At 55.4% G+C, this 46,763-nt stretch carries 53 protein-coding genes and 1 rRNA gene; 32 read left to right on the top strand and 22 right to left on the bottom strand.

Annotation, left to right across the window (positions count from 1 at the left end; translation table 11 throughout):
- Window positions 1-238: 238 nt before the first annotated feature.
- Window positions 239-1,864 carry a thermosome subunit beta gene (thsB, locus tag AC1HCZ_RS00755; protein ID WP_479461639.1) on the top strand — a complete coding sequence of 542 codons (1,626 nt, stop codon included), beginning with the start codon at window positions 239-241 and terminating at the stop codon, window positions 1,862-1,864.
- Window positions 1,865-2,503: 639 nt separating this feature from the next.
- Window positions 2,504-3,607, top strand: coding sequence for an NAD(P)/FAD-dependent oxidoreductase (locus tag AC1HCZ_RS00760; RefSeq protein WP_479461640.1), 1,104 nt, complete (start codon window positions 2,504-2,506; stop codon window positions 3,605-3,607).
- Between the two features lie 4 nt (window positions 3,608-3,611).
- Here AC1HCZ_RS00760 and AC1HCZ_RS00765 read toward each other — a convergent pair whose 3' ends face one another.
- Window positions 3,612-4,742, bottom strand: coding sequence for a PUA domain-containing protein (locus AC1HCZ_RS00765; protein ID WP_479461641.1), 1,131 nt, complete (start codon window positions 4,740-4,742; stop codon window positions 3,612-3,614).
- Between the two features lie 78 nt (window positions 4,743-4,820).
- Here AC1HCZ_RS00765 and AC1HCZ_RS00770 point away from each other — a divergent pair, with 78 nt between their 5' ends.
- Complete coding sequence (locus AC1HCZ_RS00770; protein WP_479461642.1) at window positions 4,821-5,792, top strand: hypothetical protein; 972 nt, start codon at window positions 4,821-4,823, stop codon at window positions 5,790-5,792.
- Here AC1HCZ_RS00770 and purF read toward each other — a convergent pair.
- From purF to AC1HCZ_RS00790, 4 genes are read right to left on the bottom strand one after another with little or no spacing between them, the layout of a single operon-like run.
- A complete protein-coding gene (gene purF / locus AC1HCZ_RS00775; protein WP_479461684.1) occupies window positions 5,780-7,069 on the bottom strand; it encodes an amidophosphoribosyltransferase in 1,290 nt (429 codons plus the stop codon). The genes AC1HCZ_RS00770 and purF overlap by 13 nt on opposite strands.
- Window positions 7,070-7,113: 44 nt before the next feature.
- On the bottom strand, window positions 7,114-7,659 hold the full coding sequence (locus AC1HCZ_RS00780) for a YfcE family phosphodiesterase (protein ID WP_479461643.1): 546 nt from the start codon (window positions 7,657-7,659) through the stop codon (window positions 7,114-7,116).
- A complete protein-coding gene (locus AC1HCZ_RS00785; RefSeq protein ID WP_479461644.1) occupies window positions 7,619-8,425 on the bottom strand; it encodes a THUMP domain-containing protein in 807 nt (268 codons plus the stop codon). Before AC1HCZ_RS00785 ends, AC1HCZ_RS00780 begins: the two co-directional genes overlap by 41 nt.
- On the bottom strand, window positions 8,386-8,742 hold the full coding sequence (locus tag AC1HCZ_RS00790) for a transcriptional regulator (protein ID WP_479461645.1): 357 nt from the start codon (window positions 8,740-8,742) through the stop codon (window positions 8,386-8,388). Before AC1HCZ_RS00790 ends, AC1HCZ_RS00785 begins: the two co-directional genes overlap by 40 nt.
- A gap of 79 nt (window positions 8,743-8,821) precedes the next feature.
- Between AC1HCZ_RS00790 and pdo the strand changes: the two genes are divergently transcribed.
- Window positions 8,822-9,532, top strand: coding sequence for a protein disulfide oxidoreductase (gene pdo, locus AC1HCZ_RS00795; protein ID WP_479461646.1), 711 nt, complete (start codon window positions 8,822-8,824; stop codon window positions 9,530-9,532).
- A gap of 43 nt (window positions 9,533-9,575) precedes the next feature.
- On the opposite strand, the gene AC1HCZ_RS00800 is transcribed toward pdo, so the two are convergent.
- Window positions 9,576-10,253 (bottom strand): 50S ribosomal protein L15e, encoded by a 678-nt coding sequence (locus tag AC1HCZ_RS00800; protein ID WP_479461685.1) that lies wholly within the window; start codon window positions 10,251-10,253, stop codon window positions 9,576-9,578.
- Between the two features lie 70 nt (window positions 10,254-10,323).
- On the opposite strand from AC1HCZ_RS00800, the gene AC1HCZ_RS00805 reads away from it, so the two are divergent.
- The 4 genes from AC1HCZ_RS00805 to AC1HCZ_RS00820 are packed head-to-tail and all read left to right on the top strand — an operon-like array spanning window position 10,324 to window position 13,706.
- Window positions 10,324-10,782, top strand: a complete 459-nt coding sequence (locus AC1HCZ_RS00805; RefSeq protein WP_479461647.1) for a zinc ribbon domain-containing protein — start codon at window positions 10,324-10,326, stop codon at window positions 10,780-10,782.
- Window positions 10,745-12,100, top strand: a complete 1,356-nt coding sequence (locus AC1HCZ_RS00810) for a TldD/PmbA family protein (RefSeq protein WP_479461648.1) — start codon at window positions 10,745-10,747, stop codon at window positions 12,098-12,100. The genes AC1HCZ_RS00805 and AC1HCZ_RS00810 overlap by 38 nt, the downstream gene beginning before the upstream one ends.
- A gap of 6 nt (window positions 12,101-12,106) precedes the next feature.
- Window positions 12,107-12,676 carry a creatininase family protein gene (locus AC1HCZ_RS00815; protein ID WP_479461649.1) on the top strand — a complete coding sequence of 190 codons (570 nt, stop codon included), beginning with the start codon at window positions 12,107-12,109 and terminating at the stop codon, window positions 12,674-12,676.
- A gap of 43 nt (window positions 12,677-12,719) precedes the next feature.
- Window positions 12,720-13,706 carry an NAD(P)/FAD-dependent oxidoreductase gene (locus AC1HCZ_RS00820; RefSeq protein WP_479461650.1) on the top strand — a complete coding sequence of 329 codons (987 nt, stop codon included), beginning with the start codon at window positions 12,720-12,722 and terminating at the stop codon, window positions 13,704-13,706.
- Here the strand turns inward: AC1HCZ_RS00820 and AC1HCZ_RS00825 are convergent.
- From AC1HCZ_RS00825 to AC1HCZ_RS00840, 4 genes are read right to left on the bottom strand one after another with little or no spacing between them, the layout of a single operon-like run.
- Window positions 13,696-14,475, bottom strand: coding sequence for a DUF5591 domain-containing protein (locus AC1HCZ_RS00825; protein WP_479461651.1), 780 nt, complete (start codon window positions 14,473-14,475; stop codon window positions 13,696-13,698). The genes AC1HCZ_RS00820 and AC1HCZ_RS00825 overlap by 11 nt on opposite strands.
- Window positions 14,411-15,331 carry an ABC transporter permease family protein gene (locus tag AC1HCZ_RS00830; protein WP_479461652.1) on the bottom strand — a complete coding sequence of 307 codons (921 nt, stop codon included), beginning with the start codon at window positions 15,329-15,331 and terminating at the stop codon, window positions 14,411-14,413. The genes AC1HCZ_RS00825 and AC1HCZ_RS00830 overlap by 65 nt, the downstream gene beginning before the upstream one ends.
- Window positions 15,328-16,161: a metal ABC transporter solute-binding protein, Zn/Mn family gene (locus AC1HCZ_RS00835; protein WP_479461653.1), complete on the bottom strand. Its 834-nt coding sequence runs from the start codon at window positions 16,159-16,161 to the stop codon at window positions 15,328-15,330. The genes AC1HCZ_RS00830 and AC1HCZ_RS00835 overlap by 4 nt, the downstream gene beginning before the upstream one ends.
- Window positions 16,158-16,583 (bottom strand): NUDIX domain-containing protein, encoded by a 426-nt coding sequence (locus tag AC1HCZ_RS00840; protein WP_479461654.1) that lies wholly within the window; start codon window positions 16,581-16,583, stop codon window positions 16,158-16,160. The genes AC1HCZ_RS00835 and AC1HCZ_RS00840 overlap by 4 nt, the downstream gene beginning before the upstream one ends.
- 97 nt (window positions 16,584-16,680) lie before the next feature.
- Between AC1HCZ_RS00840 and AC1HCZ_RS00845 the strand changes: the two genes are divergently transcribed.
- A complete protein-coding gene (locus AC1HCZ_RS00845) occupies window positions 16,681-18,018 on the top strand; it encodes an amidase family protein (RefSeq protein ID WP_479461655.1) in 1,338 nt (445 codons plus the stop codon).
- Between the two features lie 21 nt (window positions 18,019-18,039).
- Here the strand turns inward: AC1HCZ_RS00845 and AC1HCZ_RS00850 are convergent, their stop codons facing one another.
- Window positions 18,040-18,510 carry a hypothetical protein gene (locus AC1HCZ_RS00850; RefSeq protein WP_479461656.1) on the bottom strand — a complete coding sequence of 157 codons (471 nt, stop codon included), beginning with the start codon at window positions 18,508-18,510 and terminating at the stop codon, window positions 18,040-18,042.
- Window positions 18,511-18,620: 110 nt separating this feature from the next.
- Here AC1HCZ_RS00850 and AC1HCZ_RS00855 point away from each other — a divergent pair, with 110 nt between their 5' ends.
- From AC1HCZ_RS00855 to crcB, 4 genes are read left to right on the top strand one after another with little or no spacing between them, the layout of a single operon-like run.
- The gene (locus tag AC1HCZ_RS00855) at window positions 18,621-19,304 is read left to right on the top strand and encodes a DUF2208 family protein (protein WP_479461657.1); all 684 of its coding nucleotides are present in this window, start codon (window positions 18,621-18,623) and stop codon (window positions 19,302-19,304) included.
- Window positions 19,291-19,920 carry a 16S rRNA methyltransferase gene (locus AC1HCZ_RS00860; protein WP_479461658.1) on the top strand — a complete coding sequence of 210 codons (630 nt, stop codon included), beginning with the start codon at window positions 19,291-19,293 and terminating at the stop codon, window positions 19,918-19,920. Before AC1HCZ_RS00855 ends, AC1HCZ_RS00860 begins: the two co-directional genes overlap by 14 nt.
- Window positions 19,921-19,963: 43 nt before the next feature.
- Window positions 19,964-20,383 (top strand): gamma-glutamylcyclotransferase family protein, encoded by a 420-nt coding sequence (locus AC1HCZ_RS00865; protein WP_479461686.1) that lies wholly within the window; start codon window positions 19,964-19,966, stop codon window positions 20,381-20,383.
- A gap of 34 nt (window positions 20,384-20,417) precedes the next feature.
- Window positions 20,418-20,789, top strand: a complete 372-nt coding sequence (gene crcB / locus AC1HCZ_RS00870; RefSeq protein ID WP_479461659.1) for a fluoride efflux transporter CrcB — start codon at window positions 20,418-20,420, stop codon at window positions 20,787-20,789.
- On the opposite strand, the gene AC1HCZ_RS00875 is transcribed toward crcB, so the two are convergent.
- Window positions 20,771-21,037, bottom strand: coding sequence for a hypothetical protein (locus AC1HCZ_RS00875; protein WP_479461660.1), 267 nt, complete (start codon window positions 21,035-21,037; stop codon window positions 20,771-20,773). The two genes, crcB and AC1HCZ_RS00875, sit on opposite strands and share 19 nt — an antisense overlap.
- Before the next feature lie 54 nt (window positions 21,038-21,091).
- Between AC1HCZ_RS00875 and AC1HCZ_RS00880 the strand changes: the two genes are divergently transcribed.
- Both AC1HCZ_RS00880 and AC1HCZ_RS00885 read left to right on the top strand, forming a co-directional pair.
- Complete coding sequence (locus tag AC1HCZ_RS00880) at window positions 21,092-21,775, top strand: DUF2192 domain-containing protein (protein ID WP_479461661.1); 684 nt, start codon at window positions 21,092-21,094, stop codon at window positions 21,773-21,775.
- A gap of 34 nt (window positions 21,776-21,809) precedes the next feature.
- Window positions 21,810-22,829 (top strand): RNA-guided pseudouridylation complex pseudouridine synthase subunit Cbf5, encoded by a 1,020-nt coding sequence (locus AC1HCZ_RS00885; protein WP_479461687.1) that lies wholly within the window; start codon window positions 21,810-21,812, stop codon window positions 22,827-22,829.
- Here AC1HCZ_RS00885 and AC1HCZ_RS00890 read toward each other — a convergent pair.
- A complete protein-coding gene (locus tag AC1HCZ_RS00890) occupies window positions 22,809-24,053 on the bottom strand; it encodes an anthranilate synthase component I family protein (protein ID WP_479461688.1) in 1,245 nt (414 codons plus the stop codon). The two genes, AC1HCZ_RS00885 and AC1HCZ_RS00890, sit on opposite strands and share 21 nt — an antisense overlap.
- 10 nt (window positions 24,054-24,063) lie before the next feature.
- Window positions 24,064-24,648, bottom strand: coding sequence for a phosphoribosylanthranilate isomerase (locus tag AC1HCZ_RS00895; RefSeq protein WP_479461662.1), 585 nt, complete (start codon window positions 24,646-24,648; stop codon window positions 24,064-24,066).
- Window positions 24,649-24,673: 25 nt separating this feature from the next.
- On the opposite strand from AC1HCZ_RS00895, the gene AC1HCZ_RS00900 reads away from it, so the two are divergent.
- Complete coding sequence (locus AC1HCZ_RS00900; RefSeq protein ID WP_479461663.1) at window positions 24,674-25,849, top strand: MBL fold metallo-hydrolase; 1,176 nt, start codon at window positions 24,674-24,676, stop codon at window positions 25,847-25,849.
- Here AC1HCZ_RS00900 and AC1HCZ_RS00905 read toward each other — a convergent pair.
- Window positions 25,839-27,704, bottom strand: coding sequence for an arginine--tRNA ligase (locus AC1HCZ_RS00905; RefSeq protein ID WP_479461664.1), 1,866 nt, complete (start codon window positions 27,702-27,704; stop codon window positions 25,839-25,841). The two genes, AC1HCZ_RS00900 and AC1HCZ_RS00905, sit on opposite strands and share 11 nt — an antisense overlap.
- Before the next feature lie 245 nt (window positions 27,705-27,949).
- Here AC1HCZ_RS00905 and AC1HCZ_RS00910 point away from each other — a divergent pair, with 245 nt between their 5' ends.
- The 3 genes from AC1HCZ_RS00910 (at window position 27,950) to AC1HCZ_RS00920 (ending at window position 29,957) form a co-directional block, all read left to right on the top strand.
- A complete protein-coding gene (locus tag AC1HCZ_RS00910) occupies window positions 27,950-28,321 on the top strand; it encodes a roadblock/LC7 domain-containing protein (RefSeq protein WP_479461665.1) in 372 nt (123 codons plus the stop codon).
- Window positions 28,322-28,335: 14 nt separating this feature from the next.
- Entirely contained in the window at window positions 28,336-28,593 is a 258-nt protein-coding gene (locus AC1HCZ_RS00915) for an RNA polymerase subunit Rpo13 (RefSeq protein ID WP_479461666.1), read from the top strand.
- A 104-nt stretch (window positions 28,594-28,697) separates the two neighbouring features.
- Window positions 28,698-29,957 carry a 3-isopropylmalate dehydratase large subunit gene (locus tag AC1HCZ_RS00920; protein ID WP_479461667.1) on the top strand — a complete coding sequence of 420 codons (1,260 nt, stop codon included), beginning with the start codon at window positions 28,698-28,700 and terminating at the stop codon, window positions 29,955-29,957.
- A gap of 54 nt (window positions 29,958-30,011) precedes the next feature.
- Here AC1HCZ_RS00920 and AC1HCZ_RS00925 read toward each other — a convergent pair whose 3' ends face one another.
- Both AC1HCZ_RS00925 and AC1HCZ_RS00930 read right to left on the bottom strand, forming a co-directional pair.
- Window positions 30,012-30,692 carry a flavoprotein gene (locus tag AC1HCZ_RS00925; protein ID WP_479461689.1) on the bottom strand — a complete coding sequence of 227 codons (681 nt, stop codon included), beginning with the start codon at window positions 30,690-30,692 and terminating at the stop codon, window positions 30,012-30,014.
- Window positions 30,643-31,230: a hypothetical protein gene (locus AC1HCZ_RS00930; RefSeq protein ID WP_479461668.1), complete on the bottom strand. Its 588-nt coding sequence runs from the start codon at window positions 31,228-31,230 to the stop codon at window positions 30,643-30,645. Before AC1HCZ_RS00930 ends, AC1HCZ_RS00925 begins: the two co-directional genes overlap by 50 nt.
- Before the next feature lie 57 nt (window positions 31,231-31,287).
- Between AC1HCZ_RS00930 and AC1HCZ_RS00935 the strand changes: the two genes are divergently transcribed.
- Entirely contained in the window at window positions 31,288-32,781 is a 1,494-nt protein-coding gene (locus tag AC1HCZ_RS00935) for an ATP-binding protein (protein ID WP_479461669.1), read from the top strand.
- A gap of 5 nt (window positions 32,782-32,786) precedes the next feature.
- Entirely contained in the window at window positions 32,787-33,002 is a 216-nt protein-coding gene (locus AC1HCZ_RS00940) for a hypothetical protein (protein WP_479461670.1), read from the top strand.
- Here AC1HCZ_RS00940 and ribH read toward each other — a convergent pair.
- The gene (gene ribH, locus AC1HCZ_RS00945; RefSeq protein WP_479461690.1) at window positions 32,990-33,448 is read right to left on the bottom strand and encodes a 6,7-dimethyl-8-ribityllumazine synthase; all 459 of its coding nucleotides are present in this window, start codon (window positions 33,446-33,448) and stop codon (window positions 32,990-32,992) included. The two genes, AC1HCZ_RS00940 and ribH, sit on opposite strands and share 13 nt — an antisense overlap.
- Window positions 33,448-34,005, bottom strand: a complete 558-nt coding sequence (locus tag AC1HCZ_RS00950; protein WP_479461671.1) for an O-methyltransferase — start codon at window positions 34,003-34,005, stop codon at window positions 33,448-33,450. Before AC1HCZ_RS00950 ends, ribH begins: the two co-directional genes overlap by 1 nt.
- A gap of 36 nt (window positions 34,006-34,041) precedes the next feature.
- Between AC1HCZ_RS00950 and AC1HCZ_RS00955 the strand changes: the two genes are divergently transcribed.
- The 5 genes from AC1HCZ_RS00955 to AC1HCZ_RS00975 are packed head-to-tail and all read left to right on the top strand — an operon-like array spanning window position 34,042 to window position 40,561.
- The gene (locus AC1HCZ_RS00955; protein WP_479461672.1) at window positions 34,042-36,579 is read left to right on the top strand and encodes a class I tRNA ligase family protein; all 2,538 of its coding nucleotides are present in this window, start codon (window positions 34,042-34,044) and stop codon (window positions 36,577-36,579) included.
- Window positions 36,576-36,950 (top strand): hypothetical protein, encoded by a 375-nt coding sequence (locus AC1HCZ_RS00960; RefSeq protein ID WP_479461673.1) that lies wholly within the window; start codon window positions 36,576-36,578, stop codon window positions 36,948-36,950. Before AC1HCZ_RS00955 ends, AC1HCZ_RS00960 begins: the two co-directional genes overlap by 4 nt.
- A gap of 4 nt (window positions 36,951-36,954) precedes the next feature.
- On the top strand, window positions 36,955-37,848 hold the full coding sequence (locus AC1HCZ_RS00965) for a hypothetical protein (RefSeq protein WP_479461674.1): 894 nt from the start codon (window positions 36,955-36,957) through the stop codon (window positions 37,846-37,848).
- Window positions 37,845-38,747: a class I SAM-dependent methyltransferase gene (locus AC1HCZ_RS00970; RefSeq protein WP_479461675.1), complete on the top strand. Its 903-nt coding sequence runs from the start codon at window positions 37,845-37,847 to the stop codon at window positions 38,745-38,747. Before AC1HCZ_RS00965 ends, AC1HCZ_RS00970 begins: the two co-directional genes overlap by 4 nt.
- Before the next feature lie 29 nt (window positions 38,748-38,776).
- Window positions 38,777-40,561, top strand: coding sequence for an ATP-dependent DNA ligase (locus AC1HCZ_RS00975; protein WP_479461676.1), 1,785 nt, complete (start codon window positions 38,777-38,779; stop codon window positions 40,559-40,561).
- Here AC1HCZ_RS00975 and AC1HCZ_RS00980 read toward each other — a convergent pair.
- A complete protein-coding gene (locus AC1HCZ_RS00980) occupies window positions 40,554-41,636 on the bottom strand; it encodes a formate--phosphoribosylaminoimidazolecarboxamide ligase family protein (RefSeq protein ID WP_479461691.1) in 1,083 nt (360 codons plus the stop codon). The genes AC1HCZ_RS00975 and AC1HCZ_RS00980 overlap by 8 nt on opposite strands.
- 93 nt (window positions 41,637-41,729) lie before the next feature.
- Here AC1HCZ_RS00980 and AC1HCZ_RS00985 point away from each other — a divergent pair, with 93 nt between their 5' ends.
- Entirely contained in the window at window positions 41,730-42,890 is a 1,161-nt protein-coding gene (locus AC1HCZ_RS00985; protein ID WP_479461677.1) for an aspartate aminotransferase family protein, read from the top strand.
- Complete coding sequence (locus tag AC1HCZ_RS00990) at window positions 42,880-43,305, top strand: hypothetical protein (protein ID WP_479461678.1); 426 nt, start codon at window positions 42,880-42,882, stop codon at window positions 43,303-43,305. Before AC1HCZ_RS00985 ends, AC1HCZ_RS00990 begins: the two co-directional genes overlap by 11 nt.
- Here the strand turns inward: AC1HCZ_RS00990 and AC1HCZ_RS00995 are convergent.
- Window positions 43,295-44,425, bottom strand: a complete 1,131-nt coding sequence (locus AC1HCZ_RS00995; protein WP_479461679.1) for a pyridoxal-phosphate-dependent aminotransferase family protein — start codon at window positions 44,423-44,425, stop codon at window positions 43,295-43,297. The two genes, AC1HCZ_RS00990 and AC1HCZ_RS00995, sit on opposite strands and share 11 nt — an antisense overlap.
- A 63-nt stretch (window positions 44,426-44,488) precedes the next feature.
- On the opposite strand from AC1HCZ_RS00995, the gene AC1HCZ_RS01000 reads away from it, so the two are divergent.
- On the top strand, window positions 44,489-45,241 hold the full coding sequence (locus AC1HCZ_RS01000) for an SAM hydrolase/SAM-dependent halogenase family protein (RefSeq protein WP_479461680.1): 753 nt from the start codon (window positions 44,489-44,491) through the stop codon (window positions 45,239-45,241).
- Window positions 45,238-45,753, top strand: a complete 516-nt coding sequence (locus tag AC1HCZ_RS01005; RefSeq protein ID WP_479461681.1) for a nicotinamide-nucleotide adenylyltransferase — start codon at window positions 45,238-45,240, stop codon at window positions 45,751-45,753. Before AC1HCZ_RS01000 ends, AC1HCZ_RS01005 begins: the two co-directional genes overlap by 4 nt.
- Here the strand turns inward: AC1HCZ_RS01005 and AC1HCZ_RS01010 are convergent.
- A complete protein-coding gene (locus AC1HCZ_RS01010; protein ID WP_479461682.1) occupies window positions 45,750-46,163 on the bottom strand; it encodes a metal-sulfur cluster assembly factor in 414 nt (137 codons plus the stop codon). The two genes, AC1HCZ_RS01005 and AC1HCZ_RS01010, sit on opposite strands and share 4 nt — an antisense overlap.
- A 105-nt stretch (window positions 46,164-46,268) precedes the next feature.
- On the opposite strand from AC1HCZ_RS01010, the gene cedA1 reads away from it, so the two are divergent.
- Window positions 46,269-46,556: a DNA import protein CedA1 gene (gene cedA1 / locus AC1HCZ_RS01015; RefSeq protein ID WP_479461683.1), complete on the top strand. Its 288-nt coding sequence runs from the start codon at window positions 46,269-46,271 to the stop codon at window positions 46,554-46,556.
- Window positions 46,557-46,644: 88 nt separating this feature from the next.
- Window positions 46,645-46,754 (top strand): 5S ribosomal RNA (gene rrf, locus AC1HCZ_RS01020).
- Window positions 46,755-46,763 lie beyond the last annotated feature (9 nt).

The following is a 46,763-nucleotide window of genomic DNA, read 5'->3' on the forward strand; positions in this document are numbered from 1 at the left end:
TGCCCTTACCCCCAAGGCCTTGGGCGTTCCCATGAAAAGATATAAGGGGGTTGAGAAATGAGAATAGTAATGGTACGGTTCCGAATATAGCGTGTTCCCACGGGCTCAATGAGGAAAATGGAAATGAGGAGTGAGAAAAAGTTGATGATGAGTTATACTAGGTACTTACAGAAGCATGCGCGTTAGGGAAAAACTTATATAGAACCGGTCCCACCACACCCCACGGTGGGTGAGCGCGATGGCGGTCAGACCTATCGAGAGCATGGGCGTTCCGGTAGTGATACTCAAGGAAGGCGCCACTAGGACCTACGGCAAGGAAGCCCTGAGGACCAACATGATGGCAGCCAGGGCTGTCGCCGAGGTGCTTAGGACTACTTTCGGGCCCAAGGGTATGGACAAGATGCTGGTCGACAGCTTGGGAGACGTTACCATAACTAACGACGGAGCAACCATACTCGACAAGATGGACTTACAACATCCCGCCGCCAAGTTGTTGGTCCAGATAGCCAAGGGTCAGGACGAAGAGGTTGGTGACGGCACCAAGAGGGCTGTAATCTTTGCTGGCGAGCTCTTGAAACAAGCAGAGGAGTTGTTGGAGAAGGACGTCCACCCGACTATAATCATACAGGGTTACAAGAAGGCCTTGGAGAAGGCGCTCGAGAAGATTGAGAAGGTCGCAGAACCCATCAACCCAGAAGACAAGGAGAAGCTCAAGAAGATAGCCCTCACCAGCCTGGCCAGTAAGGGCGTGCAAGAGGCCAGGGACTTGTTCGCCGAGATTGCGGTCGAGGCGGTTAACACAATCAAGGAGAAGAGGGGCGACAAGTGGTACGTCGATCTGGACTACGTCCAAATAGTCAAGAAGCATGGCGGAAGCTTGAAAGACACCAAGCTGATCAAGGGAGTAGTCCTCGACAAGGAGGTAGTCCACCCCAACATGCCTAAGAGGGTGGAGAACGCCAAGATCGCTGTACTGGACACTCCGCTGGAACTCGAGAAGCCCGAGCTCGACGCGGAAATAAGGATAAGCAGTCCCGAACAACTGAAGGTCTTGTTGGAGGAGAAGGAGGAGATACTAAGGAAGAAGGTAGATAAGCTTAAGGAGATCGGGGCCAACGTAGTAATAACTCAGAAGGGTATAGACGAGGTCGCCCAGTACTACCTAGCGAAGGCCGGCATAATGGCCGTCAGGAGGGTGAAGAGGAGCGACTTGGAGAAGGTGGCCAGAGCGACTGGAGCCAAAATAATCAGTAACATAGAGGACATAACTCCCGACGACCTCGGAGAGGCCAAGTTGGTCGAGGAGAGGAAAGTCGGCGACGATAAGATGGTCTTCATAGAAGGGGCCAAGAACCCAAGGGCTGTGAGCGTGCTGATTAGGGGAGGCTTCGAGAGGATAGTAGACGAGGCCGAGAGGAGCTTGAGGGACGCCCTCAGCGCGGTGGCCGACGCTGTGAGGGCCGGCAAGATCGTGGGTGCGGGAGGCGCCCCTGAGGTAGAGCTCGCGCTGGCTTTGAGGGACTACGCGAGGGAGGTGGGCGGCAAGGAGCAGCTCGCCGTAGAGGCCTTCGCGAAAGCCCTCGAGGGCATCGTCATGGCGCTCGTGGAGAACGCCGGTTACGACCCAGTTGAGAAACTGATGCAGCTGAGGGCTGCACACGCTAAGGAAGGCTGCAAGCACTGCGGCGTGGACGCGTACACCGGCGAGATAACCGACATGTTGAAGAAGGGTGCCTTCGAGGCGGTTGCAATACCCGCCAACGCTATCAAGAGCGGCACGGAGGCAGCTACCTTGATACTGAGGATTGACGACATAGTAATCGCTGGTAAGAAGGAAGAGGAAAGTAAGGGCGGGGAGAAGTAAACCCCGTTAGGTTTTTTCCGACCCTTCTCCTCTGGGACGCTCTCTGAGCAAACTCGTCTCGATCAGAGATTTTCCGTGCCTTCAGTACAATTTGTTCGCTCAGGGGCGCGAATGTCCCACTCCGCAGCGCCCTAGTGAGCGTACCTCACGAGGCCATTAAAGGAGCTCAAGTTCGTTCAGATTTTTCGAGGGGTTGGGGACGCTGCCGCAAGTTCGCCGTCCCGTAATCAATCCCCCTTCGTAAGGGAAGAGGTCGGCCTTCTTAATCTCGAAGGCCCCACCAATTTTAGTTCTTACCCACACATGTCCTTCGCTATTTGGAAGAAGGTCTCTAGAATGTGCGCCACAAGCCCCACTCTACAGTATGGGAAAGGAGGATTTTAGCCCACGACGTGCTGGAACCGTTCAGATTCCTTGCAGAGAACCCATTCAAGACGAAAATCACAAAGGGACGGGAAATCTCCTCATGAAGTTCGAGGACCTCGTCAAGGAAGCCGGGGCGGAGGGTGTTCGAACTCCTTATGGAACTCATGGTGTTATTCTATTCAGATCATTCATCTAACTTGCCGATCAGTTATGGGAAGGTTTAACGTTCTATCTTATAGTTACTCCGCGCGGGCTTCCCTAACGGTGAAGTAAGTGGCTAAAGTAGTCATCTTGGGCGGCGGCGTTGCTGGCCTCACCGTGGCTCACACCTTGGCCGAAAAGGGCGTCGAGAGTACCGTTGTCAGCTTACACGACTACTACATAAGCGGTCCCAGCAGGCCGCTGCTCTTGAGCGGCGAACAAAGCGTAGACCGCATCACTAGGGGGTACAACTTCCTCCCCAAGGAGATCAAGGTGACCTACGGCAGGGTCGAGGAGGTAGACTTCGCAAACCGCAAGGTCAAGCTAGCCAACAAGAGAGAGCTGGAGTACGACTACTTAGTGGTCGCCCTCGGCCTCAGGTACGCCTACGACGCCATCAAGATCGAGGACCACGTGTTCAACGTATATGACTTGGGCAAGGTATTTGACTTGAAGCACCTAGTATGGAACGTCACCGAGGGTACCATAGTGGTGAACGCCCCCAAACAGCCCTACCGCTGTGCCCCTGCCCCCGGCGAGACCGTCATGACCATAGACATGATACTGAGGCATAGGGGAGTCAGAGACAAAGTAAAGTTGGTCTTTGTGGACGGTAACGAGAAGCCCCAACCCCCAGTGATAGCGGACGTGTGGCTCAAGCTATTCGAGGAAGCCGGGATAGAATACTACCTAAACAAGCAGATAACAGAGGTAACCAAGGAGGGAGTCGTGTTGGACGACGGTACCCAGATAAAGGCTGACTACAAGGTCGTGCTGCCGCCCAACAAGCCCGTATTGTTCGACAGCTGGTTGGAGGTCAGGGGGCCTAAGGACCTGAGGTTGAAGGACTACGACGACGTCTTTGCAGTTGGTGACATAGCTAAGCTCCCGTTCCCCAAGAACGCAGAAGTGGCAACTCAGAGCGCGCTGAACGCCGCTACCAAGCTAATGGAGGAGTTGGGCGTCGGAGGGGGTAACTACGTAGACTACAAGTTCTCTGGCTGGGCTTATGCCGGCAACTTGAAGGGCGAGCTGAAGACCTTGAGCGTACAGTTCAGCCTGGACTTCAGCGAGGGCAAGCCCAAAGGGAGCAAGGACCCAGAGCCGAAAGAGGAGTACACAAAGAGGAAGGACTCGTGGGAGCAAGCGATGCTCAAGAAGCTGTTCGGTTACTGACCTCTCACTTTTTCTTAAGTATGGCAATAAAGAAGCCGGGTTCCCCGTGGACGCACGGGCTCACCTTAACTGGCGTCCTCCCCCAAGGCGTTTCCCTCTCCACTACCTCGAACCCCAAGCTCTCGGCGAACTCTACGATCAGCTCGTTCTCGGTCTTGGTTAGAGTACACGTGGAGTATAGCATTAGTCCGCCCTTCTTCAACAACTTGTAAGCTACTTTGACGAACTGCTTTTGATATTCGAACGCGTTAATCATATCTTCGTCCTTCTTAACGTCCCATACCTTGGGTATCACACCTATGGCCGTACACGGTGGGTCCACAATTACTCTGTCCGCCTTCCCAACTAAGTGGGGGAAGTCCAGATCTAGGTACCTCGAGTCGGCCCTCATCACTTCGAAGGAATGACCGAGCCTCCGCATCTCTTCAACCATCTTGCTTATCCTTTTCTTAGATATGTCGAAGGCAATTACTTTCCCCTTGCCCTCCAACAGCTCGTAAGAGTGAAACGCCTTGCCTCCAGGGGCTGCGTTCATGTCTATCACCAGCCCCTCCGGCTCTAAGGCCCTAACCGCGGCCACTGCCGGAGCGCTTTGGGGGTAGATCAGCCCCCTCTCGAAGGACTTCAGTTCCCTGAACTTAGGAGCCTTGAACTTGGTCACGGTCGTTTCCACAACCTTTCCTCTGGCGGGGGCTTTGCCCTCGAAGAGGGCCCTCCCGAACCCGACGGGCTCTAAAGTTTTTTCCGCTAAGACGGTCACCGCCCTCCCGACCTTGACCCCTTTGGCCTCCATAAGACCAGGCGCGTAGAGGTCTGCCCCCATCAAAACGCTCTCAGCAGCCCTCTTGTCAGCTATCACTACAGCGTCGACCAGGGGCACTTCGAAAGGGCCTTCCACCGGTACGCATACCAGCTCCTCGTAGGGGTAAGGGGTCTCCGGCTTGTAGCCGGCCCTTTCGAGCTCCTCCAAGACCTCTTCCGGACTTCCCTTCAGCAAGTTTACCCTCGCACAGAGCCTCCTCCCCGGCGTCCGGAGCGCCCGGAACAGCTCGACGAGGTAGAACTGCTCTCCCAGTTCCTCCAAGATCCGCTTGCCGTAGGAGAACCTCCCGTCGGCCGGGTAAGCTGTCCTCACTCCCTCAGTCCGGGAGTAATTCCCCATCCGGGAGCTTCTAAAGCCTCGCGGGCTCGAGGCCTTTACGAGGTAAAAAGGATGGCTTACGTTGAGGCCGTGAGCAGCGACGAGGTTAAAGGATGGGTTGAAACGGTAACGTCGCTGGGTCCGGAAGAAATAAGGGGCGGGGTGAGGGAGAGGGCCGAGGTCCCACTAAGCTTTACCTTGCCTGACGGTGTAAAACCGAAGAAGATGTTCTTAGACATCACAGTCAGCGGAGTGGCCGATAAGTGGAGGGTGTTTCTGGGAGAGTTTTCAGTAACTAAGGTGTTCAAACCAGTTATGCAGAAGGAGTACAAGGGAGAGCTCCTCTCCAAGTTCGTCTTCGACGTGACCCCCATATCCCACATAGTTATGAAAAACTCGACGTTGAGGGTAATTAACGAGAGCAACTCCGCGCTGAAGCTGCTGCAGAGCAGCCTCTTCGTCTTCTACGAGTACCCGGAGCTCGGGGAACTGAGGTACAGCTATTATGTAGCTCTTGAACCCCACAAGAGCTTCTGGGGGCAGCTGGACCCGCAGAGGAACGGTTACTTTTATGGCGTCTTCCGGGCCCGCCCCAAGGCGGAGGTCAAGCTAAAGGTAGGCGAGTGCCTCAGCCGGTTCGTGGTAGAAGACCTAAGCGAGGTCGCCTCGGAGTGCGAGAGGGCTAAGTCGTACTACGTCGAGGCCTCGGAAGACGTGGTTCCGTTGAGCTTCTTGGTAGGCTCTTATGTGCTCAAGTTACCCAAGATAAGGATAGAGGAAGCCAAGTACTCCGACGGAGAAGTCCTCTTAAAGGTTAGGAACCTCGGCGACGACGCCGACGACGTCGTAGTCCTCGTCTACGTCCCCGGCAAGCCCTTGGCTAGGACTTCCTTGGGCAAGTTCCCTTCGGGGGAGGAGAGGGAGGTGAGTTTGAGGGTAGAGGCGGGCAAAGGCATCACTGGGGCAATAGCGAGGGTGATATGGGTCAAGGGCAAGATGAGCGAGATGGCGGCGGAAAAGTTCGTGTCCTTTCAAGCCTTGTGAGCCCTCAGCATGCTTTCCACCTCTTCCTCGGACACGGGGAAGGGATAGACGCCGGTGAAGCACGCCACGCACAGCTCCTCAAGGCCTATGGCCCTCTTCAAGCCCTCTACGCTCAAGTAGCCTACGCTGTCTGCGCCCCACAGCTCGCTCAACTCCTCCTCGCTCCTCTCAGCGGCCACTAACTCCTCCCTAGAGGGAAAGTCTATCCCCATGTAACACGGGGCCCTCACGGGGGGAGAGGCTATTCTGATGTGTACCTCCTTAGCCCCCTTCTCCTTTAAAATTTTTACTATCCTCTTCATGGTAGTTCCCCTTACTATGCTGTCGTCCACTACCACTACTCTCTTCCCCTCGACCACGTCTTTAACAACGCCGTACTTCTTCATAGCTATCATTTCTCTCAAGCCAGGGGGCATTATGAAGCTCCTCCCCAAGTACCTGTTCTTCACGAGGCCCTCGTCCAAGGGGATGCCGGAACTCCTTGAGTACCCTATCGCCGCACTCCTCCCAGAGTCGGGAACGGGCAAGACCACGTCCGCCTCGGCCGGCTTCTCCTCTGCTAGGATGCTCCCCATCCTAACTCTGGACACGTGGATGTTAATACCGTTGAAGTAGCTCTCCGGCCTCTGGAAGTAGACGTACTCGAAGGCGCAGTAGGCCTTCCTCCTGTCATAACTTATCTTGGTTTCCTTGGTAGGGACCCCTTCTTCCAACACGACCAACTTATTTGGCTCCATTTCATTCCACGTCATGCCTATGTCCTCCAGAGCGGCCGTCTCGGAAGCCACGTGGGGCCACCGGTAGGCCAGCGGCCTGAAGCCCCACGGGTCTTTCGCGACCAAGACCCTCCCGTCGCCGGTCAAAGCCACCAGGCTGTAGCTCCCCTTCGCTCTTTCGAGGACCCTCCGAGTAGCCTCGAGCACCTCCAAGCCTTTAGTCTTCTCGTTTATGATTGCCTTAACTAAAGCTTCCGCGTCCCACCGCGAACTCGGTTCGAGGAACTTGAAGTTCACTATGTTGCCATTGAACGCAAGCGCGAACTTCTTCGTGACGACAGGTTGGACCCTAGCGTATCCGCCAGAGGTGGAGTACCTGACGTGACCTATGGCCGGTCCCTTGTGAGGGGCCTCCTTTATCGCGCTCCTTACGAGCCCCATCCCGCCGGAGAACTTGACCTCCCCGCCCTCTACCCAAGCCACGCCCGCGCTCTCTTGTCCCCTGTGTTGAAGGCTTTCTAGGAGCACGTAGACCTCGTCGGCCCAAGGGGCCGCGGCCACACCACACAATACATTTATACCCTCTTTGGGGCCGCGCGCACAAATTATATCTTTAAAGTATAGGAGTTCTTCCTCAGCTCCCCGCCTTTGAGAGCGTAGAGGTCTACCTCCAGCCTCCCTCTCGAGGGCCTAACTATCATAAAGGTGGGGTCGCCCCCTAAGCTGCTCCCGCCCAACGTGCCGGTTATGGAGCCGGGGTTTAGGTGGAGGACGCCCTTGTGTTCCTTGATCAACGGCTTGTGCAAGTGACCGTGTACTATCACATTTGCCCCTTTGGACTGTGCCATCGCGCTCAGAGCGTCCAAGTTACCGCGCGGCCTCACTTGGTGGCCGTGGACCAGCAACGCCCGGGCGCCGTCGAGCTCCACTAGGACCTCCTCCGGTAACGGCAAGTAGTCCATGTTCCCCTTGACGACCTTAACTTCGTCTCCCAAACCCTTCAACCACTCCAAGACCTCAGGCCCCGTCAAGTCTCCGGCATAGAGGACCAAGTCGAAAGGTGCCTCGGAGGACAAGAACTCCCTTATCTCCCTCGACACTTCCCTTTCCCTATCCGGGATGTGGGCATCCGAAGCGATCAAAACCTTCAAGGCCCTCACCCCCTAACATGAGCTTAATTTTGGACAAGCTGTTCCGAGGGACGCACGGCTCCCCCGGGAAGAGGTCCTTTCCGGCCACGGGCGGGGGAACGCGCTTAATAATAAGGGGGTCCGGGAGCGCCTCGGCGAGCCTCTCCAGTCCCGGGTAGGGCTCGTGAGGAAAGACCCTCGCTCCCCTTCGGGCCAACAGCGCCGAGACCAAGAGCCCCTTGATGGGGTCCCGGTAGCTGACCCCCACGTTGCCCTCCACGCCGTACGGCAACCCTCCAACCCCCTCTCTTACGTCCTTCGAAGTGTACACGTAAACTCTCTCCCTTATTTCTATGAAGACTACAGTCCTCGGCCTCTTCAAGTTCACCGGTAAGCCCAGCGCCCCGCCGACCTTGGCCGCCAGCTCGACGCTGGTCAGAGGGTAGCGCTTGTCCCCTCTCTTGACCCTCACCGCCACCGGGGGCTCCGCCCTCACGACCTTCGCTATGGCCTCCGCCAGCTCGTCTGGGGGAGCCTTCTCCAGGGCGAAGGCGCGGACCACGTGGTGAACTCCGGGCACCCTAGCCACTTCCGGGCTGAAGGCTCCTTCAACGACCAGCCTTCCGAATTCGTAAGAAAGCTTTACGTTCAGCCCCCTCCTCTCGTGCCAGCGCCGTACGGAGGAGGCCAACGCCCTTTCCATAAAACCCCTCTTCTTCCCCTTAAGGGCGATCTCGGAGTAGGCTATTAGAAGGACGGTATCGGGAGGCATGACGCCTTCTGCCACTTACGCATAAGGGTCCTACAGGTCTTACACATTAGGTAGTTCAAGTCTTCCGGGGCCGCCTTGTCCTCTGCAATAAGTTTGGCCATTAACTTTACCAGCTTGGAAACCTCGGGATCGTTGAGTATTTCATTAACCTTGTCCCACTTGCTCCTCTTGTCTTTGAGGTAGTTGCTGACGGTAGAAGCAGTCGTCCCTATCTTTTTCGCTATTACGTAGTTACTCAAGTTGTAATGCTTACTCAAGTAATATACTACGGCCGCCCTTATCGAGGGTAACACCTCGCTGGCGGCCACCTCGCAGTGAGGACGCAACAACATGCTCCAGTTCCCATTATCAGCATACCAAACACATCACTTCTTAAAATCACTCCTTTGCGCTTCGAGCGGTGATATTTGGATGTCGTTCGGTATGGAGTGGACCCCAGAGGCCCGAGCCGGGCTCAGGGAAGCATTGGCTGACATGAAAGGCCCGGTGGAAGCACTCGTATTTGTCGAGGAGGGCTGCGAGCCGTGTGAGGCGACCGTGGAGATGATGCAAGTAATGAAGGAGGAGAGCCCTAAGGCAAACGGGAGGCCCTACTTCGACTATAAGGTCTTCTGGAGGGGAAAGGATGACGAAGCTTTTGACAAGTACAAGGTTGACAGAGTACCCTCGGTCTTGTTGCTGGACGGTTACATCCGCTACACGGGCATCCCTGCCGGAGAGGAGGTGAAGGGCTTCGTAGAGACCGTAATAAGGATCTCTGAGGGCGAGAGCGGTTTGGACGAAGAGACCAAGGAGGGGTTGAAGAGGCTCAAAGGCTGCTATTACATAGAGAACGTAGTTACCCCTCAGTGTCCCTACTGTCCGTACGCGGCCTTGTTGATCAACATGTTCGCGTTCGAGGCTAAGAAGCAAGGTAACCCGTGCGTGCTCGCAGACACCGTGGAGGCTTACGAAAACGAGGACATAGCTGATAAATACAACGTGATGAGCGTTCCTGCAATAGCTATAAACGGGAACGTGGAGTTCGTGGGAGTGCCGTACGAGGACGACCTCCTCGCCAAGCTGGTCGAGGCCGACCCCAAGGGGCCTTGCGAAGACGAGGTTTGCTTCGTCAGGCCCTAAAAACGGTGGAGTTGTGATTTTTTTTTAGCGTGGCACCTCGTCCTTACTGAGTCCCCTTGTGGTAGTCCGGCTTCTCTCTGACGTCAAGCTCTAGAGGCCTCGCCTTCCCGGAGGCCTCGTGCCTCTTGCGCAGCTTCCTCTCCTTCTCTTTCTTCTTCCACTTATAATTGTGGGTGCCTCTGAGCCCCCTGCTCTTGTGGAGGCCCCTAACCTTCCTCCCGGCGCTGGTCTTACCCCTGAACACCCTCCCTCTGTGCTGCTTCTCACATATCCACTTGAGCTCGGGGTCGCTGCAGACGGCCGGGTGGTGAGGGTCTACCAGTATCACTTCGTACCATTCGTACTCGCCGTCCTCGCCCACCCAGTACGAGTTCAACACCTCCAAGCCTGGGTACTTTCTCGCGGCCCTCTCCTCCGCGATGAGTCTAGAGCTCTTCGCTGGGGCGTAGCCGTAAACGCCCATCCTCTTGGGCCTCCTGCCCTTGTTCGGTCTGGGCCTGTTGAGACCTCCTTTCCTAACCCTTACCCTCACCACCACTACGCCTTGCTTAGCCTTGTAGCCCAGAGCCCTAGCCCTGTCCAGCCTGGTGGGTTTTTCTATTCTGACTACCGCCGGCTCTCTCCTCCACTTTATGATTCTCTGCTTCATCAGCTCTCCGTGATCGCCGTCGAACGGCCTCTTCCACTGCTCTCTCAGAAAGTGGTACAAGCCCCTAGCCATACTTCTTGCCCCTTGCGTCCTCATGGGGCAGTTTAAAACGCCTAACAACGCCTGACACATTTATTCCCAAATGTGGAACGCGAGGGGGAGACAAGTCTTGACAACGAAGATGACGCTGGGGCTGTACGACGGAGGCCCCTTCTACATACTGCTCACCAACCCCAACGCCCTCGAAGCGAACGTCAAGGTGTATTTGAAGGAAAATCCATCAATAATGAAAGAGTTTAAGATGAAACCCCGAGAGCACGTCATGATAGATCTCTCTTCTGAGAACATGTTTAAGGGGAAAATAGGCACAGTTATTGTCGAGGCCGACGTCGGGTTAATAATAGACTGGGGGGAGCACTTGTGCCCCAAGTGCAAGAGGGCCACCTTGGAACTGAAGCCTAAGAGGGTAGATGAGGACGGCGGCTTCGTGGTCGTCTACGAGTGGGTGTGTAAGAAGTGTGGCTACAGGGAGACCGAGGGGAAGCTGGTAGCGGTGAGAAAGGATGGTGGAGTGGAGCTCACCTTCCAACCTTCCAAGTGAGGGCGAGTCCGCAGAGCTCGCCAAGAAGGTGCTGGAACTGGGGTGGAAAAAGGGGGTATATGTGGAGGTAAACATCATAGGCTTCTCCAAGACTTCCGTGGTGGCTTCTGGGGAGGAACACAAGGTAGTTCAAGGCGATTCTTGGATGGCCGGCGTGAGGGTGGAGGGCTCCGGCCTGGCCCACGCCACATCGCCGGACCGTTTGGTCGAGGCGTTCGAGAGGGCCTATAAGGCCTACAAGGCGTTGGGCCCCTCCAAGCTCTACGAGCTGGACCCATTAGTGGATAGGGTCAGCCAGAGGCTAGAGCGTCCCCCTTGGGACGTCGACTTGGAGACCAAGGTGAGGGACGTCTTGGACGCTTTTGAAGAGGCTAAGGGAAAAGTGGTGGTGGCTTACAGGGAGGCTTATGGCTACAAGCTCTACGCTTCCTCGGACGGGAGGGAGATCATCCAGAGGCTTTCCTATACCCTCCACGCGGCGAACGCGACCTTGGTTGAAGGGGGCAACAGGGGGAACGGCTATTGGAGCGTGGCCTCCAGGAGAGGCTACACCACCGACCCCCGGACGGCAGTGAGGGAGGCCGTTAGGAAGGCGGAGCTGCAGCTGAGGGGTAAGGGAGTGGAGCCGGGACTCTGGGAGGTCGCCCTAGAACCCCCGGCGATAGGAGTTATGGTCCATGAGGCGTTGGGCCACATGTCAGAGGCCGACCACGTGGCTTCTGGCTCCCCGCTCAAGAAGGGAGAGGTAATCGGGCCGGAGTTCTTGAACGTCAGCGACTCCCCTTCGCCGGAGGGAGAGTGGGGCTCCATATTCTACGACGACGAGGGCGTCAAACCCAAGAAGGTAGAGATCGTCAAGGAAGGAAGGGTCAACGGGTTCCTAACCGACCGCAAACACGCGGCCGCGTTGGGGCTCGAGCCCACAGGGAACGGGAGGCAAGAGGACCCTTCCAAGCCTCCAATACCTAGGATGAGAATAACTTATGTCGAGCCGGGCGACTGGGCTAGGGAGGAGGTACTAGAGGAGCTCAAGAGGGGGGTACTCGTCGTCGACACCTCCGGGGGCAACGCGGAGCTAGACGGAACCTTCTTCTTCATGAGCCAAGAGGCGTGGTACGTGGAGAACGGAGAGCCGAAGTACCCGCTCAAGCCCTTAGGGATCGTCGGTAACGTACTTGAAATGTTGAAGGAAGTAAAGGCTGTGGGCGACGAGCTGGAATTTCGGCCCGGGACTTGCGGCAAGTGGGGACAGTCGGTCCCGGTCAGCGTGGGAGGCCCCCTCACCTTAACCTCCCTCCGCCTCTCCCCGCCCGCGTGAGAGGGCTTGAGGGTAGCTTTCTTGCCCTTGGGCTCTTATGAGCAACACGGCCCCTTACCCAAGGACTTGGACGCTAGGATAGCCTCAGCAGCTGCGAGGAAGCTGGCGGAGCTGCTCGGGGGAGAGGTTCTCCCCCCTCTTTACTATTCTTGCAGCTGGGAGTGGGAAGACTCGGTGAGCTTGAGGGTTGAGACTCTAGCTTCGGTCTTGAGAGACATAAACTTCTCTTTGAAGAGGTTAGGCAAGACATTGGTTGTGGTAAACGCCCACGGCGGCAACTCTGGCTTGGTACAAGCCGTTGGGAGGCAAGAGGGATTCTACGTCGTCGACTTCTGGAAGGCGTGCGGGATAAGGGTAGGCCACTGCGACGACGTGGAGGTCGCAGTGGCCAAGGCGTTAGGAATAGACCTAGAGGTCTCCGAGTACCGGGAGGGGTGGCCCGAGGGCAAGGTGAGTCCTCCCAGGCTACCCGAGGGGTGCTGGGGCTTCGACGGCGACCTTCCCGACGTGGATAGTTGTATTAGAGAGGTGGCCGAGGAACTCCGGAACTTACTTTCCGTTAAGTCAGGACACTAATTAAAATTTCGTCCTCTCCACTCGCCAAAAGCGGTGCGAAAGCGTGCTGAGGCTCGGGGCCCCAGCCAAGAGGCCGAAAGGGGGCGAGTTCGACGTCGTAGTCATAGGCGCCGGCCCGGGCGGGCTCACAGCCGCTATGTATGCTGCTAGGTTGGGTTTGAAGACTGTAGTACTGGAGAAGGAAAACAAGCCCGGAGGCAGGACCTCCCTAGCCCCCGTGGTCGAGGACTATCCCGGCATAGACAAGATAGGCGGCGAGGAGCTGGCGCAACGATTCTTGAGTCAAGCGACCAAGTTCGGAGCTCAAGTGGTCTTCGGAGAGAAGGTAGTAGACGCAGACTTTTCTAAGGAGGAAATGAAGGTCGTGAGGACCCACAAGGGGAGGGAATACAAGGCTCCAGCAGTGATAATCGCAACCGGAGTCTCGACCAAGGGCCTGGGCGTCAAGGGGGAAAAGGAATACTTCGGTAAAGGAGTGAGCTACTGCGTAGTGTGTGACGCCCCCTTCTTCAAGGGAGAACCGATGGCCTTGGTGGGCTACGACGACCACGCAATGGAGGAGGCAGTTTACATGACCTCGCTGGCTAGTAAGGTCTACATAGTCACTCACGGGAAGAAGATAGAGGCGTCAGAATCCTACATGAGCGTGTTGAGAAACAACCCGAAGGTCGAAATATTAGAAGGCGCTAAGGTGAAGGAAATAGTTGGGGACGGTCAGAAGGTGACCGGTCTGGTCGTAGAGATGCCGGACGGAACCACTAAGGCGTTGCCGGTCAGGGCGGTCTTCATCTCTTACGGCGAGGTACCCAGCACTGAGATATTCAAGAGGGCCGGAGTGGAGGTCGACGAGAAGGGCTTCATAAAGATAGACCCGTTTACGAGGACCAACGTCCCAGGGGTCTTCGCGGTGGGGGACGCGACCGGGATAGGCTTCCAGATAGTGATTGCGGCCGGCCACGGGGCCACAGCAGCTCTGGAGGCCTCGAAGTATGTGAAGAGGATCAAGAGGAAAATGATAGTCAAACAATAGCTTCCTTTAACCTCGGGAAGAAGTAGACGTTGTAAGGCGTATAGCTGGCACTCAAGTTCGCTTGCTCTGCAGCTGTCTCGAATATTTTCTTGTGTTTTCTCGGGAGGGTGTACACTATCCTCTCAAACCGAGTAGCTATGACCTCTAGTGCTTTCCTCATCAAGTCCACGTAAATGGGGACCTCCTCGGGGGAGACTTTTTCCGGCGGGTAGTCGTAGTGGGCGCTTGGAAAGTAGACGTCAAAGAACCTCGGGACTATAACTAAGGGTTCGCTCATAACAAACCTCCAAACGTCGTTACCGTATTTGTTTATTATTGATTCTATCTTTCTGTACATGAAGCTTTCTCTGTACGGCTTCACCTTGGAGCACGGAGTTATGAGGGCTACCTCGCCGGGCCCCATCTTGTCCAATAAGTAACTGAACAAGAATTCGTGGTAGTCCTTGACGGTCGGGTGGAGGAAGAGCCAGTCGCCCTCTAAGACGACCTTGCCGGGCTCGGCATAAACCGTTTCCAAGTCGTACTCCCTCGTGAGGTAAAATCCTATGGGCGTCACTACCTTAATCCCCTTGAAGTATAAGTACTGCGGGTCCACTATTAAGGCCTTAAGGGCTATGTCTAGCTCCCTCTCGTTTATTCTTTCATCATTCATCAACGCCTCTGCAGTATTTAAGACTTCGTCCTTGTGTTTTGAGGCAACCTCCTTAGCTTTTCGCCACAGCTCCGCTCGACACCTCTTGTCGTTTATGCAAGCGACTAAGCCTTCCACGCCTTAACCCGCTGAAGGTATAGGCGCGCGCCACTATCCTCTTGGAGAGGGACAGTGATACTATTAGTAAAACCGAAGTAGCACCGACCACCCCGACCTCCGGGACCCCCCACTCGCTCGAGGCCACGCACCCGAGCCAGCCCAGCAACGCCCCCGAGGCGTAGGTGGCCTCGAAGTTCCGCTCGACCTCCCTCAACCCCGACTTCAAGCTAAACGCTGCCGGGAGGATCAACATCACTTGTGAACTCAACAAACCGACCGTGAACGAAGCGAAAGACGTACCCAAGACAATAAACAAGAATAACAACCAAGCCCAGAAGAGCGGTCTCTTAGCAGTTATCTTTAGATACTCGTAATCAAACATGACAGCCTCCAACTGTAATTTGAATGCACTGCCGATCAACATGATTATGATTGCTGTTGCCGCTAACAAGTATGAACCGACCTCGTCTACCGTCCAAAGGGACCCGGAGAGGGACATCATGGCTTGCGTAGCAGCCTCGGGGCTGGCGTAGGCCATACCGATGCTGACGAGTATTAGTAACGTCGCGATCGCCTCTGAGACCTCTTCCAAGCCCGTCCCTACGAACTTTTTTGCAAATACGAAGGCTATGGCAGAACTAACTACGACATCTATCAAAAACGTATATACGACGTCTATGGAGAAAATGAAAGAAAATATGGATAAGAAGAAGCCGAGTATGACCGAGGCCAAGAAGGGGCTCACCAAGTCCATGCAGACTATGCTACACCCGATTGTGCCAGAGAGAGAGGCTAAGGAGAACGTTGCTAAGGCGGTGGGCAAGGGAAGGGTCGCTAACAATATCGTCGTCGCGATTGCAATCTCGGTTATCATCTCTCTCCGAGCAGCGCTTCGCACGTGAGCCTTAAGTATTCGTAGAAGGTATCTGCGGGAGGGTTTAGCAAGTATACTTTCACCACGGGCTTGCCCAGCCTGCGGGCTTGGGCGATCAAGTACTTAGCTGCGGGCGTCTTTGCGCTTGCGTCGGACACCACTAGCATGTCCGACTTCCTAAGCATGTCTATTGCCTTTCTTATCTGCAGTCCGCTAACCGAAGCGGGCCCCTTCTCCATCACAACGAACTTTGTGACGACGCCGAAGTTATAAATTGTGTATTGCTCCCCTGGTAGCATCACGACGGCGCTCTTCTTCCCGACGAAACAGTCCTTCAGGACCTCCCTCGCCGCTTCTACCTCTTTTATGTACGCGTTAACGTACTTTACACAAGAGCTCTGCTCGGCAGTACACGCGAGCGAGCTCACTTGCGACATCAACAAGAACGCGTTGGGAGCGTAAAGCCACCACCCGTGGGGGTTCAAGCCCCCGTCGGGCAACCTCAAGACCGCGAAGCCCAGCTCGCTCAGCGCTGTCCCGGGCGTGCTGTCCACGAGCTCAGGAACGTTGCCGCTTCCCCTCCTTTCGGCTATTTGTCTCTCGAATGGCCAGTGAAGCGTGTTGACGAATATGTCTGCCCGCAAGGCCTCCTCTATCTGGGCGGCTGTGGGCTTCCAGAACAGCGGCGAAGCTCCCGGAGGGACCAAGTAGGTCACTTCCCCAGCTACGGGCTTCACCACTATTGCTAGTGACTTAACCGTCGCTATTACGCTCAGCGAAAAAACCGCTTGGGCGAGTAGGATGACCGTTGCCAGCGATTTTCTCATCATGAAGACTTGCCCAAGTGGAGGAGCATCTTGAGGGCGTCTTTAAGTATTTGGGCGTGGTCGAAGGCCAAGTCATTCCAAGGCACTTCCGACAGCTCGAACCACCTTGCCTCGGCCGCGTCAGTAGAGGCCTTCGGCTCCAGATCGCCCTTAGGTACTGCTAAGAAGGCGACGCTGACGAAGTGCCCTCTCGGATCCCTATTAGGGTCGGAGTAGACCGACACCAAGGTAACTAGCTCCGCGTCGAGGCCCGTCTCCTCCTTGAGCTCCCTCAGCGCCGCCTCCTCCACGCGCTCGCCACACTCTACCCTCCCTCCGGGCAAAGCCCACTTACCCTTGAAGGGCTCGACCCCCCTCTGGACGAGCAAGATCCTACCTTCGTGGAATACTACCACGTCTACCGTAAGCACGGGACAACACTCCAAGCGCGGTACCCTCGCGGGACGTTGTTCGAGCGCTTTATTGAGGGCGCGCGGCAAGGCGGTCAAAAAACGGCCCGTCGGAGACGGCGCGGGGTCGACGATGGAGAGCTTGGAGAGGCTTTACGACGAGTTGGAGCGCGACGAGCTCAACGCGTTCATAACGTTACGTCCCCGCGAGGAGGTGCTCGAGGAGGCTAAGTCGCTGCTCCAAAAGGGGTTTAATCCAAAGCCCGTCACAATCAAGGACAACATTAGTACGAAGGGAATCAGAACCACTGCTGGTTCATTAATATTGAAGGAATACATACCTCCTTTTGACGCTACGGTGATCAAGAAGCTAAAGAAGAGAGGCTACGTAATAGTGGGTAAAACAAACATGGATGAGTTCGGCATGGGCACAACGGGAGAGAACAGCGCCTTCGGCCCCACCAAGAACCCCTTAGACCCCTCGAGGGCGCCGGGGGGCTCCTCCTCGGGGGCGGGAGCGGCCGCGAGGATGTATTCTCTTCCGGGCTTGGGGAGCGACACTGGGGGCTCGATAAGGGCCCCTGCGGCTTGGTGTTCTGTCTTCGGCTTAAAGCCCACCTACGGGGCCGTCTCCCGCTACGGCCTCGTCCCCTACGCAGACTCCCTCGAGCAGATCTCTCCCATAGGCCCCACTGCGAAGAGCGTCGAAGAGCTCTTGGACACTATAGTTGGTTACGACGAAATGGATGGAACTACCGTGAAAAAGGAGCTGCGAGTTAAGGGGTGTAGCGGAGCGGGGGTAGAGAAGGTAAAGCTCTTTGTTCCGTCGAACGCTTTAGACTACGTAGACAACGACGTTAAGGCAGAGTTCAACGCAGCGTTGAAGAGGCTGAGCGCAGAGGGGGCCGAAGTAGAGGAGGGCGAGCTGCCCGAGCTCGAGGCCGCCTTGCCAGCGTACTATACAATAGCTATGGCAGAGGCCTCCAGCAACTTGTCCCGGTACGACGGCATAAGGTACGGTTTGAGAGACGAGGACCTTCCGCCCATAAGTGAAAACTTCTACGAGTTCGTCTCTACGGTGCGGGGGAAGTACTTCGGTTGGGAAGTAAAGAGGAGGATAGTTGCCGGCGCGACAATCCTTTCGGCGGGTTACAACGAGGAGCTTTACTTGAAGGCCTTGAAGGCCAGGAGGAAAATAAGCGAGCGCATATATGAAATAACTAAAGAGAGGTTAGTGGTCACTCCTACGATGCCTTTCAAGCCGCCGAGGTTGGCCTCAGCGAGGGCTCCCAAGGAACTCTTCGCGATGGACGTCTTAACAGTCTTCGCTAACCTCGCTGGCGTGCCGGCAGGGAGCGCCCCGGTAGGGGAGGGCGTGGGCCTTCAGGTCGTGGGTCCGAGGTGGGGCGAGTGCGAGGTCTTGAGAGTTATGGGCGTGTTCGAAAGGAAGGTTGAGGTATCATGGCTTTAGGCTCTCCACTTAAAGGTTCGGTCACCTCTCCCCGAGTACAGCCCCAGTCATCGCCGCGGTACACTTCACTACCTTCCTTAAAGCCCTCTTGTGGGCCCTCTCCACGTGTAAGCCCAGGCTGGTCCCGACCACGGCCCTCTTCAGCTCCCTCTTCCCCACGGCCTCCGGCAAGAACGCCAAGGATCCCAAGTCGAGTAACTCTATGAACGCCAAGGACGGTGCTGGTTCCAACTCCCCCAAAGCCATCTCTATAGCATTAAACAACGTCTCAGCCTCCCTGGGCGACCGGTCCCTCTCGGACTCCACGAGCCCCTCCACGTCGTCCTTGGCCGCTTCCAACCAGTAGGAGCCGTACTCTTGTACATACTTGACAGCGACAGCTATGGTCTGGAGCGCGTTCTTGCACGCGTGGTAGAGTGCGAGCTCGAACGGGAGTTCGTTGTAAGGTTCGAGCGGGACTCGGGTTAGGGAACGCTTTAGGCCAAGCAGCATGTTCTCGTAGCGCCTACTCCTCTTAGGCTTATCGGGATTTCGCTTATATAATAAGCTTTTTGCTCCGACCTCCTTTTAACGCTCCATGGTGTTCCGAGAGGGGGCCGGAGTTGGAAGGATACGTTTACGGGAGGAAGACGCTGTTGATCTCGTTGGTCAGCACCACAGCGTTTGCCACGGTCTTGTCATTTTTTCCTCAGTACTATATGTATCTGATACTAGTGTACTTCGCAATAATGCCTATAATAATGGTAAAGTTTATGTCTAGGCAAATAAAGGAGATGAGAGCTCCTGGTCACGGAAAGACCTTGATTGAGGAGAACGCCAAGGAGTTTTTCGATAACGACCCCCAAGGGGACGTGATACTGAAGGCCCAGATGAAGCAAAACCTGTTAGGGATGTTGCCTATATTGTTGTTAATAGTTTTAGCGTTCACCTTGTGGCCGTCCATACTACACTTGAAGGAACCTTTGCTTCGCTTTGTAGCAATATTTGTCTATTTTGAGAGCTACACGTTGTTAAATTATTTCCTGAATAAGTATAACTTAAAAACTATGAAAATGGTACCGAGACCGGTGTATCAGTACAAGGTGACGGAAAAGGGGATTCAGATCAAGCCCTTCGGCAGCATAACGTTTCCCCTCAAAGGGTACTCCGTGAAGCTGGTAAAGGAGAGCAATGCCGTGGACTTGGTGTCTAGGGAAGACGGAAAGCCCAGCTACCGGCTCTACTCCAAAGACCCCGAGAGGCTCTACGAGCTTTTGCGGAGGCTAGGCGGCGTTGAAGAAACTTAAAGTAATATTGTTGGAGTCGTCGCTCGAGCTAGCGCCGCCCTCGTGGCCCTACGGGCCCCTGATAGACAAGAGGTACCACTACCACAAGCTTTCCTCTTTCACGAGGAAGTGGAAGAGGGGCAGGCCGGACATAGTCCACACCACATTACTGGTCTTGTTAGACTCCCTCTTGAACGCGAAGGGCGGGCTGGAAGTGTATGTACACGTCCTCGACGGCAAAGTCTACTACGTAAGGCCAGAGGAGAGGCTCCCAAAGCACTACGATGCCTTCAAGCAGATAATGGCCCAGCTGCTCCAACTCGGCAAAGTCCCGCCCGAAGGCGAATCGCTCATGTGGTTGGCCTACGAGAGTCTCTCGGACTTCGTGAAGGAACATGGAAAAATAATCTTGTTATGGGAGAAGGGGGAGCCAAAGAAGTTTAGGGAAGTAGCCTCCGAAGCCTTGGATACGGGAGCCCCCGTGGGGATAGGCGCTTTCCCTAGGGGGGACTTCGAGAGGAGCACCTTGAGGAAGTCCCTCAAGAGGTACTCCGTGTTCGGGGGGAAGCCCCTCAAAGCTTGGACGATAGCTTATAAGCTAGTGTGCGCGGCCGAAGACCTCTTGGGGCTGGAATAATACCTCACGTTTCCCTCTAGTAACCGGGGTCCGAGCTTTGGGCGTGACCTACCTGTTCGTCTACGGCACGCTCATGCGCGGCTGCCCGCTCCACGACGCCCTCAAGGACGCGGGGGCGACATTCGCCTCGCTCGCAGTTACGGCCGACAGACACGCGCTCTACGAGGTTAGGTCCGGCAACGAGCGCTATCCCGCAATGCTCTTGGGCGGCGGGGAACACTACGTTGCTGGGGAGCTGTACTTGATCTCGGAAGAAGGTTTGGACAGGCTGGATGTACTCGAGGGTGTGGTGGAGGGGGAATACAAGAGGGAAAAGATAGAAGTGAAGAGAGAGGACACCGGCCAAGTGGTCGAAGCATACGCCTACGTGATCGACCCAGAGTTCCTCGAGAAGCTTATTTTGGAGGGGAGGGCGAGGCTGGTCACGTCGCTAGAGGGCGACTTAGTGCGGTGGAGCTGCTAAAACCCTTGTGCCCGTCCCGCCCTCGGGTCAAGGGATGAAGGCGCTTGTCTGGGTGGCGGTCGGAGGAGCTCTGGGCGCGACGGTTAGGTACTATCTCTACAAGCTGGTTCCTCAAGTGTACGACTTCCCGTTGGCAACGTTTTTGGTTAACTTGATGGCGAGCTTCTTGTTAGGCTTTATCATAGGGATCTTCGAGGCCAAGTCTTGGGGACACCAGCTGAAGCTCGCCCTAGCCACCGGCTTCTGCGGAGCGCTGAGCACGTTCTCCACATTCGTCGCTGACAATTACGTCTTGCTAAGGGAGTCCAAGCTCGTTGTGGCCGCGCTTTACACTGCAGCTAGTCTGAGCTTGGGTGTAATTTCCGTGGCTTTAGGTGAAAACTTCGCTCAGCGTTTGTTTAGGTAGTATAACGTCTTGTTCTTCAATGGTAAGCTGATCCACTTAGGGCCTTCCACCCAGAGCTTTTCGCCGTCGTACTTCACCAACAACCTCCTCTTTCCTTCCGAGTTCTCCAGTGTACAGTAGGTTATTATTTTATTCACCTTTACCACAGTTTTATCTATCCTCAAGTAGCCTATCCTCCTCCTCAGCTCCCTTCCGGCCTTCTCGAGCGCCTCTAGGTACTCCTCTACTTCCCTTCTAGTGAAGGGCAAGGGCTTCCCGGCGGAGTAAAGACCTCGGCCTCACAAAAGCTCTGGGGCTCGATCTTGGTTCACCGGAAGCGCGTAGAGGTCGTGACAGACCTAATAGCTGAGGCGTTGGAGGAGGGCTGGGACAGAGAGAGACTCAAAAAGGAGATGTATAAGAGGTACGAGGAGCACGGCATATCCCCGCTGAGGGGCATCGCCCTCCCGCCGGATATATTGGATAAGGAGCTGGCAACGGTGTATGTGATATCTAAGTATGGTCTAGGCTTGGAAGAAGAAATGAAGGAGTTACTTGAATTCGAGAGGAAGCTCGAGAGGGCGGCGGAAGCGATACTGGAGAAAGGCAAGGAGGCGAGGGAACAAGTGACCTCGGAGCTGGGCCCGGTGGACAGCAACCTACTCTCTAGGATATTTAGGATAATCTTTACTTCGGTAGTTCTCGGGTTCAAGGAGGAAGACGAGCTCATAAGGCTCTTACATAAAGCCCTAGAAGCCTTTCCTGATATGGAGACTGTAATAAGGAAGTACGCCAGATTTTACGTGGCGTTCAGGGTAGCGGAAGCCATAGCTAAGGGAGAGGTTAAGAGTAGGATGGAAAAGGAAGCGCTGAAGCAGTCTCTAGCCTTGAGGATCGGGCTGCCCAAAATCATTCCGGACGACAACTACATCTACAAGATAGCGAAAGAAGTTTTCAAAATTCCCGACGAGATACTCTACAAGGTCCTCAAAGTTAAGGAGGGGTGATAGCGTGAAGGAGGCGCTCGAGTGGTACGAGGAGATGCACCGGAAGTGCGACTTCCGAGGGAAGTGGATTATTAGGGAGGAGGCCGAGACGGACCCCAAGTACGGCAAGGAGCCGTGGAAGAGGGACGTGAAGGAGCTAGTGGAGCTCGGGGTAGTTAATTTGGACAAGCCCCCGGGCCCTACGTCTCACGAGGTGGTTGCTTGGATAAAGAGGATGTTTGGCTTAGAGAAGGCCGGCCACGGCGGAACGCTCGACCCTAAGGTGACCGGCGTCTTGCCCGTTGCCCTATCTGAGGCCACCAAGGTAATTAATTATGTTATGTCAGCTGGTAAGGAGTACGTAATGGTTGTGCAGTTCCACGAGGCAGTAAAGGAGGAAGACGTCATAGAGAACTTGAAGTATTTAGTGGGAGAAATATACCAGAGGCCCCCTCTGAGGAGCAGCGTCAAGAGACAGTTGAGGACAAAAAAGGTATACTACATCCACGTCTTAGAGTTCTGGCCCGAGAGGAGGATGGCGCTAGTGAGGGTCGGCTCGGAGAGCGGAACTTACATGAGGAAGCTCGCGCACGACTTGGGTTTGCTCCTGGGGACAGGGGCGCACATGAGGGAGTTGAGGAGGACTCGGAGCGGTCCCTTCCACGAGGATTGGAACTTAGTTCGCATGCAAGACCTCAGCGAAGCTAAGTTCGTGTACGATAACTACGGTAACGACGACCTCTTGAAGAAATATATAATGCCTTGTGAAGCGGCCACTTGTCACATGCCAAAGATCATGATCAAGGATGGAGCTGTGGACGCGGTAGCCCACGGGGCCAACGTGTCCATAAGGGGCGTTGCTGCGTTGACCGACGATATGAAGAGAGGTGACGATGTTGCGGTGGTGAGCTTAAAGGGGGAGCTGGTAGCAGTAGCACGAGCGTTGGTCTCCTCACGAGAGGCATTAGAGATGGAAAAGGGATGGGTGGCCAAGACCAAAAGGGTTATCATGAAGCCCGGCACGTACCCTGACGTCTGGAGGAAGAGGAAGGCTTCAGGACAAGAAGGGGGCTAGGGCCCTCTTGAGCGCTGCCAGCTTGTGTTCGGTCTCTTCCCACTCCCTCGTTGGCACCGAGTAATACACTATTCCGGCCCCCGCTTGGGCCCTCAGCAGTCCGGACCTAGCGAAGAAGCTCCTAATAGTTATTGCGAATTCCGCTCCCTCACCGCTGACGAAGCCCACCGCCCCGGCGTAGGGGCCTCTCCTGAGCTTTTCCAAGTTCCCTATTATCTCCATGGCAGCTGGCTTGGGAGCCCCGCTGACGGTGCCTGCCGGGAAGGTCGCCGCTAAGACGTCCTCGGGGCCGAAGAGGGGGTCTAGCTCACTCTCTACCTTGCTTACCAAATGTTGTACGTGACTGTACTTCTCTACGTACATCATGTTGGTCACTCTAACTGTCCCGGGCCGAGATACTTTGCCCAAGTCGTTCCTAGCCAGGTCAACTAACATCAAGTGTTCGGCCCTTTCCTTAGGGTCGGACTTCAGTTCCTCCTCCAGCTTCAAGTCTTCCCACTCGTCCTTCCCTCTGGGGCGCGTGCCGGCTATGGGGAAAGTCTCCACCCTCCCGCGTTCCACTCTGAACAAGAGTTCGGGCGAGCTCCCGAGGACCTCACCGCTCTTTAGCCTCAAGTGAAACATGTAGGGCGAGGGGTTAACCTTCCTCAGCTCGAAGTAAAGCCTCCTCAAGTCGCCCTCGTATCGATAAGTGTAGGACTTGGAGAGGACCACTTGTATGGCCTCTCCCTCCTCTTCCAACTCCTTAACCTCCTCGACCCATTTCACGAACTCATCCTTGGGGACGTCGAGTCTTTCGTCAAGTACCTTGAGTTCGGAGGGCTCGCCCGCTCCTAGCTCCCCCTTGCTGACCCCGCAGAGGGAGGCGTGGCCCAACACGTGGTCGTAAACAACGAACTTCTTGGGTACTACGAACTCTCCCCAAGGCCACCCCATGTCGTTGGCGCCCTTGTGTTCGACTCTCTCCCAAGCCTCCACCGCTTCGTAACTGATGTAGCCTATCGGTCCCCCCTTGTACAAGGTCCCCGTGTCGGCCTCCCCACCTCTCAGCTCCCTCAGTACCTCTCTGACGTCCTCTCCCTCCTTGATCACGGCCTCTACTTCGGGCTCCCACGCGACCAAGCTCAAGCGGGCTTTGGTCTCGCCGCCGACGGCGCTCTCTAATATGAGTGAGGGGCCCTGAACGGACGAGAAGAGCTCCGCTGGCCTGGGCAGCGAAGAGATCGGCGCCTTTTCACAGCGCGAGGCCGATCACCTCTGCTATTTTCATAATCTTTTCTGGATCCTTAACGCCGGGTTTGACCTCTATCCCGCTGCTGACGTCTATTAGGTCGGGCTTGAGGGAGGCCACCACCTCCTTGACGTTCTCAGGGGTTATCTTGCCCGCTACCCCCACCTTGGTCCACCGAGTTCCCCACGAGACGAACTTCTCTTCGAATGACTTTTTGTCCCACAAGACGTACTCCGCCCCCACGTATTTGAACGTGGTAGCCCTTACTGGGGCTATTGCGACAGAGACGTCGTACCCCTCTAGGAGGTACTTCGCCCTCAAGAACGTTGCCTCGTCCCCCCAGTGGAGCTGGACTACCTTGATTCCTGAGTTCAAAACCTTATCCAAGTTAAGAGGCTTGGTGGCGTCCACCACTCCCACGGGCTTGACGTGGGACGGGAGCACAGAGGCGACCTCCCGAGCGACCTCGGGTCCCACCAGCCTCGGGGACGGCGCGTCTATTATGATACCCACGTAGCTCGCCCCGGCCTCTACTGCCGTCTCCGCGTCTTTGGGGTTGGTCACCCCACACACCTTTAGCTCCGGCAAACACCCACCTCCGGCAAGCGAGGCTTTGAGGATAAAGGCTGTGGCAACGGGCTTCGGCGGAATATCCCTCGTCGTGGAGTGCGGTACGCCCTTCGCTTTGGACGCCGGCGTGGAGCCCGGGGTCGACGAGGTCGTCCTTACGCACGCCCACTTGGACCACAGCCTAATGGCCCCGGGCAAGAAGGTCTACGCCACTCTCCCAACTCTAGCATTGGCCAAGGAGTTATGGTTGGACGCCAAGTCCCTCACGCCGGACATCCCCTGGGACGTCGCTGACGTGCAGAAGAGCTTGAACTCCTCGTTACGGGCACCCTACAGGAGGCCGTTCAAGATAGGGGACGCGACGGTCACTCTGTTCAACGCTGGGCACGTCTTGGGAAGCTCGATGGTGTTGGTAGAGTGTGAGGGGAAGAGGGTCCTCTACAGCGGCGACCTCGGGACCTCAAGCTTCTTGCTCGACCACTGGTCGAAGGACGTGCCGCAAGTTGACGTGTTGATAACGGAGAGCAGTTACTTGTGTAAGGACAGGCCCTCTGCAAAGAGGGAATGGTCGAGGCTTCTCTACTTCTTAAAGCAGAAGTTGCGCGAGGGGCCGGTGTTGGTGGCGGCGAATGCGGTGGGAAAAGTTCAAGAAGTGGTGAAGTTTCTCATGAATTATAAGGATCAGATAGGGCTTAACGTGGTTATAGTGGAAGGGATGGGGTTCAGAGCTACCAAGATATATGATGAAATGATCGAGTACTTGAAGGAAAGCGAAGTGACGGCGTGGCTCAACGGGAGCAGGAGAAGGCTGACCGACTTCGTCGTGTTCCCCTCGTCTCTGGGGGAGAGGTTAGAGCTGTCGAGGCCCGGCACGGTCGTGGTCGCGCCCTCGGGCTCGTTGAGCGGCGGAATGAGCGTCTGGTGGGCCATTAGGGGAGTCCCCTACGTCTTGCTGGGCCACGTGTTCGAGCCCGCCTCTTCTCTCATTGCCGGCAACGAGGTCTCTTTGAGGGATCCCTTGGGCAACGAGGGCGTCGTAGGCCCTCCGGAGCTCCACTTGCAGATCTCGAGACACGCCACGAGGCAAGAGCTCCTACAGTTCATCTCTATGACTAAAGCCAAGGAAGTCTACTTGGTCCACGGGGACGAGGAGTGTAGGGAGGAAGCCGGACGCGCGGGCTTCCACAACTTGAGGGACGGGGAGGAGCTCACATTCTAGCCGGCGCTTCCACCCCCAACAGCCACAGCCCTCTCCTTAGCGTGTTCGCAACGGCCTTCACAAGAGCTAGCTTTAAGTTCCTCAAACCTTCGTCCGGCTCCTTCGCAACGGGTTCTTTATGGTAGAACTCGTTGAACTTGTCTGCCAATGAGAGCAAGTAAGTCGCTATTAGGTCCGGCTTCAAGTCTTCTGCGGCCTTCCTAGTGACCTCTGGAAACTCTGCTACAGTCAATATGAGGTCCTTGTACCTCCCCGCCATCGAGTAGTCAGCCCCTCCCAAGTCTGGTTCTCCGCCCTTCCGGAGTATCCCCATCGCCCTAGCGTAGGTGTATTGGAGATACGGGGCCGAGTTCCTCTCGAAGTTCAAGACCTCGTTCCACTTGAATGTTATGGGCTTTTCTGGGGATACAGAAACCATCGCGAACTTCACGGCTCCCACAGCCACCTTCTTGATTACCTCATCCACGTCCTCCGCTTCGCTCCTCCCCTCCACGAGTTCCTTCACTCTCCTCTCTGCTTCATCCAACAACCAGTCCAAGGTAATCATCCTCCCCCTCCTGCCGCTCATCTTCATTCCAGGAACGTTCACCATTTCGTAAGCGTAGTGGATCAAGTTCTCGGCGTAGGACCGGAAGCCGAGCTCCCAGAGTGCCAGTCGGAGCTGGATCTGGGGAAGCCTCTGTTCGGCCGCTATTACGTTTATTACTTTCTCAGCTTTGAACTCTTCAAACTTCTTTATGGTATATGCTATGTCCCTCGTGGTGTAGAGTGTTGTGCCGTCGGACCTCTTGAGGACCAAGGGAGGTATTTGGAGGCCCTTGGGTATTCTCAACCTCCTTCGAACTTCTTCGTTCAGTTCCTTGAATACCATAATTAAGGCCCCGTCTTTCTCGACCACCAAACCCTTTTCCGTCGCCATTTTTATTATCTTATCTACCTCGCCACTCCAGACCAAATCGCTCTCCCAGTCCCACTTGTCGACCTCTACATCGACCCTCTTCATGGTCTCCTTGAAACCTTCCAATACGTTATTTACCACCTTTCTGAATGCTTCCTTCACTTCGGGGTCGCCTTCTTCGTACTTTTTCATCAACTCCGATATCTTGGCGTCTGGGTCTTGGTCGTCGAACCTCTCCTTAATCTCCCTCACTATTTCCGGCCACTTGTTCTCAAGCTCTTTCAACACCTCTTCCCACTCTTCCTTCTCCTCGTCGTCCTTAGGGGACTTGAGCTCCACAAGGGTATTCACCGTGCTGTACACCTTCCCATACCAATGGTCCGGCTTCTCCCCCTCCGGAGGCTCGAGCCTCCCCAGCTTCAACAGCCCGTAGACCAACACAGCCACTTGCCTTCCCATGTCGTTTATGTAGAACCTCGACTGCACTTCAGCTCCCCAATTCTTCAGTATCTTGACCAGAGAGTCGCCCAAGAACATGTTCCTAGCGTGACCTACGTGGAGGGGGTGAACCGGGTTTGCCGAGGTGTGCTCTACGACGATACGCCCGCCGAACGACCACTTACCGTAGTCGTCTTCGGACGCCTCTCGGAGGACTCTCTCGGCTAGCCACCGAGCATCTAACACGATATTTAAGAATCCACCAATCGCCTTGACTTCCTCGACCCCATCAACCCTTCCCTCGATCTTTCCTTTCAGCTCTGAGGTGAGGACGTCGGGCCTGAGGCCTAACGTCTTCGCATATCTGAAGAGCGAGACCCCCAAGTCGCCCATTTCCGGAGCGGGGGGCCTCCCGGCAAGCCTTTCCAGCTCCCTCTCTTCAACGCTCACTCCCCTCTTTTTCAACTCCTCAGATATCAGCCTTAGGAAGTTCGACTTCGCCTCGCTTAAAGCGTACAAGCACATTCCCCTGCGAGGGTCGAACAAAACTTAAAGGTTTATGACGACGACTGGCTCGAGGTCCGGTGAGGAGTACTCCCGGAGCCGAATGGGTGAGGAGAAGGCATTTGTCTGAGGGATGAGCGGGATTGCACGTCCCGGAGCGGTGACGAGCCTCCACCGGCTGCGACCGAACTTTCGCACTATTGAGAAGCCTTTCTACTTACTTAAATATCGTGTCCCCAAAGCTACCGTGGGTATCGGGTTTGGCTGCTGAGACACCCTTGAGATTGGTACTAAACGAAATGATAAGGGTTGAAGGTATAAGGGCTATACTGGTCGTCTCCAAGGACGGCTTCTTGATCGACTATGTATCCCAAATGGGAAAGGAAATAGATCCCGAGAGCATCGCAGCGATGATAGTGAGCGTTTACGGCGCCTTGCAGAGATTCGCCGAGGAGTTCAACTTGGGCGAGATGGACATGGCCACCGCGGAGTATACCAAAAACATGATGCTTCTAACGGATATAGGGGATGCGATGGTGGTGGTAATTACAGATAGGACCGCCCTGTTAGGCAGGATAAGGTACGAGTTGAAGAAACAGAAGGACAGGCTCAAAGCTGCGCTGGCCGCCTAGCTCGGGGGAGGAGTATGAGTTTCGACGAAGAACCCTTCCTTTTTGGAGAAGATGAAAGTACCAAAGAGCTCTCCCTCGAGGAAGAGGGGGAAACCACCAAGGCTCCGTCTACGGAACGCTTCCCGCTGGAAGCTTATGAAGTGTCGGCCGAACTGGCCGAAATGTGGGACGGAGCCATAGAGGGTAAAATCGATTTGGAGGAGCTCAAGGAGACCTTGAGCGCCCTTCAGTCGCTCGTCTCGACCGGGCGGAGGCGCAAGAGGAGGAGGTGAGGCCTCCGGGTGCAAGCTCTGAGGGACAGAATGATGAGCCGGTCTTAAGGCCGATCCGCGCAAGACAAAAATTCCTCCTCTACTTCCCCTGCCGGGTCCTAATCGTGCCGAAAACCATGGCAGAGAAGGTGCTCGGCAGAGCCAGCGGTAAGGACGTGAGTCCGGGCGAGATAGTGGAGGCCAACGTAGACTTAGCTATGGTTCACGACTTGACCGGCCCCCACGTGGTGGAGGTAGTCGAAGAGATTGCTGGAGAGGTGAGGGTCTGGGATCCCGACAAGGTAGCCATAATATTCGACCACCACGTGCCGGCCGACAAGATAAGGGCGGCCGAGCTCCAGGCCATAATGAGGAGAGTTGCTAGGAAGCTAGGAATAAAGAAGTTCCACGACGTAGGCAGAGGAGGAATCTGTCACCAAGTGTTGGTCGAGGAACGCTACGCGAGGCCCGGAATGCTGATAGTCGGTGCAGACTCTCACACAGTGACCTCTGGGGCAGTGGGCGCCTTCGCTACCGGGATAGGCGCGAGCGATATGGCGATGGTATGGCTCACAGGCAAGCTGTGGTTCAAAGTGCCAGAGTCCATAAAGGTCAACATCACGGGCGAACTACCCAAGGGCGTTTACGCAAAAGACGTAATACTACACATAATAGGCACCGTAACCGTCGACGGCGCCACCTACAAGGCTGTGGAGTACCACGGAGATACGGTAAAGAGGATGAGTATAGCAGACAGAATGACGCTCGCTAACATGAGCGTGGAGATGGGCGCAAAGGTGGGTATGGTACCGGCCGACGAGGTTACAGTGAGGTTCTTCGATGAGGTCGGCGTGAGCGTCAAGCCCTTCGGCCCCGATCCCGGGGCACACTACGAGGACGTCTGGGAGTTCGAGGTAAGCAAGCTGGAGCCCCAAGTCGCTGTGCCTCATAGCGTAGACAACGTGGTCCCTGTGGGCGAGGTGGAGGGAGTCCCAATAGACCAAGCGTTCATAGGCAGCTGCACCAACGGGCGATACGAAGACTTCGTAGAGGCGGCGAAGGTATTGAAGGGGAGGAAGGTAGCTCCGGGAGTTAGGTGCATAGCAATACCCGCTTCCCTGAAACAGTATATGAAGTTGCTCAAGGAAGGGATAATCGATATCTTGGTCGAGGCGGGCTGCTTCGTGGCTCACAGCACTTGCGGACCTTGCCTCGGAGGCCACTTGGGAGTACTGGGCCCCGGCGAGGTGGCCGTGTCCTCTAGCAACAGGAACTTCAAGGGGAGGATGGGTCATCCGGAGAGCAAGGTCTACTTAGCCAGCCCGGCCACTGTGGCGGCCAGCGCGGTGGAGGGCAGGATAGCTGACCCGCGAAAGTACCTCTGAGAGCCCTCGGTGAGGCTAGGGGCTCTTCACCGCTCCGGACCGGCCTGGTGGTCCTCATCGGACTCCCAGCACAGCGGCCAGCTCTTGCGGAGACTTCAGCACCTTGGCCAACCTCTCCAACTTTTTCAATATTTCTAGCTCTAGCTCGTGGACTTCAAAAGGCGCCTCTGCGAAACAAGACACTGCGCCGAAAGGACACTTGTTCACGCAAACCTCGCACCCGACGCACTTCTCTAACAATATTCGCCTAACCTTCTCCCCCACTATGGCTCCAGTGGGACAAGAGGCTTGAGGAGGACAAACCTCGCACCCGACGCAGTCCTTAATAACGCACGGCAAGGTGGTCGACTTAACCCAAGGGGCGTCGGTAGGTAAGGCCAATATTTCTACTCCAGCCTTCCTGGCCATCGCTAAGGCAGTGGTGACCAAGTTATCTGCTATTCCTAACACGAACTTTGCGGCGGTGTTCGCGGTCATCGGCGCTACGACCACGACGTCGTAGGCCTTCCTCATAACCCTGCCGTACACGTGGGAGAGGGGCTTGGGGTCCACCTCGAGCTCCCTGTAGTAGCCCCCCGTGGCGGCCTCAAACCGCTTCAAGACCCCGTATAACTTCGCCACTTCGTACCCTGCCCTAGTAAATATCACGGTTACTTGTGCCCTCTCGACTAACTTCTCGAAGACCTCAGCGCTCTCCTTCATCCAGTGTCCGGCGCCAGTGACGGCCCAGAGCACCTTCAACGCCCATCACCTTAGACAGTTCGAACTTCCTCTCCTTCATCGGGTCTTTTCCTCCCCCTTCCAGCCCGCTAACGAACACCTTGCTAGCAATAATTGAAGCCAATAACTTCGCCTTGTCGCCGTCACTGAAGGCCGGCACGCAGAGTCCCTCACCTCGGGGGCTCTGCACCACGGGGATTACTCTCCTCCCTAGGGGGACTTTAATTAGCTTTTCGAAGTTGTCGCCGTGTAGTACTAAGAAGAGCAACTTCTCCTCGGAGGCCCTCGTGAGCTCCTCGGGCCCCACTCCGTCGCCGTCGGACAAGAGCACGTCGTAGTCCTCCAGCCCCCTCGCCGCTCCGTCCACCGCCAGCTTCGGACATCCCGTCCGGGGCTTCCCGAAGGGACCGACTACTTCTATACACTCAAAGCGCGGGAGTTCCATCCCTTTATTGAAGAGGGCCGCGGCCTCCCACGCGCGCCTCTCCCTTTCTACGCTTAACCCCAAGGCTCGCAACATTTCGAGTAAGTAAGGCTCCCAGCGGAGACACAAATCATGAAACCCCTCGCTAATAAACTCCCGGATCGGGCCTCACCCGGTCGAGAGGGAGTGGGCGGCACCAAGAAATTGGCTAGGGACAACCAGCACAAGTCAGCAAAGATCTTGATCAATGAGATGCTAGGGACCAAAGTGCTCTACGAGGTGTCTAAGGGGTTCAAACCGGACTTCTCGGACAACTTGCTCCTCTCCTCAAACTTGTATTTAAGGATAGAAGAACTGGTCCTCGACGAGGTGCTCGGAGGGATCAAGCTAAAGGAACCTGCCCCTAACATATACGTCAAATTCAAAAGCTTCGTTAACGCTAGCTCGGTTGACGTTTTCGCCTCTTTCGTCAATTACTACTTGCATTTGTTAGCGTACAAGGCTGACGTAAACGTAGCTTTGGTGGCATTTGACGAAGTTAAGAATAAGAATAGAATAATAACGAGGAGGTTCGTCGCGTTGGCGCAGAAGCCGCGGGGTTCGAGCGGGGAGAGCCGCGAGGACGATTCGACTGTACTGATAGGGATGCTCTTCTCGGATAACCGAGCTAAAAGGTACGACCACAAAGCGTTGATGAGGAGGGCTAGGAACGCGGTCCAGAGCTTCTTGCAGAAGTACTCCCGCGAGCTGGGGGACTTGAACCTAAAAATAACCAGCCCGACGCTGTTCATCCACGTGGCCGCAGAGTTCCCCGAGAACGAAATAAAGATAGACGTGAGGGACGGTCATGAAAGTATAAAGATAACCATACCCTTGAAGGTCCCAGAATGGAACTTGAACGACTTCCCGGAGGAGTTGAGCGAAGAGTTAAGAACGCTGGTCATAGATCCCATCGTCAATAAGATGGCGTTCGCCCCGAAGGGGATGTTACTCGTCGGTCCTCCCGGCGTGGGCAAAACCATCTTGGTCGAGGCGGTCGCGGGAGAGTTGGGGAGGAAGCTACTCGAGTTGGAGCCAGGGATGTACAGAAGCATGTGGTACGGACAGACGGAAAAGATTCTAAAAGAGATATTTAGCGCGGTCAACAAAAGGAAAGACGAGGTAATAGTCCTTATAGACGACGCCGAGTTCTTGATGGACCGCGGGCTGGCCGTTCACGAGGGCTACGTCAGCGAGATGAACGTGTTCTTGAAACTCTTACAGAACAAGGAGAGGCCTCTAATAGCGCTGACTACTAACCATCCCCAGCTGCTCGACCAAGCCTTAGTGAGGCCTGGCAGGGTGGACTTAGCGGTGATAGTTGGTTACCCCGACAAGGAGTTCAGGAGAAAGATAGTGAAGAGGACCGCGAGGAGGTACGAATTGGAAATAGACGACCGTTTGGTTGAGAAGGTAGTCAAGGTTACCCGGTGGTTCAGCAACGCCGAGATAGATTCGTTGATAAGGATGGCGGCAGCCAAAGGCAAAGGAACGATAACCGAGGAGAGCGTGGAGTGGGCCAGAAAGAGGTTTCACATAGACGAAGGCGAGAGGGAAAGGCTTCAAGAGTCGCTGCGCTGGTACGTCAACAAGTTGCAGGGGATGGTGGTGAGCTACGTCAAGAGCCCTTGGGAGGTGTGACTTGAGTGGCCATAACGTGGGAACCGGTCTGGGAAGTGATCACAGTGGAATACGAAGGTATTAAGATAAGGGTTCTGAGGGATAAGGAGACCGGCTTGCTGGCTTGCCCTATATGCTTGACCGAGACCGTGAAAAAGAAGGAGAGGAGGTCAGCAGACGAGGGGACGTTCTTCTTTGACGTACACTCCTTGATAGCTCACCTCACCACTCACGCCGGCTGAGGCCCCTCGTTCAGCCTCTTCCAAGCTTTGACGGCGGCCTCCACCGCGCGGCGCGCGTACTCTTCTATCCTCTCGGCAGCCTGCTCCCGGGTGGCGCCGGGGCCTATTATCCCCAAGGTGACGGGTCTCCCGTACTCCAGAGACAAGTCCATCAATTTCCTGGCCACTTGGTGGGCCACTACTTGATCGTGGTCCGTCTCACCCTTTATTACTGCACCCAGGACGGCCACGGCGTCGCAACCCTCGTCTAAGAGCCTCTTCGCGGCCAGCGGGGCCTCAAAGGAGCCGGGTACCTTGAGCACCAAGACTTCGTCGACTCCGAGGAACTTTGCGTGATCTAACGCCTTTTCTAACATAAGTCTTGTTATGTCGTAGTTGAATTCGGACACCACTATGCCGAGCCTCAAGTTTCCAGCACCTTCTGTCGTGTTCCAGGGGTCACGTATCAAGTTTTAGTAGCTACCACGAGGCCTAGGGACGTCGGCACTACCAAGTATTTCACCTTAAGCTCCCTGAGCTTTTCAAAGAACTCTGGGGGCGGCGCTGGAAAAATCGCGTTGTGGAACATCATCACGCCGCCATCACTCAACTTCTCGTAGAGCAGTTCTAACGCTCTGGGGTACTGTTCCTTGTCGACGTCTACGAAGGCAAAGGCGACAGGCTCCTCGAACTTGTTTAAGAAGTCCAACGCGTCTCCGTGCACGGCCTCAAAGCCGGTCTTTTCTGATAAAGACTTCAATTCTTCGAACAACCTCGCATCCCTTTCAACCGCTATGAGCCTCTTCCCGAAGGTTTTTGCTGGTTGCAATATCCATAGTGCTGAGAAGCCTAACCCGGCGCCCAAGTCCAGCGCAACGCCCTCCGCGCTGGCCAAGGCGGCAAACGACGTCCCTTGAAGCACGTAGGCGTCTTCCAGCGGTATGTGAGGTATTCCCAGCCTTCGCGACCTCTCCATTACATACCTATAGAGTTCTTCAAACCCCGTCATCTTGTGATTACCCATTAATTCCCCATATAAACTTCCTCACTGGGTGTACTGTTGCAACAGAAATTCTTCGTTACTGCAGCTTTTCCTTACGCTCTCCCTTTAGACTTGGACGAGTTAGTCACTAGAATCCGCTCTTACTTGATAGCTGACGTCTACGCTAGGTATCACGAAGCCAAGGGTAAGAAGGTACTCTTCCCCATGGCGTTTCACTACAGCGGTACGCCCTTAGTTTCTTTCTACGAGAGGCTGAAGTCGCGCTCTCCGGAGCTGTTGAGGCTGGTAAAAGAGTTAGGAATAAGCGAAGACGTAAAGAGTCCCAAAGAGTTAGGCGACCTCATGTCCAAAAAGCTTAAGGAGCTGTTCGAATCACTGAAGCTGAGGATAGATTGGGAGTACTCGTTCACTACTGAGGACCCGGGGTTCAAGTCGTTTGTAAAGTGGTTGTACTTGAAACTTAGGGATAAGGGCCTCGTAATTAAGGGCACGTACCCGGTGCCGTGGGACCCGGTGGAAGAGGTTCCGGTGAGCCCCCACGATACGGAGGGCTTCAAGCAGATAAAGGTAGGGTCGTTCTTCTTGTTAATGTTCGAATTAAGTTCGGGCTTGTACTTGCCGGCGGCCACCAGGCCTGAGACCTCCTTCGGTATAACCAACCTATGGATCAACCCTAAGGCTGAGTACAAGATAGTGGAGTTCAAGGGCAAGAGGATGATTATGTCATCTAAAGCAGCTTTCAAAGCGAGGTTTCAAATGGAAGAGGTCATTGAGATAGGCAAGATAGACCCTAAGGATATACTCGGCAAGAGGGTCACGAACCCCATAACGGGCGAGAGCGTTCCCATCTTGCCGTCCACCATGGTAGACCCCGACAGAGGGAGCGGAGTCGTCGCCTCGAAGCCGGCTCACGACGTGAACGACTACCGGGAGGTACAGAAACTCTCGGGCAAACCCTTCGTGTTGGAAAGCTTAGGCGTCGACCCGAAGGAGCTGGCGCCGAAAGTCGTAATAGAACTGCCCGGCTGCGAGGTCCCCGCAGAGTGCTTTAAGGACAATAGGGAACTCGTTTTGGCCGAGAGAAGCAAGGGCAAGCTCAAGCCGGAGGCCATCTTGAAGGCTCTGAAGGGCTTAGATGACCCGTTCCTCAAGGGCTTGCTGTTGACTGCGCTGTCCGAACGTCCCCCCTTGGAGGCTTCTGAGATCATAAAGAGGGCGGCCATCATAGGGGGAGTAGCTTTAGAGTTCTACGATATATTGAACGGACCGATATTGTCCAGGTTCGGCAACGAAGTGGTCGTGAAGGTCCTCAAGGATCAGTGGTTCTTGAACTACGACGACGAAAAGTGGAAGAAGAAGGCCCTGGAGGTTCTGAGCCTAATGGACGTAGTGCCCAAAGAGGCTTCGAGATCTTTAGTAACAATTATAGAGAATCTAAAGAAGAGGGCGTTTGCATTGACGCGCGGCTTGGGTACCCCCTTGCCTTGGGAAGAGGAGTTGGTAATAGATAGCTTGAGCGATTCTACTCTGTACTACTTGTTCTACTTGTTTGCGGACATTCTCAAGGATAAGGAAGTTAAGCCCGAGGTGTGGGACTACTTGTTGTTAGGAGAGGGCAAGCTGGAAGAGATGAAGTACTTAAGGAAGAGGTTCTTGGAGTGGATGCCGTTGGATATGAGAGTGGTTCACGAGGAGCTGTTGAACAACCACGTTGCATACATGTTGTTCCACCACGCGGCTCTCTTCGGCACCTCCAACGTTCCCAAGAAGTTGATGGTTACCGGAGAGGTGGAGGACGTGAACGTGAACCCGTTTAAGGAGGACCCTCAAGCCTTGAGACTGTACTTGCTGACCGCGGCGAAACCTACCTCCTCTTTGAAGTTCTCGGAAAGGGGCCTCCGGGAGGCGCAGAGGAGGTTGGAGGAGGCATACAAAGGGTGGCCTTCGGGAGAGAGGGAGGCCGGGGAGTTGGAGGAGTGGCTCAAGTCCGTTCTGGCGCTGAGGGTCCAGAGGGCCGAGGCGGCGTTAGACCAAGGCGACGTGAGGGAGGCCGCCCTACAAGCCTTGGGCTTTGCGAGGGACTTGAAGAGATATTACCAGAGGCTAGAGGACAAGGGGTTGCCCCCCTCCAAGGAGGTGAGGGAGCTGCTGAAGCTGTGGGGCTCGCTGCTTTACCCCTTCGTCCCCTCCCTGGCCGAGTCCTTGGGGGGAACTCCGCGTTGGCCCTCAATAGAGCGAAACTTAGAGGTGGAGGCCAAAGAGGCGTATTTCGACATGTTACTAAATGAGATAAAAAAGGTAAAGTCAGATAAAGTCCTAGTAGAGGTAGCACCGAGGGAGGCCACTGAGGCGCTCAGAGAGGTCGTGGAGAGCGTGGAGGAGGGAGTCTGGGAAGAGCTGGAAGACGTCCCCCGGCAGCTGTTGGAGAGGGCTCTGAAGTTGAGCGACGAGTGGAGGGAGCTTTTATACTATATAAAGGACGAATACCAAGTGGCAAGCTCGCTGAAGGAAGAATTAGAGAGAAGGACCGGCAAGGAGGTCGAAGTGAAGGTAGGTAACGCTCAACCCTTGTCGCCTAAGGTGAGGGCCCTTTGAGCCGCGAGGCACTGGCGCAGAGGATGTCCAAGGCATTCAAGGCTTTGGGATTTTTCATTTTTGAAGCGGAGGAGCTTTCGAGCGTTAAGGAAGTGCTTGAGGAAGCGAAGCTCCACGAGACGTTGAGGGTTGTAAAGCTCGGTGACGTGGACTTAAGGCTTAAAAACTTGAACTTCGAGACGTCATACTATATGGTTACTTTGGACTTGGAGAGCTGTTTGGGCTCTTGTAAGGACGACGAGTGTTTGAAGGCGTGCGCCGAGGAGAAGAAGGAAGCTGTGGCCAGAGCGTTGTCAGAGGTTAAGGGACAGAGGCCGCGGGACCTATCCTCCCTATTAAAGAGGCTGCAAGAAGACGCGGGGAGGCAGTGAAGCTTTGCCCAAAACGGTAGAAACGCGAGGCTTGACCTTTATCAAGGGTCCCGGGCTGGACCACGTTATAGAGGAGAAAAAGGTCAACAGAATAGTAGTTTTGGACCCATACTTCGGAGACATCTACGGGGACTACCTCTTCGCTGGTTATGAGGTGGTAGAGGAGTTCCCGAAGGCTGCGTTGCCCGACGTGGTGGGCTTCCATACGGCAGCCGTACTCATCAGCAAGAGGCCGGCGGTGGTGGTTTGCGGCTTCGACCCCCTGAGGTGCGCGGTCTCCCTAGCGGCTTACTTGATAAAGGAAGAGAGGGTGAGCGTAGAGGAGGCGGTAGCCGAGGCCGAGGGGGCGCTGTCGCCCCTCTACGGCTCCGTCAATCTCCCCCGCGTCTCCCGGAGGGGACTCGAGGCTTACGCCCGCTTGGTCGGCCTCTTCGGGAATTACTTAGACGCCATCATGGCTTTGGGTTTAAACTACGAGTTCGGCAAGGGAGCCCTTCACTGGGGGGAAAGCGTGACGTGGGCGAACTCCATGGGCTACGACGATCCCCTATTCCTGGCGACGGCGCTCCACTTCTTGGCTGAGGGCCACGGAAAAAGGAAGGAAGTCTTTGAGAGGAGGCTAGAGGTCGTGAGGCGCGAGGCGCTGGAGGAGATGCTCGGCGAGGAGGGACTGGAGGCCCTAGAGCTCGTGAGGGAGTTCGCGGAGGGGAGGTCGAGGGAGCTCGAGTTCCTTGAGGCCCTCCGGCCTGGGGAGGGGTACGTGCGGGAGGTGGAGAGGCGAGGGGACGAGGCGGTTGTGAGGTGTATGGGCTGCGACGTCCTCAAAGGCTTGACCAAGCTTCTCCCCATCGAAAGGGTTGGCGTTAGGAAGGTAGCGTTCGAGCGGGTGACCATTTGAGGCTGCTCAAGAAGATCGCTAAGGAGGTTTTGGGCGACGAGGGGGTCTGGAGCAGAATAGACGTCGTCGGCGACATAGCTTTAATTCACAGGAAGTTTGACTACCCAATAGATAAGCTGAAGGTATTGGGAGAAGTCCTCTTGAAAAAGATGCCAGGGATAAAGTCCGTCTGGGCAATAGAACCCGGTACGAAGCCCCCATACGTCTTGAGGGACTTGATACACTTAGCTGGTGAGAAGAGGACCGTGACGGTTTATAGAGAACACGGGTGTGAGTATTTGGTTGACGTGAGCAAGGTCTTCGTGGTTCCCCGCCTCTCCGGCGAACACATGCGCGTGGCGAAGCTAGTTGAACCTTGGGAAGTAGTCTTCAACATGTTTGCCGGTGCGGGGCTTTTCTCGATCCTTATAGCTAAGATGAAGGGGGCAAAGGTGTATTCGGTCGACATCAACGAAGAAGCTTACAAATACATGATAGAGAACGTGAGAAGGAACAAGGTAGAGGGGCTCGTAGTACCGATCCTAGGCGACGCAGCCTCCGTGAGCTTGTGGCTGAGGGGAACGGCAGACAGGGTTCTGATGCCCCTCCCGGAGCTGGTTCCCGATTACTTGGACTTCGCGCTGTTGGCGTTGAGGTACCCCGGAAGGCTTCACATGTACTTACACGTGTTGGTCAAGAAGGGCGAGAGGCCTAAGGACGCGGCCGCGAGGGTCGGAGTCCCGCTTGTAGCTAAGAGGTGTTCGTCCTTCGAGGTCGAGCGCGTCAGGCTCGTCAGAACGGTGGGGCCGAGGGTGGCTCAAGCGGTCTTGGACATCTTGTTGGAGAAGTGTAACCCCTCCCCTCGGCTAGGCAAACCTCACAATCCTAGGGAGTTCTTAGCCACCGCGCCCCTCAATTAGTCCTCCTCGCAAGGCTCTGGGCCCGCGCGTTGAAGTTTTCGGAGGTCGTAGACGTCCTCGAAAGGTTGGAGAAGACCACTTCGAGGACTCAGATAGTTGCTATACTAACTAACTTATTCAAGAAGGTGGTTGAAGAGGACAAGGAAACGATAGATAAGGTCGTCTACTTTATCCAAGGCAAGCTGTGGCCAGACTGGTACGGTTACCCGGAGATAGGGATTGGTGAAAAGGGAATAATAAAGGCGATATCATTAGCGGCGAACGTTAAGGAGAGGGAAGTGGAGAACTTGTACAAACAGCTGGGAGACTTGGGCTTGGTGGCGGAGAGGCTAATGGCGAAAACGCCCAAAGGGGGCTTGATGATGTTTATGACGAGGAAAGAAGAATTAACGTTCGAGAAGGTATATGAGACATTGAAGAAGATAGCCTTCATGCAGGGCGAGGGTAGCAGGGACCTAAAGATAAAGACCCTCGCGGGCCTGCTCAAAGAGGCCTCGCCGAAGGAGGCTAAGTACATAGTCAGGTTCGTTCAAGGAAAGTTACGCTTGGGCGTCGGGGACGCATCCATAATAGAGGCCTTAGCCCACGTAGCTGGAACCACGAAGGACGTGGTGGAGAGGGCCTACAACTTGAGGGCCGATCTGGGAGCTATAGCGAAGATTACCGTTACCGAGGGCCCGGAGGCGCTGAAGAGGGTGAAGCCCAAGCCCGGAATCCCGGTTAGGCCCATGCTCGCCGAGAGGCTCAACGATCCCACCGAGATATTAAAGAAGTTGGGGGGCAAGGGGTTGGCCGAGTTCAAGTACGACGGCGAGAGGGCGCAGATACACTTGCTCCCGAACGGTAAGGTAATGATATTCTCCAGAAGGCTCGAGAACATAACTAGGTCCTACCCCGACGTGGTCCAGTACGTCAAGTCCGGCTTGAAGGTCAAGGAGGCGATAGTTGAGGGGGAAGTAATTGCGGTTAATCCGGAGACCGGGGAACCCAGGCCCTTCCAAGAGCTGATGAGACGGAGGAGGAAACACGACGTAGCATTGATGATGAGCGAGATACCGGTTAACGTGAAGTTGTTCGACATAATATACGTAGACGGGGAAGACATGACGAGCAAACCGCTCCCACTCAGGAGGAAGAGGCTGGAAGAAGTCGTCGAACAGAGCGAGGAGCTCTCGCTGTCCGTAGCAAAGCTCGTCACCAAGCCTGAAGAGCTCGAACATTTCTTCCACCAGTCTATATCAGAGGGGCACGAGGGCTTGGTGGTAAAGGCGGTTCACGAGCAGAGCGTTTACCAAGCTGGAGCTAGGGGGTGGTTGTGGATAAAGTACAAGAAAGATTACAAGAGCGAGATGGTCGAGCCGGCAGACTTGGTAGTGGTGGGCGCCTTCTACGGAAGGGGGAAGAGGGGAGGCACGTTTGGGGCCTTATTGGTTGCCGGTTACGACGAGAAGAGGGACGCCTTCGCCACCGTGTGCAAGGTCGGTTCCGGCTTCAGCGACGAGGAGCTGGCCAAGCTCCCCGAACTCTTAAAGCCTTACATAAGCGAGACTAAGCCGCCAAGGGTAATAAGCAACGTTAAGCCCGACGTGTGGGTGAGGCCGGCGCTCGTGGCGGAAGTGATAGGAGCCGAGATAACGCTCAGCCCTGTCCACACTTGCGCCAAGGACGAGGTGAGTGCGGGGAGCGGGCTGGCCATTCGCTTTCCCCGCTTCATACGTTGGAGGCCCGACAAGGGGCCGGAGGACGCCACCACTTGCAAGGAAATAGTGGAGATGTACAAAAGCAGACTCAAGAAGGTGGAAGAGCCTACGTGACGAGCTCGGTGAGCCTCTTGGTCTCCCACGCCAGCCTTATCTCCATAGCAATTCTCCGCCCCAAGCTTATCGGCCTTCCGAACTGAAGCTTGGAGTACTGGCTGCCCACTCCCATGTATATGTTGTTCCCGCCCCCAATCCTCGGGGCCACGTCGAACACTACGAACTCCAGTTCAGGCGTGACCACCGCTTGGAGGGTGAAGGGCCCGATGGCGCCGGGGGGCTCGAGCTTCCTTGCGGCATTCACGAACCTCTCTCCCATCTCAAATACTTTCTCCAACAAGCTCTCCCTCAGCGTGGCTGGAAGGTGACCTACCTCTATCATCCTTGGGTTTCCAGTCAGTCGGAGCTGTTCCCTCGCCGGCAGCCTCAGCCAGCCGTCCAAGTCGCTCTGTATCCTCCTGTCGACTGAGTGTAGCTCCAAGTCTTGAAGCAAGGGGCTATAGAAGTAGTTTATGTTGAAGTGCGCGCCCAAGACTAGCTCCTCTATAGACGCGTTCTTCAGCCCTTCATCATCTATGATCCCGGATTCCTTGAGCTCTCGAACCCTCTTCTGGTAATCTTCCTTGTCCATAGCTATGAAGAACCCCCTCTCGACCTTCCTTCTCGCCTCCGGGACCTTCACTATCACAGGCCTGTCTATTTCGTCTGGCGTCTCAAACAGCTTCGGCCTCTTTATTCCTGCTTCGTCTAACAACTTGTAGTAGTTCTTCTCTCCGACCCTCTCTTCCCATCGGAGCAAGTAGCGGTTCCCGAATACAGGTACCTCGAACTCTTGCTCTATAGCGTCGTATCCTACGTAAACTGCGAAGCTTCTGTTGGGCACGAAGATGGTGGCCTCCTCCCTAAGCCTCCTCTGGACGTCCTCCTTGAGGACGTCCTTGAACTTGTCTAGGAGTATACATTCGTCTACAACCCGACTGAACTTAACGTACGGCCTTTCTCTCCCTTTTTGGCAGACCGCGATCGTCCTGAAGCCCTCGTCCTTTGCGCCGTCAAACAAATCCAAGGCGGAGTGGCTGGCTATTGCGGCAATTGAAGGCTTCTTTTTATACTCGTTAACCAGTTCCTTCATTTCGTCGCTCAGGCCCAAGGCCTCCCACTCGGTCGGCACTTAACTTAGATCCCTTGAAAACCCCACGCCGGATCTCCCAGGGGCGCAGAAGCCTTGGAGGCCAAGCTCTTGCGCTTCTACCCGCCTAGGGGCTTAAAGATAGTAAAGGCTTACATGCAGTACGTGTGGGACGAGAAGTGGAACAAGTACTTGGATTACTACAACGGTTATGGAGTGGGCTTCTTAGGTCACAGGAACCCGAGGGTAATTGCGAAAATAGTGGAGCAGTTGGGTACCTTAATGATAAATTCGCCCTCTTTCGATGATCCAGCGAAGGAGGAACTAATGAAAAAGCTCCCTAAAGTCTTGTCTAGCTCGTTGCTTAACGTTTACTTCCAGAACTCCGGGGCAGAGGCAGTGGAGTTGGCACTCAAACTTGCACTCAACTATACCAAAAGAGACAAGGTGGTGGCCTTTAAGAAGGCCTTCCACGGGAGGACTCTGGGCGCCCTCAGCCTCACGTGGGGCTCTGAGTACCGTAAGCCGTCCGAAGGGGCCCTCTACAAGAACGTAGTGTTCGCCCAGTTCAACTCGACCGAGGAAGTGGACAAGATAATAGACGAGAACACGGCGGCCGTCTTCGTGGAGCCCGTGCAAGGCGAAGGCGGCATAAACCCGGCCACGCCGGAGTTCATGAACGCCTTAGCGAAGAGGTCAAGGGAAGTCGGTGCGGTCTTAGTCTACGACGAGGTACAAGCGGGCTTCGGCAGGACGGGCTACGTGTGGGCTTACCAAGGGCTAGGAGCCCCGGACCCGGACGTGCTCATTGCTGGAAAGGCGATAGGCAACGGTTACCCGGTGTCCATGGTTGCAGTTTCTGACAAAATTGCTGAGAGCGTGACTCCCGGGATGCACGGCTCGACGTACGGCGCGAACCCGGCTGCTCTCGCGGCGGTGAGCGGGGCGGTGGACGTCTTATTGGAGGACGAGGTCCCTAGGCATGCCAGGGAGAAGGGTAAGTTGTTCCAAGAAATGCTGGAAGAGAAATTGAAGGACGTCAAATTGGTTCGAGAGTGTAGGACCGTGGGCCTAATGATCGGCGTCGAGCTCAGAGTCAAGCCCGGCAAGTACATCGAGGCCTTACAGAGGGAAGGCGTGCTAAGCTTGAAGGCCGGAACGACTGTCGTGAGGTTCTTGCCCCCGTACGTTACCACTGCTGAAGATATTAACCTCGCTACCGACAAACTACGAAAGGTGTTAGTTAGTGAAGTTTGAGGTTCGGGTACCTTACCCCTTGACCCTCGCTAAGAGGGGCGACAAGAGGCTCGTGGTGTTCCTAGAAAAACCCGTAGTAACCATGAATACCGAGAGGCCGTGGGCCCTTATATCCTTAAGTGGAATAGGCTTGTTTGAGGGAAAATCCCTCGTAACGAAGAAGGATGATTTCAGAAAGCTCACCATATTGATCACTTCTTTCGATCCGAGGCCGTCCGAAAAGGACCCGGAGGAGGTGTTGGAGCAGTTGCTCTCGGGCGAGGGGAGCTGTTGGAAGGAACTATGGGGGCACAAAGCAATGGTCTGCAGGGACGTCGCCTTAGTGCCCGGGTCAGTCGCGCTCCCCCCTTTGGGCTTTGGGGTAATTAAGACGAGAGTTGACTCGATAGGCCCTCGGATAAGGATCACAGCTTAGACTTGTAATCCTCTACCAACTCTTCTACCAACTCCTTCGTCGCTCCGTATATTTCCGCTAAGAAGGAGAGTGCCTTGTAGACGACGTCCTCCCCGTACCACCCCATCGTCCCTATTCTTATACTGACTTCCTTTAGCTTCCAAGCTCCCCCGCCTACGTCTATCCCCCACCTCTCCCTCGCCAAAGCCCTCGCCACTGAAGGCCTCATCCCCTTGGGCAATATGGGAACTACTATAGTGTTGGACCTCCACCCGCGTTTCGGGTAAACGCTCCCGCCGGCGCGTTCCACCAACTCGTTCATAACCTCTGCGAAGGCCGCGTGTCTCCTTATCCAACCGTTTATCCCAAACTCGTTAATTATTATGTCGAGAGACTTGTTGAGGGCGTACATTAAGCTTACGGCCGGCGTAGCCGGCGTCTCCCACTTCTCTAAATAGAACTTTTCGTAGCTCTCCAAGTCCCAGTAGACGCTCTTCTTCTCGACCTTCTTCATCTTCTCGACCGCCCTCTCGCTCCAAGCCACGAACGCCAGGCCCGGGGGAGCCATGAGGGCTTTCTGGGACGCAGAGGCTACAGCGTCCAGCTCCATGGACTCCACGTCTAAGGGGTGGCCGCCTAAGTAACTCACCGCGTCGACGAGCAACAGTGCGTCGTTCTCGTGGGCTACCTTCGCGAGCTCTTGTAGGTTGTTGTGCGCGACCCCCGTGCTGGTCTCGTTCGCTACTACCCCCACGACGTCGGCCCCGCTCTTCTTCAGCCCGTCGTCCAAGGCTTCGGCCGTGAGCCCCTCACCTTCTGGGACCTCGAGGAGCTCCACTTCCGCGCCCAACGTCCTCGCTATCTTGGCCATCCGGTCGCTGAACGTCCCAGTCTGGACTATTAACATTTTCTCCCCCCTCTCTACGAAGTTAGCTACCATCGCTTCCACCGCTCCCGTCCCCGAGGCGGTGAGGAGCGCGACCCTCTCTGTGCCGAAAAGCTTCTGTAGCTTCGACGTAACATCCTTCATGAGCTCTCTAAACTCGGGTCCCCTGTGGTTTATCATAGGTAGCGCTTGGGAGAGCTCCACTTCCGGGTGGAGGCTCACCGGTCCGGGGAGTAAGAGCTGCAAGCGCTTCATAACTCCTCTCCGGCTCCACCCTTGATAATGAGAGGACTTAGTGCGAATCGCTCGGGAAGCGCTTTGTTGGCGCTAATTACCGACTACGGATACAAGGACGTCTACGCCGGGATATTGAAGATTGTTGCAAAGGAAGTTTGTAAGGACACAGAAGTAATAGACGTCACCCACGGCATAGAACCGTTTAACGTGTTGGAGGGGGCTGTGGCGGTGTTGGTCGCAGCGAAGCACTTACCCGAGGGCTCCACTCTAGTGGCGGTAGTAGACCCAGGGGTCGGGGGCGAGAGGGAAGCGGTGGCGGCCCGCATAGGGAAGAGGTTCCTCGTGGGCCCCAACAACGGCCTCTTGTGGCTGGCGGCGGAAGAGCTCGGAGCAGAAGAGGTCGTTCGGATAGAAAGGAAGTTAGTGAGCTATTCCTCCCACACCTTTCACGGCCGCGACGTCTTCGTCCCGGCGGGCGCCTTCTTGGAGTGCGGCGGCAAGCTAGAGGAACTGGGCCCCAAGACCTCCTTGGCCCCCCTCCCTCTAAGGCCGTTTGCGAAGGTAGAGGAAAAGAAGGTAGAGACAACCGCGGTCTACGTAGACCGCTTCGGAAACGTAATGACTTGGGCAAAGGAGGCCCCCTTCGAGCTAGGCGAGCCGGTTAAGGTAAACGGGAGGCCGGCCCGGTTCGTTAGGACCTTCTCTGAAGTGAGGCCCGGGGAGCTGGCGGTCTACATAAACAGCTTCGGCTACCTAGAGGTGGCTCAATACATGGGTAACGCGTCGAAGAGCTTAGGCCTAAGGCCGGGAGATGCGGTGGTGGTGGAAGCTTGAGGGCCTTGTTCCCCGGGAGGTTCCAGCCCTTCCACAAGGGCCACCTGGAAGTGGTCAAATGGAGCTTGGACAAGGTAGACGAGCTAGTGATAGTGGTCGGGAGCGCTCAAGAGAGCCACACCTTACAGAACCCGATGACCGCGGGCGAGAGGGTTTTGGCTATCAGAAGGGCCCTTGAAGACGATGGAATAGACTTAAAGAAGATATACATAATCCCGGTGCCGGACATATTGATGAACTCAGCTTGGGTGGCTCACGTGAAGACTTACGTCCCGCCCTTCGAAGCAGTAGTGACTAGGAACCCACTGGTGAAGGTACTATTCGAGGAAGCAGGGTACAAAATCCTTGAACCGCCACCTTTCTCGAGAGAAAAGTACGTGGCGACCAACATAAGGGCTCTGATGGCCTTGGGAGATCCCAAGTGGGAAGAGATGGTTCCTAGGGCGGTGGCCGAAACTATAAAAGAGTTGGGGGTATTAAAAAGATTAAACGAACTCGCGAGGAGAGATTAATCTATGTATCCCATAGCCTTCAGGTACCCTTCCTCGCTGCCGTACTTAGCCTTGTACTCCTCCACTATGTCATAGCCGAACAATTCCTTATACTTCTTCCTCCCTTCCTCCTTCATCTTGAACGGCGTCCAAGGGGGGTCAAACGTCAGATCTATGTCTACATCCTTAACGCCGGGTATCTGTTTCGCCATGTTTACTATTTGCCACAGTATCTGGCCTCCGACCGGACACGCTGGCGAAGTCAATGTCATCTTTATCTTAACTACTCCATCATCGGTTACGTCGAGGTCATATATCAATCCCAAGTCCCAAACGTTTATCGGGATCTCAGGATCGCTAACCTTCTTTAACACCTCTTCGATAACCCTTCTCTTTATCTCCTCTTTGTCTACCTTGGCCTGTTGACTCAAGGCGTGGTACCCCCAGCTCGCTTGTATCTAGATATTTAATGTGGAAGAGTTTCACCCTGGCCCCTCAGTTAGGGTTGACCGGTTCAACACGTACGGGGAGAATCGGTGGACTTTAAGGAACTAGTGGATACTATACAAGACTGGACCCTCAAGATAACTGTTCTGGCTTGGGCGCTCGTGGGGCTATCATGGGTTCTGGGCTGGGCTCTGAGGGGCGCGCCGATACCCATTTCTAGAATCAAGAGGCTAGGCCACGGCATAGTTGAGGACGCAGTAATAGCCGCCTTGTGGTTAGCCTTAGGCAGTGCCGTGTTCTACTTGATATCTGTAGTAGCTAAGAGTTTTTTGCCCCAGGCAACAATAGAGGTAAAGCCGCCCGTGAGCGCGCGATGAGGGCACTATGGCGGAACCGATGGGTGAGGAATTAGCCGGGCACCGAGCGCAAGTTATTTAAACTGGACTCGATACCTCACCCACGGCCCGGCCCGGCCACAGCGACCGGGCAACACCCGGACCCATTTCGAACCCGGAAGTTAAGCCGGTCGCGCGGGGTCCGGCGGTGGCGTCCGAGAGGCGCCGCAGCCGCCCCGTGCTGGGACC

It is taken from the genome of Ignicoccus sp., from assembly GCF_056435145.1.

Bases quoted from the DNA above. Each gene is read 5' to 3' on its own strand.
- thsB (WP_479461639.1), top strand. From the start codon at position 239: ATGGCGGTCAGACCTATCGAGAGCATGGGCGTTCCGGTAGTGATACTC.
- AC1HCZ_RS00770 (WP_479461642.1), top strand. From the start codon at position 4,821: ATGGCTTACGTTGAGGCCGTGAGCAGCGACGAGGTTAAAGGATGGGTT.
- AC1HCZ_RS00790 (WP_479461645.1), bottom strand. From the start codon at position 8,742: ATGTTGTTGCGTCCTCACTGCGAGGTGGCCGCCAGCGAGGTGTTACCC.
- pdo (WP_479461646.1), top strand. From the start codon at position 8,822: ATGTCGTTCGGTATGGAGTGGACCCCAGAGGCCCGAGCCGGGCTCAGG.
- AC1HCZ_RS00800 (WP_479461685.1), bottom strand. From the start codon at position 10,253: ATGGCTAGGGGCTTGTACCACTTTCTGAGAGAGCAGTGGAAGAGGCCG.
- AC1HCZ_RS00805 (WP_479461647.1), top strand. From the start codon at position 10,324: ATGTGGAACGCGAGGGGGAGACAAGTCTTGACAACGAAGATGACGCTG.
- AC1HCZ_RS00810 (WP_479461648.1), top strand. From the start codon at position 10,745: ATGGTGGAGTGGAGCTCACCTTCCAACCTTCCAAGTGAGGGCGAGTCC.
- AC1HCZ_RS00830 (WP_479461652.1), bottom strand. From the start codon at position 15,331: ATGATAACCGAGATTGCAATCGCGACGACGATATTGTTAGCGACCCTT.
- AC1HCZ_RS00835 (WP_479461653.1), bottom strand. From the start codon at position 16,161: ATGATGAGAAAATCGCTGGCAACGGTCATCCTACTCGCCCAAGCGGTT.
- AC1HCZ_RS00845 (WP_479461655.1), top strand. From the start codon at position 16,681: ATGGAGAGCTTGGAGAGGCTTTACGACGAGTTGGAGCGCGACGAGCTC.
- AC1HCZ_RS00850 (WP_479461656.1), bottom strand. From the start codon at position 18,510: ATGCTGCTTGGCCTAAAGCGTTCCCTAACCCGAGTCCCGCTCGAACCT.
- crcB (WP_479461659.1), top strand. From the start codon at position 20,418: ATGAAGGCGCTTGTCTGGGTGGCGGTCGGAGGAGCTCTGGGCGCGACG.
- AC1HCZ_RS00885 (WP_479461687.1), top strand. From the start codon at position 21,810: ATGCACCGGAAGTGCGACTTCCGAGGGAAGTGGATTATTAGGGAGGAG.
- AC1HCZ_RS00915 (WP_479461666.1), top strand. From the start codon at position 28,336: ATGAGTTTCGACGAAGAACCCTTCCTTTTTGGAGAAGATGAAAGTACC.
- AC1HCZ_RS00950 (WP_479461671.1), bottom strand. From the start codon at position 34,005: ATGGGTAATCACAAGATGACGGGGTTTGAAGAACTCTATAGGTATGTA.
- AC1HCZ_RS00980 (WP_479461691.1), bottom strand. From the start codon at position 41,636: ATGAAGGAACTGGTTAACGAGTATAAAAAGAAGCCTTCAATTGCCGCA.
- AC1HCZ_RS00995 (WP_479461679.1), bottom strand. From the start codon at position 44,425: ATGAAGCGCTTGCAGCTCTTACTCCCCGGACCGGTGAGCCTCCACCCG.